The organism is Actinokineospora inagensis DSM 44258 (genome assembly GCF_000482865.1).
GTDB classification, from domain to species: Bacteria; Actinomycetota; Actinomycetes; order Mycobacteriales; family Pseudonocardiaceae; genus Actinokineospora; species Actinokineospora inagensis.
This window is the reverse complement of sequence record NZ_AXWW01000025.1, coordinates 57,672-115,342: the sequence shown is the minus strand read 5'-3', so window position 1 is coordinate 115,342 and position 57,671 is coordinate 57,672. Positions and strand designations below refer to the sequence as shown.

General features: G+C 70.5%; 49 protein-coding genes, 1 tRNA gene and 1 pseudogene (1 of these 51 only partly in view). 20 read left to right on the top strand and 31 right to left on the bottom strand.

Features of this window, described 5'->3' with window-relative positions; genetic code table 11:
• The first annotated feature begins 69 nt into the window (after positions 1–69).
• A complete protein-coding gene (locus H504_RS34430) occupies positions 70–915 on the top strand; it encodes a helix-turn-helix domain-containing protein (protein WP_051385716.1) in 846 nt (281 codons plus the stop codon).
• Positions 916–1,071: 156 nt separating this feature from the next.
• On the opposite strand, the gene H504_RS41045 is transcribed toward H504_RS34430, so the two are convergent.
• The 6 genes from H504_RS41045 to H504_RS0110860 form a co-directional block, all read right to left on the bottom strand.
• Entirely contained in the window at positions 1,072–1,239 is a 168-nt protein-coding gene (locus tag H504_RS41045) for a hypothetical protein (RefSeq protein ID WP_157440336.1), read from the bottom strand.
• Between the two features lie 124 nt (positions 1,240–1,363).
• Positions 1,364–2,104 (bottom strand): hypothetical protein, encoded by a 741-nt coding sequence (locus tag H504_RS0110880; protein ID WP_157440335.1) that lies wholly within the window; start codon positions 2,102–2,104, stop codon positions 1,364–1,366.
• Between the two features lie 37 nt (positions 2,105–2,141).
• Entirely contained in the window at positions 2,142–2,765 is a 624-nt protein-coding gene (locus tag H504_RS0110875) for a hypothetical protein (RefSeq protein ID WP_026422800.1), read from the bottom strand.
• Between the two features lie 183 nt (positions 2,766–2,948).
• Positions 2,949–3,164, bottom strand: coding sequence for a hypothetical protein (locus tag H504_RS0110870; protein WP_026422799.1), 216 nt, complete (start codon positions 3,162–3,164; stop codon positions 2,949–2,951).
• Positions 3,165–3,299: 135 nt separating this feature from the next.
• Positions 3,300–4,475, bottom strand: a complete 1,176-nt coding sequence (locus H504_RS0110865) for a helix-turn-helix domain-containing protein (protein ID WP_084467538.1) — start codon at positions 4,473–4,475, stop codon at positions 3,300–3,302.
• A 102-nt stretch (positions 4,476–4,577) separates the two neighbouring features.
• Positions 4,578–6,047, bottom strand: a complete 1,470-nt coding sequence (locus tag H504_RS0110860) for a S10 family peptidase (RefSeq protein ID WP_026422797.1) — start codon at positions 6,045–6,047, stop codon at positions 4,578–4,580.
• Positions 6,048–6,082: 35 nt separating this feature from the next.
• Between H504_RS0110860 and H504_RS0110855 the strand changes: the two genes are divergently transcribed.
• Positions 6,083–6,793 (top strand): uracil-DNA glycosylase, encoded by a 711-nt coding sequence (locus H504_RS0110855; RefSeq protein ID WP_026422796.1) that lies wholly within the window; start codon positions 6,083–6,085, stop codon positions 6,791–6,793.
• An 83-nt stretch (positions 6,794–6,876) separates the two neighbouring features.
• On the opposite strand, the gene H504_RS0110850 is transcribed toward H504_RS0110855, so the two are convergent.
• The 9 genes from H504_RS0110850 to H504_RS34425 all read right to left on the bottom strand — a co-directional run bounded on the left by H504_RS0110850 (position 6,877) and on the right by H504_RS34425 (position 18,663).
• Complete coding sequence (locus H504_RS0110850) at positions 6,877–8,589, bottom strand: S8 family serine peptidase (protein WP_245614178.1); 1,713 nt, start codon at positions 8,587–8,589, stop codon at positions 6,877–6,879.
• Positions 8,590–8,642: 53 nt separating this feature from the next.
• The gene (locus tag H504_RS0110845; protein ID WP_026422794.1) at positions 8,643–9,641 is read right to left on the bottom strand and encodes an ABC transporter ATP-binding protein; all 999 of its coding nucleotides are present in this window, start codon (positions 9,639–9,641) and stop codon (positions 8,643–8,645) included.
• Positions 9,634–10,668 (bottom strand): ABC transporter ATP-binding protein, encoded by a 1,035-nt coding sequence (locus tag H504_RS0110840; RefSeq protein ID WP_051385715.1) that lies wholly within the window; start codon positions 10,666–10,668, stop codon positions 9,634–9,636. The genes H504_RS0110845 and H504_RS0110840 overlap by 8 nt, the downstream gene beginning before the upstream one ends.
• A 4-nt stretch (positions 10,669–10,672) precedes the next feature.
• Complete coding sequence (locus H504_RS0110835) at positions 10,673–11,632, bottom strand: ABC transporter permease (protein WP_026422792.1); 960 nt, start codon at positions 11,630–11,632, stop codon at positions 10,673–10,675.
• Positions 11,625–12,554: an ABC transporter permease gene (locus H504_RS0110830; protein ID WP_026422791.1), complete on the bottom strand. Its 930-nt coding sequence runs from the start codon at positions 12,552–12,554 to the stop codon at positions 11,625–11,627. The genes H504_RS0110835 and H504_RS0110830 overlap by 8 nt, the downstream gene beginning before the upstream one ends.
• A gap of 76 nt (positions 12,555–12,630) precedes the next feature.
• On the bottom strand, positions 12,631–14,301 hold the full coding sequence (locus H504_RS0110825; protein ID WP_051385714.1) for a peptide ABC transporter substrate-binding protein: 1,671 nt from the start codon (positions 14,299–14,301) through the stop codon (positions 12,631–12,633).
• Positions 14,302–14,569: 268 nt separating this feature from the next.
• Entirely contained in the window at positions 14,570–15,541 is a 972-nt protein-coding gene (locus H504_RS0110820; protein WP_026422789.1) for a Ppx/GppA phosphatase family protein, read from the bottom strand.
• Positions 15,542–15,726: 185 nt separating this feature from the next.
• Positions 15,727–17,046 (bottom strand): enoyl-CoA hydratase/isomerase family protein, encoded by a 1,320-nt coding sequence (locus tag H504_RS0110815; RefSeq protein ID WP_051385713.1) that lies wholly within the window; start codon positions 17,044–17,046, stop codon positions 15,727–15,729.
• Positions 17,047–17,433: 387 nt separating this feature from the next.
• Positions 17,434–18,663 carry a lytic transglycosylase domain-containing protein gene (locus H504_RS34425; protein ID WP_051385712.1) on the bottom strand — a complete coding sequence of 410 codons (1,230 nt, stop codon included), beginning with the start codon at positions 18,661–18,663 and terminating at the stop codon, positions 17,434–17,436.
• A gap of 284 nt (positions 18,664–18,947) precedes the next feature.
• On the opposite strand from H504_RS34425, the gene H504_RS0110805 reads away from it, so the two are divergent.
• Positions 18,948–20,552 carry an acyl-CoA dehydrogenase family protein gene (locus tag H504_RS0110805; RefSeq protein WP_026422787.1) on the top strand — a complete coding sequence of 535 codons (1,605 nt, stop codon included), beginning with the start codon at positions 18,948–18,950 and terminating at the stop codon, positions 20,550–20,552.
• A 644-nt stretch (positions 20,553–21,196) separates the two neighbouring features.
• On the opposite strand, the gene H504_RS0110800 is transcribed toward H504_RS0110805, so the two are convergent.
• The 3 genes from H504_RS0110800 to eno are packed head-to-tail and all read right to left on the bottom strand — an operon-like array spanning position 21,197 to position 23,494.
• On the bottom strand, positions 21,197–21,688 hold the full coding sequence (locus tag H504_RS0110800) for a DUF501 domain-containing protein (protein WP_026422786.1): 492 nt from the start codon (positions 21,686–21,688) through the stop codon (positions 21,197–21,199).
• Positions 21,685–22,203 carry an FtsB family cell division protein gene (locus H504_RS34420; protein WP_026422785.1) on the bottom strand — a complete coding sequence of 173 codons (519 nt, stop codon included), beginning with the start codon at positions 22,201–22,203 and terminating at the stop codon, positions 21,685–21,687. Before H504_RS34420 ends, H504_RS0110800 begins: the two co-directional genes overlap by 4 nt.
• Positions 22,204–22,207: 4 nt before the next feature.
• Entirely contained in the window at positions 22,208–23,494 is a 1,287-nt protein-coding gene (gene eno, locus H504_RS0110790) for a phosphopyruvate hydratase (protein ID WP_026422784.1), read from the bottom strand.
• Between the two features lie 183 nt (positions 23,495–23,677).
• Here eno and H504_RS0110785 point away from each other — a divergent pair, with 183 nt between their 5' ends.
• A complete protein-coding gene (locus H504_RS0110785; RefSeq protein WP_026422783.1) occupies positions 23,678–24,064 on the top strand; it encodes a tetratricopeptide repeat protein in 387 nt (128 codons plus the stop codon).
• Between the two features lie 137 nt (positions 24,065–24,201).
• Positions 24,202–24,459, top strand: coding sequence for a hypothetical protein (locus H504_RS34415; RefSeq protein ID WP_035303946.1), 258 nt, complete (start codon positions 24,202–24,204; stop codon positions 24,457–24,459).
• Here the strand turns inward: H504_RS34415 and H504_RS0110775 are convergent.
• Positions 24,446–25,276 (bottom strand): lytic transglycosylase domain-containing protein, encoded by an 831-nt coding sequence (locus H504_RS0110775; RefSeq protein ID WP_245614176.1) that lies wholly within the window; start codon positions 25,274–25,276, stop codon positions 24,446–24,448. The genes H504_RS34415 and H504_RS0110775 overlap by 14 nt on opposite strands.
• A gap of 528 nt (positions 25,277–25,804) precedes the next feature.
• Here H504_RS0110775 and H504_RS43865 point away from each other — a divergent pair.
• A complete protein-coding gene (locus H504_RS43865) occupies positions 25,805–25,954 on the top strand; it encodes a hypothetical protein (protein WP_342668768.1) in 150 nt (49 codons plus the stop codon).
• Between the two features lie 457 nt (positions 25,955–26,411).
• On the opposite strand, the gene H504_RS0110765 is transcribed toward H504_RS43865, so the two are convergent.
• From H504_RS0110765 to mfd, 7 genes are all read right to left on the bottom strand, one after another.
• Complete coding sequence (locus tag H504_RS0110765) at positions 26,412–27,272, bottom strand: class I SAM-dependent methyltransferase (protein ID WP_051385710.1); 861 nt, start codon at positions 27,270–27,272, stop codon at positions 26,412–26,414.
• Positions 27,273–27,289: 17 nt separating this feature from the next.
• Positions 27,290–30,487, bottom strand: a complete 3,198-nt coding sequence (locus H504_RS0110760) for a S41 family peptidase (RefSeq protein ID WP_026422780.1) — start codon at positions 30,485–30,487, stop codon at positions 27,290–27,292.
• Between the two features lie 223 nt (positions 30,488–30,710).
• Positions 30,711–31,607, bottom strand: coding sequence for a nucleoside triphosphate pyrophosphohydrolase (locus H504_RS0110755; protein ID WP_026422779.1), 897 nt, complete (start codon positions 31,605–31,607; stop codon positions 30,711–30,713).
• The gene (locus H504_RS0110750; RefSeq protein ID WP_035303943.1) at positions 31,604–32,602 is read right to left on the bottom strand and encodes a SurA N-terminal domain-containing protein; all 999 of its coding nucleotides are present in this window, start codon (positions 32,600–32,602) and stop codon (positions 31,604–31,606) included. The genes H504_RS0110755 and H504_RS0110750 overlap by 4 nt, the downstream gene beginning before the upstream one ends.
• Before the next feature lie 156 nt (positions 32,603–32,758).
• Positions 32,759–33,502, bottom strand: coding sequence for an ESX secretion-associated protein EspG (locus H504_RS0110745; RefSeq protein WP_026422777.1), 744 nt, complete (start codon positions 33,500–33,502; stop codon positions 32,759–32,761).
• 416 nt (positions 33,503–33,918) lie between these two features.
• Positions 33,919–34,251, bottom strand: coding sequence for a hypothetical protein (locus H504_RS0110735; protein ID WP_026422776.1), 333 nt, complete (start codon positions 34,249–34,251; stop codon positions 33,919–33,921).
• Positions 34,252–34,697: 446 nt separating this feature from the next.
• Positions 34,698–38,264: a transcription-repair coupling factor gene (gene mfd, locus H504_RS0110730; protein WP_026422775.1), complete on the bottom strand. Its 3,567-nt coding sequence runs from the start codon at positions 38,262–38,264 to the stop codon at positions 34,698–34,700.
• A 906-nt stretch (positions 38,265–39,170) separates the two neighbouring features.
• Here mfd and H504_RS34410 point away from each other — a divergent pair.
• Positions 39,171–39,764, top strand: coding sequence for an HD domain-containing protein (locus H504_RS34410; protein ID WP_035303942.1), 594 nt, complete (start codon positions 39,171–39,173; stop codon positions 39,762–39,764).
• Here the strand turns inward: H504_RS34410 and H504_RS0110720 are convergent.
• Positions 39,738–40,502: an enoyl-CoA hydratase/isomerase family protein gene (locus tag H504_RS0110720; RefSeq protein ID WP_026422774.1), complete on the bottom strand. Its 765-nt coding sequence runs from the start codon at positions 40,500–40,502 to the stop codon at positions 39,738–39,740. The genes H504_RS34410 and H504_RS0110720 overlap by 27 nt on opposite strands.
• 66 nt (positions 40,503–40,568) lie before the next feature.
• On the opposite strand from H504_RS0110720, the gene H504_RS0110715 reads away from it, so the two are divergent.
• Positions 40,569–41,699, top strand: a complete 1,131-nt coding sequence (locus tag H504_RS0110715) for a PQQ-dependent sugar dehydrogenase (RefSeq protein WP_026422773.1) — start codon at positions 40,569–40,571, stop codon at positions 41,697–41,699.
• Positions 41,700–41,758: 59 nt separating this feature from the next.
• Here H504_RS0110715 and H504_RS0110710 read toward each other — a convergent pair whose 3' ends face one another.
• Both H504_RS0110710 and H504_RS0110705 read right to left on the bottom strand, forming a co-directional pair.
• Positions 41,759–42,358: a TetR/AcrR family transcriptional regulator gene (locus tag H504_RS0110710; RefSeq protein WP_084467536.1), complete on the bottom strand. Its 600-nt coding sequence runs from the start codon at positions 42,356–42,358 to the stop codon at positions 41,759–41,761.
• Between the two features lie 65 nt (positions 42,359–42,423).
• Positions 42,424–43,377, bottom strand: coding sequence for an acyl-CoA desaturase (locus H504_RS0110705; RefSeq protein ID WP_026422771.1), 954 nt, complete (start codon positions 43,375–43,377; stop codon positions 42,424–42,426).
• 332 nt (positions 43,378–43,709) lie between these two features.
• Between H504_RS0110705 and H504_RS0110700 the strand changes: the two genes are divergently transcribed.
• From H504_RS0110700 to H504_RS42990, 10 genes and pseudogenes are all read left to right on the top strand, one after another.
• Positions 43,710–43,780, top strand: a tRNA-Gln gene (locus H504_RS0110700).
• A 79-nt stretch (positions 43,781–43,859) separates the two neighbouring features.
• Positions 43,860–45,653, top strand: a complete 1,794-nt coding sequence (locus H504_RS0110695) for a GGDEF domain-containing protein (RefSeq protein ID WP_026422770.1) — start codon at positions 43,860–43,862, stop codon at positions 45,651–45,653.
• An 86-nt stretch (positions 45,654–45,739) separates the two neighbouring features.
• Complete coding sequence (gene glmU, locus H504_RS0110690; RefSeq protein ID WP_026422769.1) at positions 45,740–47,239, top strand: bifunctional UDP-N-acetylglucosamine diphosphorylase/glucosamine-1-phosphate N-acetyltransferase GlmU; 1,500 nt, start codon at positions 45,740–45,742, stop codon at positions 47,237–47,239.
• Complete coding sequence (locus tag H504_RS0110685) at positions 47,236–48,216, top strand: ribose-phosphate diphosphokinase (RefSeq protein WP_026422768.1); 981 nt, start codon at positions 47,236–47,238, stop codon at positions 48,214–48,216. Before glmU ends, H504_RS0110685 begins: the two co-directional genes overlap by 4 nt.
• A gap of 234 nt (positions 48,217–48,450) precedes the next feature.
• Entirely contained in the window at positions 48,451–49,074 is a 624-nt protein-coding gene (locus H504_RS0110680) for a 50S ribosomal protein L25/general stress protein Ctc (RefSeq protein WP_026422767.1), read from the top strand.
• Between the two features lie 155 nt (positions 49,075–49,229).
• The gene (pth, locus tag H504_RS0110675; RefSeq protein ID WP_026422766.1) at positions 49,230–49,808 is read left to right on the top strand and encodes an aminoacyl-tRNA hydrolase; all 579 of its coding nucleotides are present in this window, start codon (positions 49,230–49,232) and stop codon (positions 49,806–49,808) included.
• A gap of 11 nt (positions 49,809–49,819) precedes the next feature.
• Entirely contained in the window at positions 49,820–50,350 is a 531-nt protein-coding gene (locus tag H504_RS41930; RefSeq protein WP_084467535.1) for a DivIVA domain-containing protein, read from the top strand.
• Between the two features lie 76 nt (positions 50,351–50,426).
• Positions 50,427–51,050 carry a hypothetical protein gene (locus tag H504_RS41030; RefSeq protein WP_157440333.1) on the top strand — a complete coding sequence of 208 codons (624 nt, stop codon included), beginning with the start codon at positions 50,427–50,429 and terminating at the stop codon, positions 51,048–51,050.
• 106 nt (positions 51,051–51,156) lie between these two features.
• Complete coding sequence (locus H504_RS0110660) at positions 51,157–51,717, top strand: HD domain-containing protein (RefSeq protein ID WP_026422764.1); 561 nt, start codon at positions 51,157–51,159, stop codon at positions 51,715–51,717.
• Positions 51,718–52,232: 515 nt separating this feature from the next.
• A pseudogene (locus H504_RS42990) lies at positions 52,233–52,437 on the top strand (transposase); the annotation flags it as partial.
• A gap of 254 nt (positions 52,438–52,691) precedes the next feature.
• On the opposite strand, the gene H504_RS0110655 reads toward H504_RS42990, so the two are convergent.
• Both H504_RS0110655 and H504_RS0110650 read right to left on the bottom strand, forming a co-directional pair.
• On the bottom strand, positions 52,692–54,350 hold the full coding sequence (locus H504_RS0110655) for a fatty acyl-AMP ligase (protein WP_026422763.1): 1,659 nt from the start codon (positions 54,348–54,350) through the stop codon (positions 52,692–52,694).
• Between the two features lie 21 nt (positions 54,351–54,371).
• Positions 54,372–56,144 (bottom strand): ATP-binding cassette domain-containing protein, encoded by a 1,773-nt coding sequence (locus H504_RS0110650; RefSeq protein ID WP_026422762.1) that lies wholly within the window; start codon positions 56,142–56,144, stop codon positions 54,372–54,374.
• Positions 56,145–56,378: 234 nt separating this feature from the next.
• Here H504_RS0110650 and H504_RS0110645 point away from each other — a divergent pair, with 234 nt between their 5' ends.
• Positions 56,379–56,897 carry a hypothetical protein gene (locus H504_RS0110645; RefSeq protein ID WP_026422761.1) on the top strand — a complete coding sequence of 173 codons (519 nt, stop codon included), beginning with the start codon at positions 56,379–56,381 and terminating at the stop codon, positions 56,895–56,897.
• A 527-nt stretch (positions 56,898–57,424) separates the two neighbouring features.
• A protein-coding gene (locus H504_RS0110640; RefSeq protein ID WP_026422760.1) for a 4-(cytidine 5'-diphospho)-2-C-methyl-D-erythritol kinase crosses the window boundary here: on the top strand, positions 57,425–57,671 show its beginning. The gene runs 722 nt beyond the window's last position; 247 of the gene's 969 nt are visible here — the first part of the coding sequence; the start codon lies at positions 57,425–57,427; its stop codon lies off the right edge, out of view.

The window sequence follows — 57,671 nt, the reverse complement described above, 5'->3', positions numbered from 1 at the left end:
GCCACCGCCGTCCGCCGACCCCACCAGACGCTCCCGGACCCACCCCACACTTCCGACCGGAGTCGCACGATGCCAAGACAACGGGACCCCCGCTTCTCCAAGCGCCAGCTCGGCAGACTGCTGCGCACTTTCCGCGAGCAGGCGGGCAAGACCCAGCCCGAGGTCGCCGCCACCATGGACTGGTCGGTGTCGAAGCTGATTCGCATCGAGAAGGCCGCCGTCGGGGTGTCCACCACCGACCTGCGCGCGCTGCTGGCCGAGTACGGCACCACCGACGCCGAAGTGGTCAACGACCTGGTCGAGATCGCCAAGGAGAGCCGCGAGCAGCCCTGGTACGCCCGCTACGACGCGATCACCAGCGAGCCGTTCCGCAGGCTGCTGGCCTACGAGGGCTCCGCCGCCGCCATCCACCAGTTCCACCCGGTGCTGGTCCCCGGGCACCTGCAGACCGCCGACTACGCGCGCGCCGTGCTCAGCACCGTCTACACCGGCGTGGAACTGGACCTGGCGCTGGAGTGCCGGATGCGGCGGCAGCAGCGGTTCGACACCGACCGTCCCAAACTGTCCGTGCTGGTCGACGAATCCGCTGTGCGGCGCACCATCGGCGGCCCGGAGGTGCTGCGCGCCCAACTGCGCGCGCTGCTCGACCGCGGCGCGCAGGACGACACGTCGATCCGGGTGGTGCCGTTCAGCGCGGGCGAGCACCCCGGCCTGGCGGGCGCGTTCATGCTGCTCGAACTCGACGACGAGATCGGCGACACGGTGCTGTTCGAGGAGACCGCGGGCAAGGACTACCTGGCGACCGGCGACAACGACGTGGTCACCGCCGCCTGGGAGCGGTACCTGGCGATCGAGCAGGCCGCGCTGTCCGAGTCCGACACCGCGTCCCTGCTGCGCCACTTGGTCAACGACTGAGGCACAGCGGCATAAAGACCTGACAACGTTGTCACGACCCGACAATGGCGACCTGCCGGTCCGGTCGACAACTGACAGTCCCAACGCGACCGCCGGTGGCGGCCCACCCGGACCGCCACCGACACCGAGCGTCACCGGTCCCGGGATCAGGTTCCGCTATTCCCGTAAATCGCCCCGACCAACCACAATCTCGACACTCGGCAGCGGCAACGGGCGAACCACCACCCGGATCTCCCGCACCGGTTTACCCAACAACCAGCGCAGCAACAGGAAAACAAACCCCCACGACATCAGCACGGCAAGCAACACAACCAGCGCTGTCACAGTGGCAACTCCATCACCCCGCCAGAACCACAATCCCCCCACACGCGGCGGTAGCGCACACCCCCAATCCTAGCGATCGGTGTCAATGCCCCGATCAGTCCAAGGCACCTGCAGCCAGACGCAGCTAGGGTCGGTGGACAACCTTCGGCAGCACCGGGTGGTCAGGATCGCACGCGGCGGTCAAGCTGTCGCTCCGGTCGCCCTTGTCGGTGAAACAGAACGCACCAGTGGCCCCTTGGAACACCTGGTGCCCCACGCCGGTGTACATGGTGCTGGCAGTGAGCAGCACTTGCTCGACCGTCAGGGAGCGGTCATCCGCCATGGTCCGGTTGACCCAGGCATCCACGACCCGCAGCGCGTCCCAGGCGTTGGCCAACCACCCGGTGTTCAGGTCGTCACTGGAGAAGTTGAGTTCGGTCATCCTGTCCTGCAGGTTCTCGTAGTCTGTGCCTGTAGCAGGCTGAGACAGCGGCGTGTAGTTGATGGAGACCTTCGCGCCGAGATCCTTGTTCATCGCACCGATGCCCCACGCATTGGTCGCCTGCTGGTCTGCGTTGGCCAATCCCAGGATGGCGGCGTCAGAGGTGGAGAGCACGGTGACGTGGTCACAACTGTTGTCCTTGACCAACTCGTTGAGCATGTCCTGGGGCACGATTTGCTTGCCGCGCAAGAACTTGGCGACGGGATCCGCAGCGGACTTGGTGTACGGATCTATGTCATCCACGTACCGCATGACTACCATGGGATCCTCGATGTATTCACGAAGGTCGGCAAGCAGCGCGTCGACCTGCAGTTGGTTCGAGTAGGCAATCCGACGGAAACCCGTGGCGCCGCCGATATCGTTCGCGGTGACCACATCGGACACCATAGGAATCCCTCTGTCCGACAAGTATCTGGTGATATCAGCCAGCGGGGCCCGTGTCCAACCCGAGGCCCATGACCGCGACGAGCGGTTGGTCACTGTCGTTGACCAGGTTGGCCACCTGGTCGACCACCGTTTCCCACTGCCCCTCCACTGAACCGAGGTGGGCCAACAGAAGCCGAATGGCGAACGGCCGGTCCTTGTTGATCTGCCGCTGCGCCGCGGCCGCGCCTTCGAGTTGGTGCACCAACCGAGGCCCCGACAGGTCTGAGGTGAACGGGGCCAAGAACGCGACAGTGACTCGAGGCTTACTCTGGTCCAAGGCGGCGTTCTGGTCGGCGATCGTCGACTCGACGTGGTCGAGGGCGTCGCGGGTCACGGGACCGAAGTCGTTGCTCAAGGCGCTGGAGAACTTGTAGGTGCCGTCAGTGACGCCGACGCATTCGCCGTCGGAGCGGCTGATGCCGGGGTCGAAGCCGCCGTCGAGGCAGGCGAGGTAGCTCCAGGACGACGCGATCGCGACCACCGGGCAGGCGATGAGGGCGACGACCACGCCGATCACGACGGAGCGACTCGGGACGTGGCGGGGTCTGCGGATGATGCCGTACCAGATGACGACCGCCCAGAGCAGCAGGGCGGCGGCGGAGATCACGAGGGCGGTCACGCCGCACAGTGTACGAAAGGCCACCGGTCCGGTTTGAACTTCACCCGAACAGCCCAAAGTTCGCCGGAGGGCGATCTGGTCCAACCATCCACATTAGATGTCCAATATGGACTGTCCGATGTGGATGGCAGCGGACCCCGCGGAGTCCGGCGCGCGGGGTCCGCTGCCGTGGTGGTGGGGCGGTTATTCGACGGTCAGCACGAACCTCGGTCGGTTGAGGCGGATGTGTCGTGCTGTTTCCTCGAGGGCGTCGGCCAGGGCATCGGCTTGTTCTGGGGATGCCCAGCCGATGATCAGACCGGAGGCGTAGTCACGCAACCGGGCGGGCAGCGGATCCAGTTTGGCGGCGAGCAGGACGACCGCCCGTGCCGTGTCGACCTGCTCCGGGGTCGCCGTCACACCGTGCCGCCGGACCGTGTTGCGGACCCGATCTCCCCGACCAAGCCCATCACCTCCTCCACCGCGGTCAACGCTAGAGGCGGGGCGCCGGGCGGCTTTGCCACTGTGGCAAGGTCGCCCGTTCGGCCGTACACCTCACGACAGCAGGCCCGCCCGGTACGCGAGTCCACGCAGCTCACGGCCGATCGCGTCGTCCCTGGCCCGTGCCAACAACTCCGCGAGCACCGAATGCATGAACGGATGCCTGTGTACGCGGGCGGGCGAGATGCGTTCCGCGCGGCGCAACATGAGCACGGCCTCGTCGCGGCGGTTGGGCATCCTGGCCAGCGCGCGGCCGTACTCCCGCCAGTACGCCGAGCGGCGTGTCGGCGACGGGAGGGCGTTGTGGTCGACGGTGGCGCCGATCCGGGCCGCCTCACCGTGTTCGCCCGCCTCCAGGGCCACCGACATTCGCCACACGGCGACGTTCGACGGGCCGAAGCCGAACCACAGCGCGTTGCCCTCGCCCGCGAACCTGGCCAGGTCGCCCGCGTGGTTGAGCGCCGCGGTGCGCTCGGCGTGCTCGCCGTCGGCCGCCGCGACCAGCGACCTGGTCAGCGTCAGCATCCCGGCCAACTGCAGTTCGGTGTTGCCCGCCGTGCCGGGGTCCGTCTCGACCAGGACCCGCCTGGCCAGGTCGAACCCGCCCGCCCCGATCAACCCGAACGCGGTGCCGAACCCGCTGACCGCCAGGTAGAGCGGGTCGTCGAGCGACTGCGCCGCGTCGGCGGCCAGGGTCGCGGCCTGCCAGCCGAGGTCCTGGCTGGCGCCGATGTCGCCGAGCCAGGCCTGGGTGCCCTGCACGTGCGTGATCACCAGCAGCCGCAGCACCTCGGGCTCGGCCCGCCCGGCGGCCAGGGTCGTGTGCAGGTCTCCGATGAGACCGGGTAACAGCGCGCCGACGGTCGCGTAGTCGCAGCTCCGCTGCCGGTCGAGCAGGTCGCCTGCGCGCGCGGACAGCTCCTCGACGGCGCAGACCCGACCGCGCGAGGCGTGCATCGCCGCGGCGAACAGGGCGAGGCGGACGGCGCCGAGCGCCCGGTCCTCCTCGGCCTCGCCGGGCGCGGCCAGCGCCACGTTGGTGATCTCGGTCGGTGCCACGTCCAGCGCGCGCGCCAGCGCCACGATCAGCGACCGGCGGTCCAGCGCCCGGTGCCCCGACTCGAGCCTGCTCAGGTACGACGGCGAGATCCCGGCCAGCCCCGCCACCACCGCCAACGACTTGCCCCGCGCGTTGCGGATCTGGCGCAAGCGGCGCCCGATATCGCTCACCCTTGACCCCTTCGCCGAAGGGAGGCCCGCTGAAGTGCCCCCGGCCGGGTCGACCGGGGGACACCGCTCAGGGTACGGGCTCGGGGTCGGCGTGGAAACCGCTTAGTTGCTAACGGTTCCGCGCACGAAGGCCGCGATGTCCGCCGACTGGCGAAGCCGGGACGGTTCGTGCACGTACATCATGTGCCCGGCCTCGTAGTAGAAAACCTCGATGTTGTCCCGGAGCTGGGCCGGGATCTCAAGCTGTGCCAAGGAGTGTTCGGTGGCGAAGTACGGGGTCGCGCCGTCGGTGTACCCGGATGCGACATGCAGCCGCAGGTGCGGGTTCGCCCGCATGGCCGCCGCCAGCTTGTCGGTGACCGTGACGTGCGCGTTCTCGAACTCCTTGAACGACCAGGCCCGGTTCACCTCGAGGCTGAGCACCTCGTAGGGCAAGTCGTTGGGGTAGGCCAGTTCCGTGTGCAGATAGTGGTTTATACCAGCGGTGTACGCGCCCATGATCGCCGAGGACGCCGGGTCGTCGCTGAGGTGCTCACGGCCGTAGTCGACGTCCCAGCCGGTGAACCGGCCGTCCAACCGGCCGACGGTTTGTTTGCGGTGGCGCAACAGCTCGGTGAAGAACCGGATGTGCTCGACGCGTAGATTGACCCGGTCGACGTAGTCGGTGGACAGGCCGGTCAGCGCGGCCAGCCGGGCGACCACCCGGTCCCGATCCTCAGTGGACAGCCGGGAGCCCCTGGCGAGCGCGGCGGGGTACTCGCCGGAGGCGAACTCCTCGGCCTCGGCCAGCAGGTCCGGCAGCGCCCGGTCGCCGTGCAGGCCGTGGTAGTGCGCGATGGCCGCGTAGCTGGGCAGGAACATCGGGTACGGCACGTCGTTGCCGGTCTTGAAGTCCAGCGTGCCGAAGTCGAGCACCGCGGAGATCAGCACCAACCCGTTGAGGTACATGCCGTACCGGGACTGCAGGTGGTGCGCCAACCCCGCCGCCCTGGTCGTCCCGTACGACTCCCCCGCGATGTACTTCGGCGACACCCAGCGGCCGTTGCGGGTCGTCCACAGCCGGATGACCTCGCCCACCGACTCCAGGTCGGCCTGGAAGCCGTGGTAGTCGCCCGCCTTCTCGCCCTTCACCGCCCGGGAGTACCCGGTGGACACGGGATCGATGAAGACGAGGTCGCTGTGCGCCAGCAGGGTCTCCTCGTTGTCGACCAGGCGGTACGGCGGGGCCGCCAGGGCACCCACGTCGCCGGTGACCACCCGGCGCGGGCCGAACAGCCCCAGGTGCAGCCACAGGCTCGCCGAACCCGGCCCACCGTTGAAGGCGAACGTCACCGGGCGGGTGGCCGGGTCGGCGCCGTCCAGGGTGTACGCGGTGATGAACACCTCGGCCTTGGGCAGGTGCCCGTCGAACTTGCCGTCGGTGGTCACCTCCTGGCGCAGCACGACGCGGCCGGTGGTGGCGGTGTAGTTCAGCTCCGCGCCACCCGCCGTGATGGAATGGGTGGTGGAGACGAGGTCGTCGGTGGGGTCGGGTGTGGTCGTTGTCGGCTCGTCGGCCTCGGTGCTTCCCATGCCGTGACACTACTGCCGTGGTGGGATGACACACCGTGACAACACTCGCCGACCTGGACTCCCGAGTCGTCAACTGCCGGGCCTGCCCGCGCCTGGTCGCCTGGCGGGAGGACGTGGGCGTGGTCAAACGCGCCGCCTTCCGCGACCAGGACTACTGGGCCCGTCCCGTCCCCGGCTTCGGCCCCGCCGACGCCCCGCTCGCCGTCATCGGCCTCGCGCCCGCCGCCCACGGCGCCAACCGGACCGGCCGCATGTTCACCGGCGACCGCTCCGGGGAGGTCCTGTTCGCCGCCCTGCACGCGGTCGGCCTGGCCTCCCAGCCGACCGCCACCCACATCGGGGACGGACTGGAGTTGCGCGGGGTGCGGATGACCGCCCCGGTGAAGTGCGCGCCGCCGCAGAACAAGCCGACCCCGGGCGAACGGGACAATTGCCGCAGTTGGCTGGTCGAGGAACTGGCCCTGATGCGGCGGACGCTGCGCGGGATCGTCGTCCTCGGCGCGTTCGGGTGGCAGGCGCTGCTTCCCATCCTCAAGTTCGCCTGGTCCGTGCCCAGTCCCCGGCCCCGGTTCGCGCACAACACCACGCTGACCCTGGACGCGGTGGACGGCGGGGCACCGCTCACGCTGTTCCCGTGCTACCACGTCAGCCAGCGCAACACCCAAACCGGACTCCTCACCCCCGCGATGCTGGAGGAGGTCCTGCGCCACGCCGGGCGGCGGACCGGGCTTCTCGAGGACTCATAAGGAAAGTCGCATGAATCCGGGCTGGAGCTGAACAGGGGAATGGCCCCTCGGTCCCGCCGGACCGAGGGGCCATCCCGACCTGACTAGAGGAACTTCTTGCCGTTGGTCACGGCGTTCCAGGCGTCCACCGAACCGTGGCCGTAGAAGCTGTTGAACGACGGCGTACCGGTGCAGGTGGCGTTGAACTCGGCCGGGCGGCCGACCGGGGTGTAGTCCACTGTGGCCGGAACCGGGCACGGGATCGGGGCGGCGGTTCCCTCGAGGACCTTGCGGACCTTGTCCGGTGCCAGGGAAACCCCGTCCCGGGTGTACGCGCCGTACTGCGCGACGATCAGCGCGGCCACGCCGGTGGCGTGCGGTGATGCCATCGAGGTGCCCTGCAGGTATTGGTAGTACCCGCAGGTGCCATCGGCCTTGCACGCCTTCTGCACGCCCAGGGCCTCGCCGTCCGGTGTCACGTTCCCGTCCGCGTCGATGGCGCCCTCGGTGAGGGCCACGTTGCGCGGGTAGGTCGACAGGACCTCGTTCTCGTTCGTGCGGTACCAGTCGGTGCCGAAGCCGTCCCGGAAGTAGCCGCCGGGAGCGGCGACCGAGATGCGTTCGGTGCCGTAGTTGGAGTAGTCCGCCTTCGCCTGGGAGGGGCCGTACGCGCCGACGCCGATCGCGTGCGGACCCTCGATGGGCAGCGAGGAACACGTGGAGTTGTCGATGGTGCGGGAGTGGGTGGTGCCAACGGGGTAGTCCGGACTGCTGGTGTCGGGCAGCGGCTTGGCGAGGTCCATATGACCGTTGCCCAGCGACACGATCTGGGTGACGCCCTTGCGGTGGGCGTACTCCATCGCGCGGGTGATGGACTTGACCACCAGGCGCTGTTCGGCCTGCTGGTCCGGGGTGTCGGCGGGGTTGTTGGCGCAGTTGAACAGCCACGGGTCCACGTAGAACGACATGTTGACCACGTCGATGCCCGCGTCGCCCGCGTAGGTGAGGGCGTCGACGACCGGCTGCAGGAAGAAGAAGCCGGAGTCCTGCCCACCGCGGATGTTCACGATGGACACGTTCGGCGCGACCCCCGAGATGCCGAAACCGTCGGCCGCGGCGGCGATGGTGCCCGCCACGTGGGTGCCGTGGCCGCCGTTGTCGACGTCGGCCGGGTCGACGCAGCCGCGGTACTCGCACGGCCCGTCGACCACGGCCCCGTTCTCGTCGTACGGGATGTCGCGGGTGAAGTTGCGCGAGTCGGCGCGGTCGAAGTTGGGCGCGATGTCCGGGTGGCTGCCGTCGACGCCGGTGTCCAGGACACCGACCTTGACCCGCTTGTCACCCGCCTGCTTCGTCCGCGCCAGGTTCGACCGCACCGCGGACAGGCCCCAGGCGAGCGAGTCGAGCGGGTCCATGCCCGCCGTCGCCCTCGGGGTGGCTTTGGTGCCCGCCCTGGCCGCCCGCGCCTCCTGCTCGACGGCCTTCGTCTGCTGGACCCGGCTGGTGCGGGGCACGGAGCCGATGGTCTTCGAGCGGGCCGCCTCGCCGACCGACCGGTCGCCCGCGAGGCGCGCGGTGAAGCCGGTGGCGGGGGCGGTGGCGGTGACCAGGCCGGTCGCCTGGTTGCTGGTGACGACGGTGCCGCCCGCGGCGCGGACGGCCGCCTCGACCGACGCGGCCGTGGCCCCGTCGGCGGCGAGGACGTTGTACTCCACGGTCTTACCCGAGAGCGCCGGTTGAGCCGACGCCCCGGGCACGAGCGCGAGGCCCACCAGGAGCGGGACCGCCAGGGCGGTGCCCACCAGTTTCCGATTCACGCGTACTCCTCCTCGTGGTTTCCCTATCTGGACCCTGAGGACTGCTCCCCGACTCAGGGAACGACCGACTTCTCCTCGGCGAAGTGGCAGGCGCTGGGGTGGTTGCCGACCCTGGTGACCAACTCGGGCACCTCGGTCGCGCAGATGTCCCGCGCCTTCCAACAGCGGGTGCGGAACCGGCAACCGGACGGCGGGTCGACCGGGCTGGGGACATCGCCCTCCAGCCGGATCACCTGCCGCTGGTCGCGCAGCTCCGGATCGGGGACCGGTACGGCGGACAGCAGTGCTTGCGTGTACGGGTGGGTCGGGTGCTCGTAGATCTCCTCTTCCGTGCCGACCTCGACGATCTTGCCCAGGTACATCACGGCGACCCGGTCGGACAGGTGGCGCACCACCGACAGGTCGTGCGCGATGAACACATAGGACAGACCGAACTCGGTCTGCAGGTCGCCGAGCAGGTTCATCACCTGCGCCTGGATCGAGACGTCCAAAGCGGACACCGGCTCGTCGCAGACGATCACCTTGGGCCGCAGCGCGAGCGCGCGGGCGATGCCGATGCGCTGGCGCTGGCCGCCGGAGAACTGGTGCGGGTAGCGGTTGATGTGCTCGGGGTTGAGCCCGACCACATCCAGCAGCTCACGCACCTTCTGCGCCCGCGACCCCTTCGGCGCGACCTCCGGGTGGATCTCGAACGGCTCGCCGACGATGTCGCCGACGGTCATCCGCGGGTTGAGCGAGGTGTACGGGTCCTGCAGCACGATCTGGATGTCGCGGCGCAGCTTGCGCAGCTCCGAGCCCTTCATCGTGAGCATGTTCCGGCCCTCGAAGGTGGCCGACCCGCTGGTCGCGGGCTCCAGCCGCATCAGCACCTGGGCCAAAGTGGACTTCCCGCAGCCGGATTCGCCCACCACGCCGAGGGTTTCGCCGCGCTTGAGGTCGAACGAGACGCCGTCGACCGCGCGCACGTGGCCGACCACCCGCTTGAACAGCACGCCGACCCGCACCGGGAAGTGCTTGACCAAGTCGCGGACCTCGATGATGGTGTCACTCACCGTTGATCAACTCCTCGGCGAAGTGGCAGGCGCTGAGCCTGCCCGGGGCGGGGCGGTGCTGCGGCGGGACCTCGGCCTCGCAGATGTCCTGCGCGCGCGGGCACCGCGGGTGGAACGGGCAGCCGCTGGGGATGCGCAGCAGGCTCGGCGGCAGGCCCTTGATGGTGGTGAGCTCGGTGCCCTTGAGGTCGAGCCGGGGCAGCGAGTCGAGCAGGCCCCTGGTGTACGGGTGCCCTGGGCGGCGGTAGAGCGAGCGGGCGTCGGACTGCTCGACGATCCGCCCGGCGTACATGACCGCGATCCGGTCGGCGACCTCGGCGACGACACCGAGGTCGTGCGTGATCAGGATGAGGCCCATGTTCCGCTCGACCTGGATGTCCTTGAGCAGGTCCATGATCTGGGCCTGCACGGTGACGTCGAGCGCGGTGGTCGGCTCGTCGGCGATGAGCACCTCGGGGTCGAGCGCCAGCGACATGGCGATCATGGCGCGCTGGCGCATGCCGCCGGAGAACTCGTGCGGGTACTGCCGGACCCGGCCCGCCGGGTTGGGGATGCGGACCAGGTCGAGCAGTTCGACGGCGCGCTTGCGGGCGTCGCGCCGGGACATGCCCCGGCGCAGCCGCAGTTGCTCCTCGATCTGGAAGCCGACGGTGAAGACCGGGTTGAGCGCGGACAGGGCGTCCTGGAAGATCATCGCGATACCCGAGCCGCGCACCTCCCGCCGCCGCCTCGCCGAGACCTTGAGCAGGTCGACGCCGTGGTAGCGGACCGCGCCGCCGGTGATCACGCCCGGCGGCATGTCCAGGATGCCCATGATGGTCTGCGCGGTGACCGACTTGCCGGAACCCGACTCGCCGAGCACGGCCAGCGTCTCGCCCGCGTCCAGCCGGTAGCTGACGCCGTTGAGGACCTTGGCCACGCCGTCGCGGGTGCGGAACTCGACGAACAGGTCGTCGACCTCCAGCAGCGGCGCGCCGGGCACCCCGTCGACCGCCACCGAGTCCACTTCGGACTGTGTCGTTGCCATTGCGCTACCTCGCCTTGGGGTCGAGCGCCTCGCGCACGGCGTCGCCGAGCATGACGAAGGCGAGCACGGTCGCGGTCAGGAACGCGGCGGGGAACAGCAGGATGTGCGGGGCCACCCGGATCACGTCGCGCGAGTCGGAGATCATCACGCCCCAGGACACGACCGGGGCGCGCAGGCCGATGCCCAGGAAGGACAGCGTCGCCTCGGCGCCGATGAACGCGCCGAGCGCGATGGTCGCGTAGACCAGCACCGGCGCGATCGTGTTGGGCAGCAGGTGCCGCACCATGATCCGCGGGGTGCTGGCGCCCAGCGCGCGGGCGGCCTTGACGTAGTCCTGCTGCTTGGCCGCGATCGCCGCCGACCGCATGATCCGCATGCACACCGGCCAACTGAGCACCGAGATGGACAGCACGACCAGGACGATGATCTCGGTGGCGCTCGCGTCGCCGCTGCTGCGGAAGCTGGACAGGATCACGATCGCGCCCAGCACGAACGGCAGGCCGAAGAACACGTCGGCGACGCGCGACATCAGCCCGTCCAGCCAGCCGCCGTAGTACCCGGCCAGCAGCCCGAGGGTGGCCCCGATGAGCACCGTCAGCAGGGTCGCCGAGATGCCCACGATGATCGAGGCGCGGCTGCCGTAGATGGTGCGCGCGTACAGGTCGTAGCCCTGGTTGTCGTAGCCGAACCAGGCCTGCGCGGACGGTCCCTGCCTGCTGCGGGCCAGGTCGCCGTAGTTCGGGTCGACCGAGGTGAACAGGCTCGGCCAGATCGCCATCAGCAGCACCAGCGCGATCAGCAGGGCCGAGATGATGAACAGCGGGCGCCTGCGCAGGTCGTGCCAGGCGTCGGAGGCGAGGCTGCGGGGTTTGCCCGGGGCCTCGACGTGTTCGGCGGCGGTGACGAACTCGCCCGCCGCGGTGGTCACCGCGGCACCGGTGGCGGCGGTGCTCGGGTCAGTCATAGCGGATCCTTGGGTCGAGGACGGCGTAGAGCAGGTCCACCAACAGGTTCGACACGAGGTAGACCACCACCAGCAGCGTGACCACGCCGGTGACCGTCACCCCTTCCTTGCCGAGGATGCCCCGGTAGACCAGGCTGCCGATGCCCTTGATGTCGAAGATGCCCTCGGTGACGATGGCTCCGCCCATCAGGGCGCCCAGGTCGGTACCGAGGAACGTCACCACGGGGATGGCGGAGTTGCGCAGCAGGTGCACGCCGACCACGCGGCGCTGCGGCAGGCCCTTGGCGATCGCGGTGCGCACGTAGTCGGCGCGTTTGTTCTCCGCGATGGACGTGCGGGTCAGCCGGGTCACGTAGGCCATCGACAGGCTGCCGAGCACGAAGCCGGGCACGATCAGGTACTGCCACGGAGCAGGCGAGGCGGACACCGTGGTCTTGATCCACTTGAGTTCGAAGCCGAGGGTGATCTGCAGGACGAACCCGGTGACGAACACCGGCAGCGAGATCAGGAACAGCGTCGACACGAGCACCAGGTTGTCCAGGAAGCCGCGGCCGCGCAGTCCGGTGAGGACGCCCGCGGCGAGGCCGATCACCGCCTCGATGAGCAGGGCGACGACGGCGAGGCGGATGGTGTTCGGGTACGCGTCGCCGATCAGCTCGCCGACGTCGAGGCCGCGGAAGGTCTCGCCGAAGTCGCCGTGCAGCAGGTTGAGCATGTAGCGGCCGTACTGCACGATCAGCGGGTCGTCGAGGTGGAAGCGCGCGGTCATCTGCGCGATGTACTCGGGCGGGCAGGGCCGGTCGCCGCACTTCCCGGCGAACGGGTCGCCGGGCAGGCTCCAGACCAGCCAGTAGATCAGGAACGTTGTCCCGATGAACACCGGGACCAACTGTAGTAGGCGTCGGAGGACGTAGCGTCCCATCAGGGTCTCCCAACCTGACTCCGGGCCGGGGGCACGGGATCGCCGTGTCCCCGGCCCGGAGCGGAACCGGTGTGGACTACTTCTTCTTCACCGTCACGGTGGTCAGGTCCAGGTCCTTGAGCGAGCTGAGCCGCGCGTGGTCGATGCGGTCGGACCAGCCGAACTGGGAGGTCTGGTTCCACAGCGGGATGACCGGCATGTCGTCGTTGAGGACGCGCTCGGCCTCCTGGTAGAGCTTGTTGGCGTCCTCGACCTTCGGCGACGCGTCGGCCTGGGCGAGCAGCCCGTCGACCTTCGGGTTGCTGTAGAGGCCGTCGTTGGAGCTGGCGCCGGTCCGGTAGAGCTGGTTGAGGAAGTCCTCGATCGACGGGTAGTCGGCGATCCAGCCGGAGCGGAAGATGGCCTTCATCGAGTGCGCCGTGATCTGCTGGCGGGTCTCGCTGAAGGTCGGGATCGGCTCGTAGACGCAGTCGAGGCCCAGCGCGTTCTTGATGCTGTTGCAGGTGGCGGTCATCCAGTCCTTGTGGCCGCCGTCGGCGTTGGTGCTGAGCTTGATCTGGCCCTTGAAGCCGGACTTGGCCAGGTAGTCCTTGGCCTTGGCCGGGTCGTACTTGCACAGCTCGGGGCACTGGTTCTTGGCGTAGCCGGGAACCGCGGGGTTGACCCAGCCGTCGGCGGGGATGCGGGTGCCGTCGAAGATCTTGTCCACGATCTCCTGGCGGTTGATGGCCAGCGAGATGGCCTTGCGCAGGTCCGGGTTCTGGTAGGTCGGGTCGTAGAGCGGGAAGGTCAGGGTCTGGTTGCCCATGTACGGGGTGGACCCGTTGTGGCCCTCCAGGTCCTGCTTGTACTTGCCGCCGGTCAGGCCCGCGGGCGGGATGTTGTCCAGGAAGTCGAGGTCACCGCCGACGACGGCGTTGTAGGCCGCCTCGTTGGTCTCGTACATCTTGTACGTGAGGTCCTTGAACTTCGCCGGGTCGTCACCCTTGTAGTCGTCGTTGCGGGTGAGCTTGATCTCGGTGTTCGGCTTGCGCGAGACGAACTTGAACGGGCCGTTGCCGATCGGCTTGGCCTCGAAGCCCTTCTCATCGGCGAAGAACGAGTCCGGCAGCGGGAAGAACGGCGTGTAGCCGAGCTTGAGCTCGAACACCGAGAACGGCGCGTACAGGGTGACCTGGAAGGTCGTGTCGTCGACGACCTTGAGGCCGGAGAGCTTGTCCGCGGTGGGGGTCGGCGCCTTCTGCGGGCCGTCGCCGTCCGGGTCGGCCGGGTGCACGTCCTTGTAACCCTGCACCTGCTCGAAGAAGCTGGCGCCGAGCTGGGCGTTCGGGCCGTAGGTGGTGTAGTTCCAGGCGTCGACGAAGTTCTTCGCCTTGACCTCGGTGCCGTCGTGGAACTTCCAGCCGGACTTGATCTTGATCGTGTAGACCTTGGAGTCGGTCGTGTCGATCTTGTCGGCCATCGCGAACTTGGACTCGCCGGTGACCGGGTCGTACCTGGTCAGACCGGTGAACAGGGCGCGAACCACCTTGGTGCCACCCTGCTCCACGGTGTTGCCCGGGATCAGCGGGTTCTGCGGCTCCGTGGTGAACGCCGACAACGCGCCGTTCGGGTCGACACCGCCACCCGAACCGTCACCGCTGCTGCTGTCGTCGCCCCCGCCGGCGCATCCCGCGACCGTGAGCGCGAGTGTCAGCGGCAGCACCGAGGTCGCTATCCAGTGTGGTTTGCGCAGTGGTGTGCGCATGGGTCTCCTCCCAGGCTAGTTCGACGTGCTCGGGGCTTGGTGTGCCGACGGCAGTCGACGATCGCGGAGCGGAACCGTCCCCACTCCGAAAGTGAGTGAGAGTTAACCGGAGGGGTGAGTCCGCGGGCGATCAAGGACGTCACAAACGAGTCACAATCGGCGGTGATTCATCCATTTGGGGGATGACCTCTGCGGAGAGTGACCGCAAATCGAACAGTGGTCGGGTGCGAATTCGGGTCAGGACATTGTCATGCCTACCGCGATTTAGTCACTCGCGGTCAGCGGCCTTAGCGAGGGACAACGCTATCCCATCGAGAATGTCGTGCTCGCTCACCAGCAGGCTTGTGATCTCCGTCTCGCGGGCCAGCCGCCGGGCCAGCGCCCGCACGACCAGCGCGCCGCCACCGATCACGTCCACCCGGCCGGGGTGCATGGCCCCGATCGCGGCGCGGTCCCGGTGACCCAAGGTGAGCAGCCGGGAGGTGATCTCCTCCACCCCGGCCAGCGGGATCCGGCTCAGGTGGATCACCTCGGGGTCGTATTCCGGCAGGTCGAGGGCGATCGCGGCCAAGGTGGTGACGGTCCCCGCCACCCCCACCCAGGTGCGCGCCCTGGCCACCGGCACGGCCTCGAACGCGGCTTCCAGCACGGACGCGGCGATGGTGTCCGCGGCCGCGATCTCGGCCGCGGTGGGCGGGTCGGAGTGCAACGCGCGCTCGGTCAGCCGGACGCAACCGATGTCCACCGAACGGGCACCCTCGAACATGGGCCGCTTGCCGTCCCACCGGCCCAGGACCAGTTCGGTGGAACCGCCACCGATGTCGGTGACCAGGAACGGGCCGTCGTCCGGGTCGAGCTCGCCGACGGCACCGGTGAAGGACAGCCGAGCCTCCTCGTCGCCGCTGATGACCTCGGCGTCCACCCCCAGGACTTCCCTGGTCATGGTGAAGAAATCGGCCCGGTTCGCGGCGTCCCGGGTGGCCGAGGTGGCCACCATCCTGACCCGTTCCACGCCCTTGCGGCGCAGCACGGCGACGTAGTCGACGAGGGCGGCCCGGGTTCTGGTCAGGGCCGCCTCGGCCAGCACACCGGTGGCGTCCACGTCCTGGCCGAGTCGCACCACGCGCATCTCGCGGTGCACGTCGCGCAGCCCGACCACCCCGTCGAAACCGCTGGTCACCTCGGCCACCAGCAGCCGGATCGAGTTCGTGCCGCAGTCCACGGCGGCGACCCTGGTCATGGGGTGAGCCTATGCTTCACCCATTTAAAGGGTCTTCGCGCCCCTGGCGAACCCTACTTCCGACGGGTTGCCAGAACATTGTTCACTCTGCGTCCCCGGTCCCCCGCGTCCGGATATCGGGACGGCCGGGCGGCTAAAGGCAACTCCCCGGTAGCCGCGGAATGGTGTGACCAACCCCGGCGGAATTACCGTTTGCCAATTGCCGCGCCGCGGTGCGCCCACTCCCGATCGATCCGGGCGATCACGTCCCGGCCGTAGAGCCGGGCCGCCTGGTGGTAGGCGAACTCGGCCAGGTACGCGCGGAACCGGTCGGCGGGCTCCTCGATGTGCGCGACCATGGCCCGGTTCGCCGCCGCCGCGGGCGTGTCCAGTTCGCGCACCGCCGCCTCGATCGCCTCGGACATCCCCTCCGGGGGCACCACCTGGTCGCACACGAGGTCCGCCGCCGGGTCGGTGGCCGCGATCCGGCCACCGGAGAGCACCAGCCTGCGCGCCTGCCTGCCGCCCGCCATCCGGCCCAACCGGAACGGCGCCACCGCGGGCACCACCCCGTCCGGCACCGCGAAGTAGGCGTCCCGCTCGGCGATCACCCGGTCGCAGCCGAGCAGCGCCTCCAGGCAGCCACCGATGGCGAACGAGTCCACCGCGGCCACCCACGGCTTGCCCATCGTCGACGGCAGCCCGTGCACGATCTTGCTCGTGTAGCCCAGTTCCCTGCGGATCGCGAAGTCCACAAAGGACACTCGGCCGCGCTGCAGCAACCGCAGGTTCACCCCCGCGCTGAACACCCGCCTGCCCGCGTACCGCTCGTGCGTCATCACCCCGCCGCGCAGCACCCCGACGTGGATCCGGTCGTCGAGCAGCACCAGGTCGACCGCGGTCTCCAGGTCGTCGACGAACGCCTCGTCCTCCGCGTTGAGGCTGTCGGTGTTGTGCAGCGTGACGTGCCCGGCCGGGCCGCGGCGGCACACCCGGACCGAGCCGAGGTCCACCGCGCCCGACTCGGCGAACCCGGCGAGCAGGTCCAGCGCCCGCCCGGTCGGCTGCCGCATGGCCAACACCAGGTGCCCGCCCGCGGTCGGCGACCGCAGCACGGCGCGCAGGAAGATCCCCTGGTCGATCTCCCTGCCTTCCTTGTGCCCCTGGGTGTTCGCCCGCTCCTCGGCCAACTGCTCCTCCGTCGGCACCAGACCCGGCACCGCGATCGACGCGTCGGCCAGCAGCTCGGGCACCCGCACCAGCCGGGTCCGGTCCCCGGTCACCGCGTCGTACACGGCCTCGACGTGCAGGCGCAGGAATTCCTCGCGCACCCCGCGGCAGGCGGCGAACGCCCCGTCCGCCACCGCCTGCTCGGCCGCCGACCGCTGGGCCCGCCGGGGCAGGCCGACCAGCACGGCCTCGGTCTCCCCGGCGAACCCGGTCAACGCGGCGGCGTCCGCCGTGACGTCCCCGCTCAACACCGGCGGTGGCGACAACCGCGCCCAGCCCGGCACCGATCCACGCATGCTTCTCCCCCTACGGTGACTCCCCTTGCCCACCACGCATTCCCCCGGGCCGTTGAGTCCACAAGAGACAGTTGACGACCCGTGCGCGGGTGCGGAAGGACAATTGACCACTTCCGCTCGGGCACCCGAGCACAGCATGCGCACACGCCGAGCACGGTGTCAACCAGCCCTGCCCCTTTGGTCGCAGACTCGGCGAACCCGCCCGCGACACCTCCCACCAGCGCTATTCTGGTCGGCCGTGCCCAAGATCCTCGCCCTGGCACACCGTCGAATCCGACCACGCCGGATCGGTTCCCGCCGAACAACGCGAAACCGCGCCGGGGCAGTCCGCGAGACGACGACAGCCGCCCCACCCGGCGGGTGAAGCGGCTGTCGGTCGGATCGCTGTTACGGCGTCGGCGTCACCGTGGAGCCCGCGGCGCCGGTGGCCGACGCGGGCGCGGAGGTGGTCTCCGGGGCGCACGGGTCCGGGGTGCCCGCGGGCGTCGTCGTGGTCGTCGGCGTCGTCGATGCGGTGGGGCAGGTCGGCGCCGTGGTGGTGGTACTCGCGGGCGGGACCGTCGTGGTCGTCGTGCTGCTCGGCGGCGGGGTCGTGGTGACCACCGAGCTGGACGGCGCCTGCGTGGAGCTGCTCGGGTTCACCGCGGGCGGGCTGCTCGGGTTCTGCGGCGCGGTCACCCCCGGCACCGGCGGCGTCGTCGGCTGCGCGGTCGGCTCCAGCGGCGCGGGCAGGGCGACCTGCTCGGCCTGGTCGACCGGGGTGCTCGGCAGCGGGGTCACGCCCTTGGCGTACTGGTCGGCCAAGACCAGCACCAGCCGCACGTAGCTGTCGGAGTGGTTGTAGCGGAACACCGCCGCGGCGCGCTGCTGCGGGTTCGACACGTCGAGCCCGCCGGAGCACAGGTACTTCGCCGAGCCCAGCGCCGCGTCGAACACGTTGTTCGGGTCGGTCTGGCCGTCGCCGTTGCCGTCCGAGGCGTAGCCGCGCCAGGTGGACGGGATGAACTGCATCGGGCCGACCGCGCGGTCCCACCGGGCGTCACCGTCGTAGCGGCCGCCGTCGGTGTCGGCGATGGCGGCGAAACCGCCGCCGTTGAGCAGGGGACCGAGGATCGGGTGCGCGGTGGTGCCGTTCGCGTCGACCTGACCGCCGCGGGCGTGACCCGACTCGACCTTGCCGATCCCGGCCAGCAGCGGCCAGTCCAGGTGGCAGCCGGGGGTCGTCGTCGCCATCGTCTGCGCGGCGCGCATGTACGCCTGTAAGACCACCGCCGGGATGCCGCTGACCGGCGGTACGTCCAGCACCGGCCCGCCGTTGTCCTTGAGCAGTTGCGGTGACCCGGCCAGCGCTACGACCTGCTGGCCCAGCGCGGCGTTCTCCGGTGCCGAGCCGTCCGCGTTGACCTCGCCCGGATCGGTCAACCCGATCAGGCCGCCGCCCGCGTTGCCCGCCAGTGCCACGGCCGGGCTGCTCGCCCCGGCCAGGTCCACCGGCTCACCGGCCGCGACAGCGGGGATGAGCAGCAGCGCGCCCGCCGCGGCGACCGCCCCACGTCTGCTCTTGCGCTGCTGGCGGTGCTTGCCCGCCCGCCTGCCCCCGGTCGTCTTGGCGCTCACCCTGAAACCCGCCCCTCGCGTCGTCCGTGCGCCGGCCTCCGCCGACCTGCGTTCGCGTTATCGACCATCTACCCTGCCTCATCTCGGTGCCGGAGTCACCGCCAACCGGCGATGGCGGCCCAGAAGTCTCCATCCGCCGCCCGTTCGTCCGTCCGTTGTTCACCCTGGAGGGCACGTGTTGGTCCACTCGACCAGGACTGGGACGTAACGCGCAACGCCCCCGGTTGCCCCCGCCTTCGGGTTACCCTCCGGTAGTGACCGCCACCGAGCCCACCGCGCGCCGCATGGACCGCACCCACGAGGTGGTCAACCAATCACCACCGCTGCATCGCCTGAACCCGCTGTCTTGTGACCCCGCCCTGGTCAGCGCGGTGCGGGCGTTCGGGTCGACCGACGTGCTCGACTCGCTGACCGACCTCGCCGCCGAAGCCGGGTCGGACACCGCACGGCAGCACGGGCAACTGGCAAATACACACCCGCCGGTCTTGCACACACACGACCGCTACGGCAACCGCGTCGACGAGGTCGAGTACCACCCCTCGTGGCACTGGCTGATGTCCCGCGCCGTCGCGCACGGACTGCACGCCGCCCCGTGGTCACCCGACGCGGGCGTGCACGCGCACCTGCGGCGGGCGGCCGCGTTCACACTGTGGTCACAAGTGGAGGCGGGCCACGGCTGCCCGATCTCCATGACGTACGCCGCGATCCCCGCGCTGCGGCACAACCCCGAGGTCGCCGCCGTCTACGAACCAGGACTGCGCTCATCGGCCTACGACTTCGGTCTACGCCCGGCGGCGGCGAAAGCCGGCCTGCTGGCGGGCATGTCGATGACCGAGAAACAAGGCGGCTCCGACGTCCGCGCGAACACGACGACCGCCACCCCGTCCGGCGACGGCACGTACGCGCTGGTCGGCCACAAGTGGTTCACCTCGGCTCCGATGAACGACCTGTTCCTCACGCTGGCCCAGGCCCCGGGCGGCCTGAGCTGCTTCGCGCTGCCCCGGGTGCTCCCCGACGGCACCCTGAACGCGATCCGCCTGCAACGCCTCAAAGACAAGCTGGGCAACAAGTCCAACGCGTCCGCCGAACTGGAGTACACCGGAGCCACCGGCTGGCTGATCGGCGCGGAGGGCCGGGGGGTGCGGACCATCATCGAGATGGTCACCATGACCCGCCTCGACTGCGTCCTCGGCTCCACGTCGAACATCCGCGCCGCCCTGACCGAGGCCACCCACCACGCCGCCCACCGATCCGCCTTCGGCGCCCTCCTGCGCGACCAACCCGCGATGACGGCGGTACTCGCCGACCTCGCCATCGAATCGGACGCCGCCACCGTACTGGCGATGCACCTGGCATCCCTTGTGGACAGTGATTCACCACTCCTGCGCCTCGCCCTGCCCGCCGCGAAGTTCTACGTGTGCAAACGAGCGCCGCTCGTGGTGGCGGAAGCACTGGAGTGCCTGGGCGGGAACGGATACGTGGAAGAATCAGGAATGCCGCGGCTGTACCGGGAAGCGCCGCTGATGTCCATATGGGAGGGATCGGGAAACGTCACCGCCCTGGACACGCTGCGGGCCTTGGGCCGCGAACCGCTGAGCGTGGAAGCACTCTGGGGCGAGTTGGCCACCACTGCGGGGGCCGATACCCGGTTGGACGCGGGCGTGTCCCTGCTGCGATCGGAGATCACCGCGGCCACACCGGCGCGCGCCCGCCGGATCGCGGAACTGATCACCCTGTGCCTACAGGGAAGCCTGCTGATCCGGTATGCGCCAGAGGTGGCAGACGCCTTCCTCGCCACTCGCCTCACCGACCGCTCCGGCGTGCTGGGCGTCCTACCCGCCGAGGTCGACGCGGCCGCGCTGGTATCCCGGGTGACTCCCGCAGGCTAGCGGGCGGCCAGTACACCACCCGGCGGCGTTGCTCCTCGGGGTTGTCCACACGCTCCTTGCCTGTCCACAGGCCACGCTCGCGGCCCTTGACAAGCCGCCTTCAGCGATATCGTTGGGAATGGGCCCCCGGCCCCCGGGTGGGTGGGGCTCTGCCTGGACCCGGATCGAGCCGGAGTCAAGCGCGAGTTCGGGTGAACGAGCCGGATGACGGGTCGGCGAAACACGGCGGGGAGTGGAGCGAGGGAAGCGGTGCGAGGACGCGGAGTGAGCGCGGAACTGGCGGCGGGGTTGGGTTGGGGGCCAGGGCAGGCGAGGCCGAGCGGCCGGCGTTCGGATCTCAGGTAGGTAGCTGAAAACCGTAGGCAGGCTGGGGTTATCCACAAGGCACTGAGCAGTCCACAGCCGGCGGCCTGCGCCTCTTGACAGGTCGCTGATCGCGCTACCGTCAGGAATGGGCCCCCGGCCCCCGGGTGGGTGGGGCTCTGCCTGGACCAGGGTGGGTGTTTCGTCAAGTACCGGAACGGGGGGCGCTGGTCCAGCGTCGGGGGGATCGTCGGCGGGGGTGGTTGAGTGGCGGGGTCGCGTTGGGCGTCGACCGAAACTGGTGCGGGGGGTGGGGATCGGGTGGTGCAGTCCACAGAGGACTAGTCCACAGCGGCGCAGTCGCCGGTGGGCCAGGAGGTGAGCAGGGCCAACGCCTCGTCGCCGAAGGGGTTGTGGCCGGGGGTGGTGGCGAGGGAGTGGGCGACGAGGGCGTGCAGGCATTTGACGCGGCCGGGCATGCCGCCCGCGGTCACCTGGGTGCCGAGGGGGTCGAGTGCGTCGCGTTCGGCCAGGTAGGACTCGTGGGCGCGCTGGTATGCCTCAGCCAGGTCCGGGTCTGACGACAGGCGTTCGGTCATGTCCTTCATGACGCCCGTGGTCTCCAGAGTGGAGATGGCGGCGGCCAGGCGCGGGCAGGTCAGGTAGTACAGGGTGGGGAACGGGGTGCCGTCCTCCAGGCGCGGGTTGGTCTGCACGACCGCCGGGTGTCCACTCGGGCAGCGCGCGGCGATGGCGCGCAGCGCGCGCGGCTCGCGACCCAACTGCGTCGCGATCACGGCCCGGTCGTCGGCGGTCACCGGTTCGAGGGTCACCGGTGCGTCCCGGTGACCGTGTCCCACAGGCCCTCGTACCAGGCTTGTTGCGGGATGGGCTGTCCCGGGTTGGCGGCGCCCGCGCCGGTGGACGGGTTGGCGGGCAGTTCGACCATGTACGGGGTTTCTCCGGGCATCACGTACCGCAGTCTCTCGCGGGCCTGGGCGCGGACCTGCTCCGGGTCCGACAGCCGCTCCTTGCGCCGGTTGAGCTCGTCCACCTGCTGCCGCAGTTCCGCCTGCCGCTGCTCGTAGACCTGGATGTCCGACCGCTGCGACAGGTAGTTGCGCAGCGGCACCGCGACGCTCAGGGCGAGGGCGCACACCACCGTCGCCAGGACCGCGGCGCGGCGGGTGGTGGCCAGACCGAGGACCCCGCCGCGCTTCTTGCGGCGGGGCTGCGGTTGCGTGGACTGCTGCGCGGTGGCCGGGCGCGTGCGCCGCACCCGGGCCGGGCGGCGCGCGGTCGACTCGCGCCGACCCCGGCCGCCCCGTTCGGTGCCGCGCCCGACCATGCGGTCAGGACTCCGCGGTGAAGCGCGGGAAGGCGAGGTCGCCTGCGTAACGGGCGGCGTCGCCGAGGGTCTCCTCGATGCGCAGGAGCTGGTTGTACTTCGCGGTGCGCTCGCCGCGGGCCGGGGCGCCGGTCTTGATCTGGCCGACACCGGTGGCGACCGCGAGGTCGGCGATGGTGGTGTCCTCGGTCTCGCCGGAGCGGTGGCTCATCATGCTGCGGTAGCCGTAAGAGGTCGCCAGCGTCACCGCGTCCAGGGTCTCGGACAGCGTGCCGATCTGGTTGACCTTCACCAGCAGCGCGTTCGCGGCGCGGCGGGCGATGCCCTCCTCCAACCGGTCCGGGTTGGTGACGAACAGGTCGTCGCCGACCAACTGCACGCGCTCACCGGTCTCGGCGGTCAGCCGCACCCAGCCGTCCCAGTCGTCCTCGGCCAGCGGGTCCTCGATGGACACCAGCGGGTAGTCGTTGAGCAGCTCGGTGTAGTACGCGGTCAACTGCTCGGCACTCTTCTTGGCGCCCTCGAAGGTGTAGGCGCCGTCGGAGTAGAACTCGGTGGCGGCCACGTCCAGCGCCAGCGCGATGTCGCGGCCCGCCGTGTAGCCCGCCTTGTCGATGGCCTGCAGGATCAGGTCCAGCGCCTCGCGGTTGTTGCCCAGGCTCGGCGCGAACCCGCCCTCGTCACCCAGGCCGGTGGCCAGGCCCTTGGCCTTGAGCACCGACTTGAGCGAGTGGTACACCTCGGTGCCCCAGCGCAGCGCCTCGCGGAAGCTCTCCGCGCCGATCGGCGCGATCATGAACTCCTGGATGTCCACATCGGTGTCCGCGTGCGCGCCACCGTTGAGGATGTTGAGCATCGGCACCGGCAGCACGTGCGCGTTCGGGCCACCCAGGTAGCGGAACAGCTCCAGGCCGCTGGAGTCCGCCGCGGCCTTCGCCACCGCGAGCGACACGCCCAGGATCGCGTTGGCGCCCAACCGGGACTTGTCCGACGTGCCGTCCAGGTCGACCAGCTTCTGGTCCACGATCCGCTGGTCGACGGCGTCGACGCCCTGCAGCTCCGGGCCGATCTCGTCGAGCACCGCGGTGACGGCCTTCTCGACACCCTTGCCCAGGTACCGGCCGCTGTCGCCGTCGCGCAGCTCGACCGCCTCGTGCTCACCCGTGGACGCGCCCGACGGCACCGCGGCGCGGGCCAGCGTGCCGTCGTCGAGCGCGACCTCCACCTCGACCGTGGGGTTGCCCCGCGAGTCCAGGATCTCGCGCGCGCCGACCTGCTCGATCACAGCCACGTGGTGCTCCTCACAAAAGCGTCCGACCTACTCGTTGCTCGCCGCCGAGCCTAGCGGTGCCGGTCCACGCCCGGTGTCGAACACGACCGGGGGATGGCTCACACCGCGTCGCCGAGAAGTTCCACCGACCGCCGGATTCCGGGGTCGAGGAACCCCCCGCCACCGCGTAATGTTGATCTGACTATGACCCACGAGCCGGTCGACACCTTCGCCGCGTTCCGCCACGCCGAGTCACTGGTGGCGCGACGCAGGCCCCTGGACGCCCTCGCCGCGCTCGCCCCCGTCCTCGCCGCCGCACCGGACGCCCCCAGCGTGCACCTCCTGGCAGGCCGGGCCTACCTCAACTCGGCGCAGTTGCTCCGCGCGGAAGCGGCGTTCCAGCGGGTCCTGGAGCTCGACCCCACCGACCACTACGCCCGGTTCGCGCTGGGGAAAACCCTGCAGCGGCAGAGCAGGCTGCCCGAGGCCCAGACCCAGCTCCGGATGGCGGTGGCGATGAACCCGCTGCCGGAGTACCAGGAGGCGCTGGGCGAGGTGAACGCCAGGATGGCGGTCGAGGGCAACCGCTGAGCCCGGCGCCTGGTCTTTCGCCTGCGCGTGGTTCAGCCGAACGCGGGTTCCGGCCATCACCGGTGGTGTTCGGGCGGTTTCGGAGAAGATTGGTCCCGACCCCAGTCCCCCAGGCGGTTGACGGGAGAATGCGGAGGATGAGCATCCACGAAGAAGCGCAGCGGTTGAACGGCGTCGCCGACCGCGTACCCGTCAACGAGACCCAGCGGTTCCTCAGCGAACTGGGCAACATCGGCGCCGAGGTGTCGTCGATCCTGGGGAACACGTCGACCTCGGGGAACATCAGCAACCTGTTGCACCAAGCGGAGTCACACGCGGACGCGCTGAACCAAGCGCTGCAACAGGCGCGGGAGGCGATCCAGCAGGCGGCGCAACACCACCTCACCGGGGGCTGAGCTCGTTCGCCTTGCGGGCGTAGGCGGCGGCGCCGCTGTACACGGAGCGGGCGTACTCGTTCGACTGGTTGTAGGTCAGCACGGCCCGCCACCAGCCCGCCCCGGTGGACAGGTCGCCGCCGACAGCGCAGAGGTAGTTGGCGGCGGTCAACGCGGAGTCGTCGACGTTCTGCGGATCGGGGGCACGCCCGTCGTCGGCGGCGCGCAGCGACCAGCGGGACCAGGTGGCGGGCAGGAACTGCATCGACCCGACGGCCCGGTCCCACTGGGCGTCACCGTCGAGCGTGCCGCGGTCGGTGTCCGGGATCGCCTGGACGCCAGGGGACCCGTCCAGCGGAACCCCGATGATCGGCTTCGACAGGGTCCCGTCCTCACCGATGGTGGTACCGCTGTACCGCCCGTGGTGCGACTCGACCCGCCCAACCCCCGCGAGCGTCACCCACGACAGGTTGCACCCCGGGTCGCGCGTGCGGGTCTTCGCCTCGGCCTTCCCGTACGCGACGAGCGTCCGCACCGGAATGTCCGTCGCGTCCGACACCCGCCGCGCCCACCCGGCTAAGTCCGGCGGCACCGGCCCCGCCGCGGGCGGCACCTCCCCCGGGCTCACCGCGACATCCTCCACCGCGAACCGCGGCGCAGGCGGCGGCTGTTTCTCGTCGTCGAGCAACACCACGGTCCCCGCCGCCAACGACACCATCAACGCGGCCAGCACCAACCGCCCCACCACCCGCAACCCCCGCCTACGCGGCGGCGGCGGGGACTCGGGCTCCAGCAAGACGGCCAACGAGGACGCCTCGGGTGTCAGGTCAGCGGACACGCCCCCAAGGCTACGTGCTCACCACCGGTGCTCCGCCCAAACCACCCACCCCACCCCGAACCAAGGTCGCCGCTGACCAGCCAAAACGCCCCACCAAATCAATCCAACCCCACCCGGAGCGTTGCCCCCTGAACCACTCCCGCCCCCCCTTGGCCCGCCTGCCTCGAACCCCCACCCGCCCCACGACCGTGGCCAACCCCCACCCCTTGACAACCGCCGCCGCACCACACACCCTCCGGGCGGCCCCCACCCTCCCGGGGGGCGACCCCGGTGCCAGTCTACCGGCTTGGCCGGGGTGGGAACGGGGTCGTGGTCGGGGTGTGGGTGAGCTGTGGGGTTGTGGACAACTTGACCTGGGTGGCGGGTGGTGGTGGGAGCGGGTGGGCTGGAGGTGCACTCGGGCGGGGGCAGCGGAGTACTGCTGGGAGGCCGCGGTGATGAAGTCGGTGTGGGCTAGCACGCCATCCCCGAGGAGCACTGGGTGGCCCGCGCCCGGCTGGTGCGCTCCGGTTCCTCGGCTTCGGCCCGGTGCAGGACGGCACCTGGCCGGCTGCCCGCGACCGCGCCGACGAGGTCACCGGTCTGCTGGCCGGCCTGGGTGTCCGGCACCGGGTCCGGTCGGCCCGCGCCGAGCCCAGTGCCGCCGGTGCAGAGTTTCCTTGGAGGACGTCGCGGTAGGCGGTTCGAGTGGGTCGAGATGCGGGCGCGGGCAGACGAGGATGTGCCCTGGCGGATGTTCGCGGGCCGGGTGGGCTGACGGATGCGCTGAGCCGACGTGGATCCGCGAAGCCAGCTCAAAGTGACCCCGCTACGTCCGCCAAGCCAGCAAGAACCACCCGACAGCCCACTCGGAACCAACAAGGAAGCCCGACGACAGCCGCGCAACTGGCCAGGGTGATCTCGCGACGTGCGTGAAAGCCAGCGAGAACTACCAGACAACACGCGCCCAGCCAACCAGGGCGGCCGCGAAGTTGGCCAGACGACGGCATGCGCCGAGCCGACGAGAGTGCGCCGACGACATGCGCGGGGCAGGCGACAGCAGCCCGGTGACCGACGACAGATGGCCTGACGACACCAAGGGTCCGGCCGGAGCAACCCACGCCAAGCCGCAATCAATACGCCGCCCCAAAACGGGCTAGGGGCGGGTGGCCTGGAGGGCGTAGATCAGGGGGATGCGGGGCGCGTTGTCGGGGAGTGAGTACCAGCCGGTGGTGGGGGTCATGGTGGACCAGCGGGGCCAGGGGAGTTGTTCGGTTTCGCGGAGGCGGGTGATGCGCAGGCCCGCGGCGATCAGGGCGTTCACCACGTCCCCGATGCCGTGTTGCCATTCGTGGCTGGTGGTGGCCGTGGTCAGTGGGGGGCCGTCCGTGTAGGTGTGGGTGGCGTCTCGGGTGGTGGGGCCTCGGCCGGAGAGGTAGTCGTGGCGGAGGAGGAGGGTTTCGTCGCCGTCGGGGGGTGGGGTGGGGCTGAGGGCGTTGAGCAGGGGGTGGAACTCGACGATGTACACCTGCCCGCCGGGGCGGAGGAGGGTGTGGACCTCGGTGGCCCAGGCGGTCAGGTCGGGGATGTAGCAGAGGGCGCCTTTGCCGGTGTAGACGATGTCGAAGCGGGAGGCGCCGAGGGTGTCGGCGGCGGCGTGGACGTCGGCTTGCACGTACTCGACTTCCACCCCCTTCGACGCCGCCAGGGCTCGGGCGGCGCGCACCGATTCCCCGGAGATGTCGAGGCCGACCACCCGGGCACCCAGCGGCGGGAACGCGATGGTTTCGCTGCCCAGGTGGCATTGCAGGTGGACGAGGTCCTTGCCGGACAGGTCACCGAGGTCGTCCCACTCGAAGTCGGCGAACCAGGCGCGCGGGTCCCGACCGGGTAGGTCGTAGAAGGCGGACGCCGCGTGGATGGGGGTGCGGGCGTCCCAGTTGGCCTCGTTGGCGCGGATGCGGGCCGCGGTGTCGGTGTCGAAACCGCGGCCGGTCGATCCCGTGTCGATTCCCATGATCGCCATCCTGCCGGTCAGGTCAGCGGCGGCAGCGCGGGCGGGGTGGCGGCGGGCTTGGCGGCCAGCCGCTGCAGGGCGATCTCGATGGCGGTGTCCAGTTGCGGGTCGCGGCCCTCGGCGTGGTCCTGCGGCCGCATGACGACCTCGACGTCCGGGTCGACGCCGTGGTTCTCCATGCCCCAGCCGGTGTTCTCCATCCAGGTGGCGTACCGGGGCTGGGTGACCAGGGTGCCGTCGATGAGCCGGTACCGCATGTCGATGCCGACCACACCGCCCCAGGTGCGGGTGCCGACGACCGGGCCGATGCCCAGCGCCTTGATCGCGGCGTTGACGATGTCGCCGTCGGAGCCGGAGAACTCGTTGGCGACGGCGACGACCGGGCCGCGTGGGGCGTCGACCGGGTAGGTCTCCTGGTAGTAGCCGTCGCGGGCGCGGCCCCAGCCGACGATGCGGCGGCTCAGCTTCTCCACGACCAGTTGCGACAGGTGCCCGCCGCGGTTTTCCCGCAGGTCGACGACGACGGCGTCGCGGCGCATCTCCAGTCGCAGGTCGCGGTGGAACTGTGCCCACCCGTTGGCGACCATGTCCGGCACGTGCAGGTAGCCGACTTTGCCGTCGCTGATCTCGTGTGTGTGGGCACGCCTGTCGGCCACCCATGCCTGGTAGCGCAAGGGCATGTCGTCCAGTAGGGGCACTACGACAACACGCCGGGTTGTGCCGCCGCCCTTGGGTTCGACGGTCAGCTCCACCGGTGCGCCCGCCGTACCGACCAAGAGCGTCGACGGGCCGCGCACCGGGTCGACCGCGATCCCGTCGACCGCGACGATCGCGTCGCCCTCGCGCACGCCGACCCCGGGCGCGCGCAGCGGCGACCGGGCCTTCGGGTCGGAGCTCTCCCCCGGCACGATCGACGTGATCCGCCAGGCGCCGTCCGCGTCACGGGTGATGTCCGCGCCGAGCAGGCCCAGCCGCCGCCGGTGGTCCGCGCCGCCGCCCGACGGCATGACGTACGCGTGCGAGGTGCCGAGTTCGCCGTTCGTCTCCCACAGCAGGTCGACGAACTCGTCGTGCGAGCCGACCGCGTCGACCAGCGGGCGGTACGTGTCGAGCACGCCCTTCCAGTCCACCCCGTTCATGTCCGCGCGCCAGAACAGGTCCCGCATGAGCCTGCCCGCCTCGTCGAACGCCTGCCGCCACTCGGCGGCCGGGTCGACCCGCACCCGGACCCGGCCGAGGTCGACGCCGATGTTGTCCTCGGAGTGGTCGTCCGAGTCGGCCTTGCGGTCGGCGGGCAGCACCCGCAGCGACCGGCCGTCCCGGACCACGATCCGGTTGCCGTCGCCGCTCGACCACACCTGGTCCAGCCCGTCGACCAGGGTGTCGACCTTGAGCTTGGCCAGGTCGTAGCGCTCCAGCACGGACCGCGGCGCGACCGAGCCCGAGTCGTCGAGGTCGTCGCCGAGTGACCCGGTCAGCGGGTCGCGCAGCCAGGCCACCCCGCCCTTGACCGCGATCAGCCCGGAGTAGCGGGCCGCGGGGACCGGGAAGGCGACGACGCGGTCCGCGATGCCCTCCAGGTCAACGGAAGTACGCGGGGTCTTGTTGTCGGTGTCCTTGTCGTCCTTGTCCTCGGCGTCGCCGAAACCGCGGCCCTCGCGCACCGGCGCGAACGGTGACGGGGTGAGCGCGGCCAACGGAACCAGGTAGGGCCTGCTGCCGTTGGCGAACGACAGGTCGAACACGTGCACGTCGTAGATCGGGTCGAAGCTGCGCGACGACAGGAACGCGATGTGCTTGCCGTCCAACGTGAACGCCGGGTCCGAGTCGACGAACCGCAGCGGTGTCACGTCCACCACGGTCAGGCTCGTCGTGTTCACCATCTTGATGTGCCGCAACGGGTCCGGGCCGGGGTGCGACCAGGCCAGCCACGCCGAGTCCGGCGAGAAGGTGATCCCGGTCGGGTCCGACTCGGTGGCCTTGGTGACCTCCTTGACCTCGCCGTCGTCCACGTCGACCAGCAGCAGCCGACCGTCGTGGGTGACCGCGGCGACCCGCCTGCCGTCCGGGGACGCCGCGAGTTCGAGCACCCGGCCGAGTTCCCCGGTGGCGACCCGACGCGGGCTCACCCCCGGCTCGCGGCCCTCGGCAGGCGCGAACTCCAACGCGTCCTCGCCGTCGGCGTCGGTGACCCACACGACCAGGCCGGTCGTGCCGAGCACCCGCGGCAGCCGCGCGCGAACCCCCGGTTCGACGGTGAGGGCGCGCACCGGTCCGTCCCGGTGGGTCACCCAGTGCACGGTGCCGCGCACCTCGACCGCGCTGGCCCGACCGGTGCGATCCGGCCCCAGGTCGCCGATGTGGCGGCCCGCCGTCACCGGGTACACCTGCCGCGACCCGCGCGGACCGCCCAACCGGACGTCGAGGCGGCGCGGCTGGGCGTCGAGACCGTCGAGCAGCCACAGCTCGCCCGCCCGGTGGTAGACGACCCGGGTGCCGTCGGTGGTGGCGTTGCGCGCGTAGAAACCGCTGTGCTCGCTGTGCTTGCGCACGTCCTGCCCGTTGACGTCGGCGGAGTACACGTTGCCGACCCCCTCGTGGTCGGACAGGAACACGACCCGGTCGCCCACCCACAGCGGACAGACCAGGTGTCCGTCCACATCGGACAGTATGCGGCGGAAGTCGCCGGTACCGCCCGGGTCGACCCACACCTTGCCCGCGGTGCCGCCCCGGTACCGCTTCCACCACGCGGGCTCCCGGGAGATCGCCGACCCCACCGCGACCCCACCGGTTGGCGACAGGTCCAGCGACGCCAACGGCCCGTACGGCAGCGCCTCGGCGGGCGACCCGTCCAGCGGCACGGCGTACGCCCAGGTCGCCCGGATCGACGACCGGCCGACCGACGACCGCGCGGTCACCCGCCCGTCCGCCGTCCACCCGGCCACCGCCGTGTCGACCGACCCCCAGTACGTCAGCCGCTCGCTGGGGCCGCCCGCCACCGGGGCCACCCGCACCTCGGGCTCCACGTCCAGGTCACTCGTCCACGCGATCAGCGCGCCGTCCGGGGAGAACCGGGGGTTGGCCACCGGCACCTGGTCGGCCGACAGGCGCCACGCCCGTCCGCCGTCCACCGGTGCCAGCCACACATCGTCCTCGGCGACGAAGGTGATCAGATCCGCGTGCAGGTGGGGAAATCTGAGATAGGCGTCGGTCACCCTGCCAAGTTAGCCACTGACCGGCGGTGCTGCTGCCGGTTTCACCGGCTATCCCCCACCTGTCCGCCCGACTGTCGTAGCGCCCGTCAACCACCCCGCCCGACCGCCTGCCGTCAGCGACTTCCCAACCGGCGACCGTCCACCGACAACCGCCGGTACCGGACCGCGGATCGGCTCGGTGTCACCGAAACCGGCGGTCGTCCGACCGGGTCCCGAACGGCGGTCACGGCCAGAAAGCGCGCCAGGTTTCCGGGAGGGTCAGGTCGGCGCCCTCGGCCTTGGCGGCTTTCTCGGTGGCGCGGATCCGGTCGGCGAACCGGCGGGCGGACTCGCGGAGGTCGTGCTCCGGGTCCCTGCCGTCGAGGCGGGACCGGGCGGCGAGGGTGAACAGGCGATCCCCCACCGAATCGCCCTGGGGCACGAGGTCGGCGGGGAAGCCCGCGCGGGTGGCGCGTTGGACGAGTTTGGCGACCAGCGCCACGGCGGGTTGGCCCATGGCGACGCCGTCGACGCTGGAGTCGCGGCGCTTCTCCTGCTGCTTCAGCTCGTCCCAGCGGGACTGCTGGGTCTCGGCGTCACCAACGTCGGGGCCGTCGGCGAAAACATGCGGGTGGCGGGAGACGAGCTTGGCGACCAGGCCGGTGGCGACGTCGTCGACGGTGAACGGGTCGTCGGCGTCGTCCTGGGCGACCCGTGCGTGGAAGAGGACCTGGAGGAGGACATCGCCGAGTTCCTCGCGGAGGGCGGCGCGGTCTCCGTCGTCGATGGCGTCGAGGAGTTCGTACGCCTCTTCCACGAGGTACTGGCGCAGCGACTCGTGGGTCTGGTCGGCGTCCCACGGGCAGCCGCCGGGTGAGCGCAGGACGTCCATGACCTCGGCGGCGGCGATCAACGCGGCGCCTCGGGTCAGGTAAACCGGGGCACCCGGGAGGTCGACCGAGGCGGGGTCGTCGGTCAGGACGACCACCGGGTCGGCGGCGGTCAGGCCGTCCGGGACGGGGTCACCGAGGGCGGGGTCGACGCCGGGGGTGGTGTAGACGTGGGTGGCCGACCTGATCAGCGGCACCGCGGCCGCGGGCACGGTCGCCGCGGTCAGCACCACCACGGCGGCCCCGGTCACGGCGTGGCGTTCTTGACCGGGAACACCACGCCGGTGGTCTCGGCCTCGGACGGCGCGATGGACACCGACGCCCGGTCCCACACCCCGTACCGGGGGCTGATCTTGACGCCGAGCTGGTCTGCGGTGGCCTCCAGCAACTGCGGGGCCAGCGTGGTGGCCACCCGCGGGTCCGGGGCCTCCGCGTTCGCGGCGGGCTTGGCGTCGGTGTCCCGCTTGCGGATCACCGCGACCACCCAGTTCGCGTTCTCCGGGTTCGGCTGGAACGCGATCACCGAGTTCACCGGCGCGCCGAAGATCACCGTGCCCGCGATGTCCGGGGCCAGCGCCGGGGTCAGCGTCTCGTTCTTCGACGCCTGGGCGCCCGCGGCGATGTCGGCGTCGATGACCTTGGCCGCCCCGTCCAGCCCGGCGTCGGCCAGCCCGCGCGCCTTGTCCACCGCCTGCTGCCGCAGCGACCCGGTCGGCTGGCCCTCGCCGGCCGCCGCGATCAGGGTGAAGTCGAAGGTGACCGAAAGCTTCTGCGCCTCGTCCTGCCCGATCTGCGCCATCAGCAGGTAGTCACCGGCGATCTGTTCCGGGTCCAGGACCCGGTTGACCGCCTGCTGCACCACCGTCGACGGGTCGGTGCTGCCGTCGGTGGGCAGCGTCTGGAACGACCCCTTGATCTGGTCGGCGAACGCGGACACCTTGGCGGGTTCGACCGACAGGTGGTGCTCCGTCGAGTAGCGCTGGACCAGCTCGTGCAGCACCAACTGGCGCAGCACCCCGCGGGACACCAGGTCCAGCTTGCGCTGGTCGGCCAACTGGCGGGCGGCGGGCTCGGCCTGCACGGCCTTGGCCACCAGGTCCTGCACCTGGTCGACGCTGATGGTCTTGTCGCCCACGATCGCGGCGGCGTTGACCTGGCTCGGCCCGGACGAGCAGGCGCCGAGCACCAGCCCGAACGCGAGCAACGAGGCGGCGAGCGGGGCCCGGCGGCTGATGACGGTGGTCACAGTGACCAAGCCTCTCACAGCCCCCCACCGACGGCGACGAGTACCCGGCCGTGTTACGGGGGGTGACCAGCACCGGTCCACCCGGGACAGCCCCCCACCGCCGCCGACCAGCCACGGCGGCAGGCGGGGGACCTCGGGGTCGCCCGGAACGATCTCCTACAGGCCGTGGGCGGCGGCGGTCTGGCGGAGCAGGTGGGTGAGGTGCTCGCGCAGCACCGCGTTGTCGGCGGGCGCGAGCATCACCCACTGCCTGCCGTCGGCGCGGACGGTGCGCAGGAGGGCGTAGCGGCCGTCGTCGGCGACGTCGAACCAGAAGAGGGTGGGACCGCGTTCGGCCTGGGCGGTGACGCCGAGTTGGCCCGCGCGGAGGCGGCGGGCCGCCAGCAGCTCGGTCAGCAGGGGAGCCTGTTCGGCGTGTTCGGCGCGCCAGGTGCCGCCCGGTTCGCGGCCCGCGCGGTCCACCGGGAGCTCGGCCACCACGGCGGCCGCCAGCGCGGTGATGCCGACGTCGCGGACCAGGACATCGCCGCCCGCGTGTTCGCTGGGGCCCGGTTCCTGGGTGGCGATGACGGCGCGGCGGCCGACGCGGGCGGCGAGGACGCGGTGCGGGGAGTCGGAGCCGTCCTCGGCCATCCACACCGAGTCGACCGAGACCTCGGGGGCGTGCAGCATGCGCAGCCCGGCGTCCAGCTCGGGGTCGAGGCGGTCACCGCGGCCGAGGATGTTGGCGGCGCGCAGCCGGGCAAGGACCCGCTCGTCGACCTCCGCCTGCTCCCGCCGGGTGATGCCCGCGCGGGCCACCTGCAGCGGGTACGGGAAGACGTCCATGCCGAGCCGGTCCCACAGGTGGCCGAACTCGTCCGGGGTCAGGGTCCAGCCGAGCTGGGTCGTCAGGGTCACCGCTGCTCCCCGATCACGGGCGGTGCGACCGGACGGCCCGCACCGAACACCTCGTTGTTGGTCGCGTCGGCCGGGTACCGGTCGTGGCCCGCGGTGTCCCCGTCCCCGTACGAGGAGCCCGCGGCACCCATCGGTCCAGGCGCGCCCGCCGACCCTGGCGCCACCGGAGCGGATCCGGTAGGGCCGAACTGCCCTGGCGCGATCGGTCCGCGGGGGACCTGTCGACCTACCGGCGTTGGCGGACCACTCGCCGCGAGGAAATCGGACGAGAACCTCGACGACGCGGAGCAGCCGCCCACATCCGTCCACTGCGGACTGTAGCGAGTGGACCGCGGTGCGTGCGGTCGCCGGTCAGCGCACCGCTGCCGGTTGTCCACCTCGGACAGCGACGGCGTCGATACCGGCCGCGCCACCGGTCATCGACCCCCGCCGATCCAGCGGAGGCTGTCCAGGTCGGCCTCCGCGTAGCCCTCGGCGATCGCCAGGAACTTCTCCGCCATGTCCAGCAGTTGCGCCCGGACCTGGGCGACCCGGCGCTCGAAGCCGGTGAAGGCGACCGCCTTGTCCTGGAACCCGAAGGCCGGGACCGGCTGCCGGTCGCCGTAGTCGTCGCCGCAGTCGTCGCCGTAGTCGATGAACTCCTGCACGGACGCCGCCGCGGCGAGCGCGTCCAACCGGTCCACCTGCGCCAGGCACGACACGTGCGCGCGGCGCGCCTCATCGGGACTGATCGAGAACTCCCCGGTCATGCCGCCGCCTTCCGCCCTGCCCGCGGCCCATTCCAGGGCCGCCCGACCGGGGAATCGCGGGGTACCGGGATCGTGTTACCGCAATCCGGTGGGTCCCGTTCGGACACGCCGAATTGTCGCCGGTCGCGATCCGGCCGTCCGGCCGAACGGCGGCGATTCCGCGCCGCCAACCTGCCCAGTCGGCACGCACAGGTGGCCGCACCGGCCTGCCGATTTCCCCGTCGGCGCCGGGAAAACGTGGGAAAAGGAAGTCGGTACCGCTAATGCGTGGTTGGCAATATGAGGATGGTTGGGAAAGAACCGGATGGGCGGTCCCGGTCAACCGGCAGGACCGCGCGCGGGAAAAGCTGAGAAGAAACTGAGAATCCACCGGACGGATCGGCACCGGCGATAGCCGCGCCTGCGGTGCTCCGCCGGTGCCGAACAGCGCGGGTCAGGAACGGGAGTCAGGACCCGACCGGCGCCGGGGTGGTCTCCAACGACTGGAGGAACTTCGCGCACCAGTCCAGCAGGTCGCGGTCGCGCAGCACCGGCGCGCCGATGCGGCCGCCCGCGGCACCCTCCGTCGGCCTCGGCACGGTGACCGTGTTGGTGACGGCCTTGTGCGTCGCCTTGGGGTGCAACCGCTTGAGCCGGACCAGTTGCGAGTCGCGCAACGGCAGCGGGGCGAACCGGATCTGGTTGCCCTGGGTGATGACCTCGGTGACGCCGTGTCCGCGGCACAGTTGGCGGAACCGGGCCACGGCCAGCAGGTTGACCACCGGGGTGGGCGGTTCGCCGTAGCGGTCGACCAGTTCCTCGCGCACCGCGTCCAGGGCCGCGTCGTCCGGGGCGGCCGCGAGCTTGCGGTAGGCCTCCAGCCGGAGCCGTTCGCCGGGGACGTAGTCGTGCGGGATGTGCGCGTCGACCGGGAGGTCCACCCGCACCTCGGCGAGGTCTTCCTCGTCCTCCGCGCCCGGTGCGCCCGCGTGTTTGCGGAAGGCCTCGACGGCCTCGCCGACCAGCCGCACGTACAGGTCGAAGCCGACACCGGCGATGTGCCCGGACTGCTCGGCGCCGAGGATGTTGCCCGCGCCGCGGATCTCCAGGTCCTTCATGGCCACCGCCATGCCCGCGCCCAGCTCGGTGTTCTGCGCGATGGTGGCGAGCCGGTCGTGCGCGGTCTCGGTGAGCGGCGACTCCGGCGGGTACAGGAAGTACGCGTAGCCGCGCTCCCGGCCGCGGCCGACCCGGCCGCGCAACTGGTGCAACTGGGCCAGGCCGAGCATGTCGCCGCGCTCGACGATCAGCGTGTTGGCGTTGGAGATGTCCAGACCGGTCTCGACGATGGTGGTGCAGACCAGCACGTCGTGCTCGCGCTCCCAGAACCCCTGGATGATCTTCTCCAGCCGGTCCTCGTTCATCTGGCCGTGCCCGGTGACCACCCGCGCCTCGGGCACCAGCTCGCGCAGCCGCCGGGCCGCCTTCTCGATCGAGGACACCCGGTTGTGCACGTAGAACACCTGGCCGTCGCGCAGCAGCTCGCGGCGGATGGCGGCGGCGACCTGCTTGTCGTCGTACCCGCCGACGTAGGTCAGGATCGGGTGCCGGTCCTCCGGCGGGGTGAGGATGGTGGACATCTCGCGGATGCCCGCCAGCGACATCTCCAGGGTGCGCGGGATCGGGGTGGCCGACATGGTGAGCACGTCGACGTGCGTGCGCAGCGCCTTGATGTGCTCCTTGTGCTCGACGCCGAACCGCTGCTCCTCGTCGACGATCACCAGGCCGAGGTCCTTGTACCGCAGTCCGGTCTGCAGCAGCCGGTGCGTGCCGATGACGATGTCGACGCTGCCGTCGGCCAGGCCCGCGATGGTCTGCTCGCCCTCGCGGGCATCGGTGAACCGGGACAGGCCGCGGATGGTGACCGGGAACGAGTGCATCCGGCCCGCGAAGGTGTTCAGGTGCTGCTGGGCGAGCAGCGTGGTCGGCACCAGCACGGCCACCTGCTTGCCGTCCTGCACCGCCTTGAACGCCGCCCGGACCGCGATCTCGGTCTTGCCGTAGCCGACGTCGCCGCAGATGACCCGGTCCATCGGGACGCCGCGCATCATGTCCGACTTGACCTCGTCGATGGCGGCGAGCTGGTCGACGGTCTCGGTGAACGGGAACGCGTCCTCCAGTTCCCGCTGCCACGGGGTGTCCTGGCCGAACGCGTGACCGGGGGCGGCCTGCCGGGCGGCGTAGAGCTGGACCAGCTCGGCGGCGATCTGCTTGACCGCCTTCTTGGCCTTCGCCTTGGTGTTCTTCCAGTCCGAGCCGCCGAGCTTGTTCAGCGTGGGCAGCTCGCCGCCGACGTAACGGGACACCTCGTCGAGCTGGTCGGTCGGCACGAACAGCCGGTCGCCGGGCTGACCGCGCTTGGAACTGGCGTATTCGAGCACCAGGTACTCCCGAGTGGCCCCGGCGACCGTGCGCTGGACCATCTCGACGTACCGGCCGATGCCGTGCTGCTCGTGCACGACGTAGTCACCCGCCTTGAGCGCCAACGGGTCCACGGCGTTGCGGCGGCGCGACGGCATCTTCGCCGACATGTCCCTTGTGGACGTCCCGTGCCTGCCGCCGGTCAGGTCGGTCTCGGTCAGCACGACCAGGTTCGACCCGGGCGCGACGAAACCGTCCTCGAGCGCGCCGCACACGACGGTGACCGCGGCCGCGCGCGGCGGCTCGGCGAGACCGTCCTCGGCGAACACCGCGGCGACCTCGGCCTCGGCCAACTGCTCCACGGCCCGCTTGGCGGTACCGGCGCCGGGGACGACCAGCACGGCCGCGCCACCCGTCGCGGTGTGCGCCCGCAGGTCCGCGAACGCGCGCTCGACCTCGCCGCGGTACGCCTCCACCGGGCGGACGTCGAGGGTGATCGCCTCCTCGTCCGGCGTGGTCAACTGGGACAGGGTCCACCACGGGTGGTCGCTGTCGCGGGCGTGCGCGGCGACGTCACCGAGGTCGCGGTAGGCCGTGGCGCCAAGGTCGATGGGGGCCTTGCCGCCACCGGCCGCCGCCATCCACGACGCCTCCAGGAACTCCTGCCCGGTGCGGACCAGGTCGTGCGCCCGCGTGCGGATCTTCTCCGGGTCGTTGAGCAGGACGTGCGTGCCCGCCGGGACGACGTCGGTGAGCAACTGCATCTGGCCGGGCACCAGCGCCGGGATCAACGCCTCCATGCCCTCCACCGGGATGCCCTCGGCGAGCTTGCTCAGCATCTCGTGCAGGTGCGCGTCCGCCTGGTGCGCCTCGGCCAACCCGGCCGCCCGCTCCCGGACGGCGGCGGTGAGCAGCAGCTCCCGACACGGCGGCGCGGTGATCTCGGCGACCTCCGCGTCCTTGCCCGGCAACGACCGCTGGTCGGCCACCGCGAACGGGCGGATCTCGCTGACCTCGTCGCCCCAGAACTCGACCCGCACCGGATGCTGGTCGGTCGGCGGGAACAGGTCGACGATGCCGCCGCGCACCGCGAACTCGCCGCGCTTCTCCACCATGTCGACCCGGGTGTAGGCGAGGTCGGCCAGCCGGGCGACCACAGCGTCGAAGTCCTGCTCCTCACCCGCCCGCAGCCGCACCGGGGCCAACTCACCCAACCCGGGAGCCATCGGCTGGATCAGGCTGCGCACGGTGGCCACAACCACCTTCAACTGCCCCGCCGGGTGCTCCTCCGGGTGAGCCAGCCTGCGCAACACCGCCAACCGAGCACCCACGGTATCCGCCCGCGGCGACAACCGCTCGTGCGGCAACGTCTCCCAACTGGGAAAATCGGCCACCGCCCGCCGCCCGAGCAGGTCGCCGAGCACACCGACCAGGTCGTCGGCCTCCCGCCCGGTCGCGGTGATCGCCAGCACCGGCCGAACCGCCGCCAACGCCGCGATCACCAGCGGCCGAGCGGCAACCGGCCCGAACAACGCCCGGGTCGGCGCCCCAGCGGCCTCAGCGATGGCGACCGCGGCGGGGTCAGCGAGCAGGGTGGTGAGCAAGCCGTGCAGCTTCGGCGGCGTTCCCACGGGGGTTGGCACGAGGAGTCCTTAGTGCAAGAGGTGGCAGCGGGTATGTGCGAGCGCCCCGCCCCGGACTGGCCCGCCCGTGGCTGAGGTCCGTCCCCCACCCTACGGCGTACCACCGACACCGGGCCGCACCCCATACCCCGACTCCGACCAGCCCCCGCCCCGTCCCCGCTACGTCGGTATGCCCTGGTCAGATCCTTCGGCGACCGATCGCCCTCCGACCACGCGCCAACCCGACGCCCGCCCTCCGCCAGCCCCTCACCGGCCGGCCCCCAGCCCCCACCCTGTCCCGGGGGGCGTCCCCGAGGCCAGTCTACCGGCTGGGGGCGACCGTGGGAGGGCCGGACGAGAGCTGGGGATGGCATGGCGCGTTGTGGATAACTGCCGATGTCCGGCCGCCTTCGCGCAGTCGCCGTAGCTGTCCGCGACGTTCGTCTCTCTTCGTTCAGTTGCCTGCGGTTATCCACAACGTGTCCCGTCGTCCCCAGCTTTTGCTCGGCCCTCCCACGGTCGCCCCCAGCCGGTAGACTGGCCTCGGGGACGCCCCCCGGGACAGGGTGGGGGCTGGGGTCCGGCCGGTGGGCGGGCCGAACCAAGGTCGGGTACGGCTCCACCTGCCCTCGGTGGCTCTCGACATGGTGGCTGAGCTGCGGAGATACCCGGGTCGCTGTTCCGGACCAGCGCCTGCTGAGTCCCCGATGCGCCGGGGAGAGCGAACCGACCATCGCCTGGATCTGTCGCGTTGCCGCAGACTTCATCCGCCGCAGGCAGCGAGTGGGCGGAAGCAGCACAGACTGACTTCACCGCAAACGACGGCACGGACAACCGCGGCAAACTGCGCAAACCCGGCCAATCCGCAGGCACCACCGAGCCGTATAGCCTGCGTCCGTGCAGGAGCGGTTGACGAGCCCGGGGCTGCCGGAAAACCTTCGGCGGCGGTTGTTGGTGCGGTGGTCGGAGCCGCACCGGCGGTATCACGACTTGGCGCACCTGGAGATGGTGTTGTCCGGTGTGGACTTGCTCGCCGGGCACGCCGACAACCCCGATCTGGTGCGCCTGGCCGCGTGGTACCACGACGCGGTCTACCAGGGTCGTCCCGACGACGAGGAACAGAGCGCGCGGCTAGCAGAGGTGGAGCTCCCCGAAACGGGACTCGACGCTGATTCTGTCGCCGAGGTCGCTCGTCTCGTTCGCCTTACCGCCGGCCATAGAACCGAGCCGGGCGACCGCAACGGCGAGGTGTTGTGTGACGCCGACCTCGCGATCCTGGCGTCCGACGGGTACCGGGCCTACGCGGACGCGATCCGGGCGGAATACCGCCATGTCCCGGAACCGGCGTTCCGCGAAGGCCGGGCCGCCATCCTGCGCGACCTGCTCGCCCTCCCCAACCTCTACCGGACGCCACTGGCCCGCGAGCGCTGGGAGGCACCCGCGCGGGCCAACATGCGGGCCGAGCTAGAAGCGTGGGGTCCGCTTCTCTAGGAACGCGGCGACGCCCTCGGCGTAGTCGGGGCTGTTGACCGACGCCGAGTACATGAAGTGCACCTCGTCGTCTTCCTCGTGCCGCCCGTCCACGATCCGGCCGACGATGTCCTTCGCGCCGCGGATGGTCACCTGTGACCGGGACGCCATCGTCGCCGCGAGTTCCAGTGCCCGCTTGACCGGGTCGCCGTGCAGTTCGTTGACCAACCCGATCCGCTGAGCCGTTTCGGCGTCGAGAATGTCGCCGGTGAAGAGGATCTGCTTCGCCCACGCCGGACCGACGGTGTCGACGAGCAGCTTGGTCGAGGGCAGGTTGAACACAATCCCCAACTTCGCCGGGGTCACCCCGAACCGCGCGTCGGCCGCCGCGATCCGCAGGTCGCAGGCCAGCGCCAGTTCGCAGCCGCCGCCGATGCAGAACCCCTCGACCGCGGCGATCGTCGGCTTGTCCAGGCCTGCGAACGCTTTCGTGGCGGCTTCCAGCACCTCGTTATACCGGCGGGCGCCGTCGGCGTCGGCGCGCAGGGACGCGAACTCGCTGATGTCCGCGCCCGCCGAGAAGGTGCCCGCCGACCCGGTCACCAGCAGGACCCGGACGTCCGGATCGGCCTGCACCCGGGCGGCGATCCCGGGGATGGCGGCCCACATCTCGTAGCTGATCGCGTTCTTCTTGGCGGGCCGGTCGATGGTCATGGTGGCGACCGGGCCGTCGGTTTCCAGGAGGAGGTGCTCGCTCACGGCGGTCACGGTAGCCCGTGAAGTTGCCATAAGTTACCCGAACGGCGAATGGGGCAGTCTGCTCGTATGCGCCATACCCCCGTGGTTGTCCTGTCCGCCATGTTGGTGCTCAGCTCCCCCGGCACGAGCGGAGCCGCCCCGTCGTCACCCGCGACGGGCTTAACGGTGCAGACGGTGGCCAGTGGCCTCGTCCACCCGTGGGACGTCGGGTTCCTCCCCGACGGCAAGATCATCATTCCGCAGCGGATCGGCACGTTCGCGCTGCTGTCCGGGTCGACCGTGCGCGAGATCAAGGCCGACACGGCCGACATCCAGGTCAAGGGCGAGGGCGGGCTGATGGGGTTGGTCGTACACCCCGACTTCACCCGCAGCCGCCAGTTCACCACCTGCCAGACGCACCAGGAGAACGGCAAACCGGTCGACATCCGGCTGGTCACCTGGAGCCTGTCCCGCGACGGCGGGACGGCGACGAAGGTCAAGGACCTGCTGACCGGGCTGCCGTTGTCACCCGCCGGTCGGCATTCCGGCTGCAGGCCCACCCTGGCCGCCGACGGCGCGCTGCTGGTGGGTACCGGGGACACCGCGAACCCCACCGTCTCGCAGGACCTGCACGCCCTCGGCGGCAAGGTGCTGCGGATCAACCTGAAGACCGGAAAACCCTTGCCCGACAACCCTTTCCCGGGCTCTCCGGTCTACAACTACGGCCACCGCAACGTCCAAGGCGTGGCGTTGCGCGCCGACGGCAGGGTTCTCACCGCCGAACACGGCCCGGACAAGAACGACGAGGTGAACCTCAACCTCCCCGGCGCCAACTACGGCTGGGACCCGTCTCGCGGCGGCACCAGCACCAAGTACGACGAGTCCGTTCCGATGACCGACCTGGACCGGTTCCCGAACGCGGTCCCGGCGAAGTGGCAGTCCGGTGACATCACCGAGGCCATCTCCGGCGCCACCTTCCTCGGCCACTGCTGGGGACCGCTGGAGGGCACCCTCGTCATCGCGGCGCTCAAGGGCGCCAAGGCCATCTTCCTGACCGTCGACAAGGACGCGAACGTCACCGGATCCACGATTCCCCCGGAGCTGCAGGGTTTCGGGCGACTGCGGGCCGCCCGCACCGCCCCCGACGGTTCCCTCTACCTCACGACCTCGAACGGCACCGACGACAAGGTCCTCCGCGTGACGCCGGCAACCAAGTGACTCCGTGACAGCAAGGGGCCCCGGAGGTTCCGCCCTCCGGGGCCCTTCGCGTCACGGGTTCACGGCCGTTCCATCAGGACCGGCTTCTCCTCCAGGTTGGACAGTCCGTTCCACGCCAGGTTGACCAGGTGCGAGGCCACTTCCGACTTGCGGGGCTTGCGGGCCTCCAGCCACCACTGGCCGGTGAAGGCAACCATGCCGACCAGGGCCTGGCTGTACACGGCCGCCAGCTTGGGTTCGTAGCCGCGCCGCGCGAACTGCACGCCGAGGATGTGCTCGACCTGGGAGGCGATGTCGTTGAGGAGGCTGGAGAAGGTGCCGCGCGCGGTCGCGACGGGGGAGTCGCGGACCAGGATGCGGAACCCGTCCGTGCTCTGCTCCACGTAGTCCAACAGGGACAGTGCGGCCCGTTCCAACAGGACCCTGGGGTGGGCGTCCTCGGACAGCGCCGCCGTCATGCCTTCCAGCAGGGAACGCATCTCGCGGTCGACGACGACCGCGTAGATGCCTTCCTTCCCGCCGAAGTGCTCGTAGACGACGGGTTTGCTGACCCCCGCGCGGTTGGCGATCTCCTCGACGGAGGTGGCGTCGAACCCCTTCTCCGCGAACAGGGCGGCCGCGACGTCGACGAGCTGCTGGCGGCGCTCCTTCCCGGTCATCCGCACCCGGGGCGCCTCGGTCCGTCTCGGCATCGACCCAGCCTAGGGGGTCGGGCCAGTGGGTTTCAGCGGGCGGCGAGCTTGGCCAGCCTGGCCTCGGACGGCCAGCGCACGTCGGTGACCCAGCCGAGCTTCTCGAAGACCCAGATCAGCCGGGCGGAGGTGTCGATCTGGCCGCGCTGGACGCCGTGCCGGGCGCAGGTCGGGTCGGCGTGGTGCAGGTTGTGCCAGGACTCGCCGAAGCTGAGGATGGCCAGCGGCCAGAAGTTGGCCGCCTTGTCCCGGCTGGCGAACGGGCGCTCGCCGATCATGTGGCAGATCGAGTTGGTGGACCAGGTGACGTGGTGCAGGAACGAGATCCGCACCAGACCGGCCCAGAAGAACGCGGTCAGCGCGCCCCACCAGGACCAACTGACCAGTCCACCGAGGACGGCGGGCAGCACCAGGGTGAGGCCGGTCCACAGCGGGAAGAACCGGTTGACCCACATGATGTCCTCGTCGGCCATCAGGTCCGGGGCGAACCGCTCCTTGTTGGTGACCGAGTCGTCGAACATCCAGCCCATGTGCGCGTGCCAGAAGCCCTTGGCCAGCGCGGCGGGCGAGGTGCCGAACAGCCACGGCGAGTGCGGGTCGCCCTCGCGGTCGGAGAACGCGTGGTGGCGACGGTGGTCGGCGACCCAGGTGACCGGCGGCCCCTGCACGGCGAAGCTGCCCATGATGGCCAGGAAGATCTTCAACGGCCGCTTGGCCTTGAACGAGCCGTGCGTGAACAGCCGGTGGTACCCGACGGTGACGCCGAGGCCGGAGAAGTAGAAGAAGAACACCGCGAGCGCGATGTCGGTCCAGCCGAGACCCCAGCCCCACGCGAACGGGACGGCGGCGACCAGGGCGGCGAACGGCAGCAGGATGAAGATGTAGACCGCGATCTGGGTGGCCCGGTTGCGCTTGCCCTCGATCATCGGTTTCGGCCCGACGCGGTCCGCCTTGTCGGCCGTGTCCGAGTCCAACGTGCTCGTCATGCGTGTCCCTCTCGCGTAGAACCAAGGCCAGGCTCACCTACGGTGGCGTAACTTACGACAGCGTAAGGAACGAACGGGGCCCCGCGCCAGTGCCCCGGGTCCTCCTCCGGCGGCCGGGTTCCCCCGTGGCGCCCAACCCACCGGGCGATAAGGTTGATCAGGCAATAAACGGTGCGCGCACATACCGACCCGTTGTGTGACACCGAAGTGGGACTTGTGACACCGCTAACACCCGTTCGGACGCGAGGAACGGGTAATCGCCCGGGTGGGGCTGCCCCGGTCGGTACCCTCGTGCCACGATGTTCCCCACTGTGAGCGAACACCGCTCGCGATCCGCCGTGGTGTAAAGGCAGCACCTTGGATTTTGGTTCCAATGGTTCAGGTTCGAATCCTGGCGGCGGAGCAGCGCGCACACCGCGCACCTGACCTGGTCGGCTTCTCGACCGAGTTCCAGACGCGTACGAGGGGGTGCCGCGCCGCACGTGGACGACGAGCAACGGGGCGCGCGGCGCGACGCGGGCGAGCTGCCCGCGTTGGAGGAGCGCTCCGACGCCTGGCTGGTCGGCCGCGCGCGCGAGCTGCTCGCGGTGATCCAGGTGAGCCCGGTCGCCGAGCGGGTCCGGCTCACCGAGGAGGTCGACCGGCTGCTCGCCGAGGCCCAGCACCGGGGTGAGCCGCGGATGGTGGCGCAACTGCTGCGCTCGGCGGTCGCGGTCCGGGTGGTGGTGCACGAGCTGGCCGACTCGGCCGAGCCGCTGCTCGACGAGCTGCTGGCGCACACCCGCAGGCACGGCCTGGTCGTGTTGCAGGCCGACGCGCACGCGCTGCGCGGTCGGCGGCTGCTGCTGGCGGGCGCCGAGGACGCGGCGCTCTCGGAGGCGGCGGTGGCGCTGGCCATGCTGGACGAGGACATCACCCCGGACGTGCTGCTCGGCGGCCGCAACTGGGACATGATCATGGCCGCCACCCTGATGGACATCGGCACCGTGCTCACCCAACTGGGGGTCTACGAGGTCGCCGACCAGGTGATGAGCCGGGCGAACAAGTGCATCCGGGCCAGCGCCGGGCCGCACCTGATCTCGGTGCACCTGATCAACCGGGCCCGGCTGCTGATCGGCTGGGGGCTGCGGCTGGAGCGGATCGGCGAGGACGAGCGGGCGGCCGAGCGGTTCGCCACGGCGGCGGCGATCGCGGTGGCGGTGGAGGCCCCGTTCCGCGAGTCGCTGTTCCCGCGCGACGCCGGTCAGGCCGCCGCCGACCAGAACCCGATCATCGGCGCCGCGCTGGCGCTGGCCCAGCCGTCCGGCGCGCACATCGGCAGGCTGCAGCGGCTGTCCGCGGGCATGCGGTACCCGAGGGAGCTGGTGATCGTCGCGGTCGCCCTCGCCCGGTGCCTCGAACACGAGGGCCGCGAGGAGGAGGCCGTCGACGTGCTCGGCGAGGCCCGGTCGCTGATGTACGACGAGGCCGCCGAGCCGACGCTGCGGCTGTGCCTGATCCGGGAGTACGCGCGGCTGTCCGGTCCCAGCGGCGGCGAGCGCACCACCGGCGCGCTGGAGCACTACGCGACCGAGCTGGAAGCGCAACTCTGGGACATGCGGGAGTCGCGGATCGCGACGCTGAACACCCGCCGCGAGCACGAGCGGCTGTCCAGGATGCACGGCGCGATCGCCCGGCAGGCGCTGCAGGACCCGCTGACCGGGCTGCCGAACCGGCGGGCGCTCGACGAGCGGCTGGCCACGCTGGCCGGGTCGCCGAACAACCACCCGCTGGCGATCGCGCTGGTGGACCTGGACGGCTTCAAGGGCGTCAACGACCGGATGTCGCACGCCGAGGGCGACGACGTGCTGCGCGTGGTGGCGAGCACGTTGCGCGACGCGTTGCGCGGCAGCGACATGGTCGCCCGCTACGGCGGCGACGAGTTCATCGTGCTGCTCCCCGGCGCCCCGTTGCCCGCCGCGGCGGCCGCGTTGCGCCGGGCGTTGACGGCGGTTGCCGGTTTGCCACATGACCTCTCGCATGGTGTGACGCTGTCCATCGGGGTCGTCTCACTCCGTCCACAAGAGACGGCGGTGCGCGCGCTCGCCCGCGCGGACGCGGCCATGTACCAGGCGAAACGCGGGGGCGGCAACGACATCGTCGCGGTGCACGGACTGGACGGCAGCGACGACGGGGACGAGTCGGGCGCCGCTTCCGGCAAGACCGCCGAGAATACGGCCGAGGACTCCACCGCCCCCACGGGCGACCCGGCTTGGGTGCTGCCGGAGACCACGTAGGATCGGCCACCGGCCGCCCGTCGTGTGCGCGTACCCGCCGACGGCGGACCCCTCTGCCTGCTTCGCCACAACGCTTAGGGAGCGCGATGTCTACACCCTCCCCCGACCGTGCACGCCCGGGTCAGGTCACCGCTGTCGTCCTGGCCGCGGGGGAAGGCACCCGGATGCGGTCGTCGACCCCGAAGGTCCTGCACCCGGTCGCGGGCAGGCCACTGGTCGAGCACGCGGTCCGGGCCGCCGCCGGGGTCAAGCCGGAGCACCTCGTCGTCGTGCTCGGCCACGGCCGGGACGCGGTCGGCGCGCACCTGGCGACCGTGGCCACGGTGCTGGGCCGCGAGGTCGTCACCGCGGTGCAAGAGACCCAGGATGGCACCGGGCACGCCGTGGCCTGCGGGCTCGAACCGCTCGGCGCGGTCACCGGGACGGTCCTGGTCACCTACGGCGACGTGCCGTTGCTGGACACCGACACCCTGACCGCGCTGCTCGCCGAGCACGCCGACCGGGGCAACGCCGTCACCGTGCTGACCGCTCGGGTCCCCGACCCGACCGGCTACGGCCGGATCGTGCGCGCGGGCGACGGCACCGTCGAGAAGATCGTCGAGCACAAGGACGCCACCGACGCCCAGCGCGCCATCGACGAGATCAACTCCGGCGTGTACGCCTTCGACGCCGCGGTGCTCGCCGACGGCCTGGCCCGCATCCGCACCGACAACGTCCAGGGCGAGCTGTACCTGACCGACGTGCTGGGCATCGCCCGCGGCGACGGCCGCCGGGTGGGCGCGCTGGTGTGCGCGGACCCGTGGCTGGTCGAGGGCGTCAACGACCGGGTGCAGTTGGCCCGGCTGGGCGCGGAGCTCAACCGGCGGACGGTGGAGTCCTGGATGCGCGCGGGCGTCACCGTCGTCGACCCGGCCACCACCTGGATCGAACTGGGCGTGACGCTGGGCCGCGATGTGCTCATCGAGCCCAACACGCAACTGCGCGGCGTGACCACGGTCGGTGACGACGCCCTGGTCGGGCCGGACACGACGCTGACCGACGTCACCGTGGGCGCGGGCGCGCAGGTGGTCCGGACGCACGGGTCGTCGGCCGAGATCGGCGACGGCGCGACCGTCGGACCGTTCGCCTACGTGCGGCCCGGGACCCGGCTCGGCGCCAAGGGGAAGATCGGGACCTTCGTCGAGACCAAGAACGCGCAGATCGGCACCGGGTCCAAAGTCCCGCACCTGTCCTATGTGGGTGACGCCACGATTGGTGAGCACAGCAACATCGGTGCGGCTAGCGTGTTCGTCAACTACGACGGGGTGAACAAACACCACACAGTCGTCGGATCCCACGTGCGCATGGGATCCGACAACATGTACGTGGCACCGGTCACCATCGGTGACGGCGCCTACAGCGGGGCCGGGACGGTCATCCGGCGCGACGTGCCCCCCGGTGCCCTCGCGGTGTCGGGTGGACCGCAGCGCAACGTGTCGGACTGGGTGCCGCGGCGCAGGCCGGGTACCCCGGCGGCGGAAGCCGCCAAGCGCGCACAGCAGGACGAGTCGACCGGCGCAGAGTCTGACAGCGAGGACAACGGATGAACACCAAGCCCGGCACACCCAAGAAGAACCTCATGTTGTTCTCCGGCCGGGCGCACCCGGAGCTGGCGGAGGAGGTCGCCAAGCACCTCAACGTCAGCATCACCCCGCAGTCGGCCTACGACTTCGCCAACGGCGAGATCTTCGTCCGGTTCGAGGAGTCGGTGCGCGGCTGCGACGCGTTCGTCATGCAGAGCGCCACCGCGCCGATCAACCAGTGGATCATGGAACAACTGCTGATGGTGGACGCCCTCAAGCGGGCGAGCGCCAAGCGGATCACCGTGATCATGCCGTTCTACCCGTACGCGCGGCAGGACAAGAAGCACAAGGGCCGCGAGCCGATCTCCGCCCGGCTGATCGCCGACCTGTTCAAGGTCGCGGGCGCCGACCGGATCATGACCGTAGACCTGCACACCGCGCAGATCCAGGGCTTCTTCGACGGCCCGGTCGACCACCTGTTCGCGCAGAGCATCTTGGCCCGCTACCTCAAGGACAACTACTCGGGCCGCGACATCGTCGTCGTCTCGCCGGACGCGGGCCGCACCAAGCTGGCCGAGAAGTGGGCCGACGACCTCGGCGGCGTGCCGATCGCGTTCATCCACAAGACCCGCGACCCGCTTCGGCCGAACGAGGTCGTCGCCAACCGGGTGGTCGGCGAGGTCGACGGCAAGCTGTGCGTGGTCATCGACGACATGGTCGACACGGGCGGCACCATCGCCAAGGCGGTCCGCCAACTGCTCGACGAGGGCGCCTCCGACGTGGTCATGGCCGCCACCCACGGCGTGCTGTCCGGCCCGGCCCGCGAGCGGCTGTCCCAGTGCGGTGCGCGGGAGATCGTCTTCACCAACACGCTGCCGATTCCCGACGAGAAGCGGTTCCCCGGGATGACCGTGCTGTCCATCGCGCCGCTGCTCGCCCGCGCGATCCAGCAGGTTTTCGAGGACGGTTCCGTGACGTCGCTGTTCGACGGGGACGCCTGACCGGCGTTCCCGCCACCGGTGCGGGCCCACCCCCGGGTTCGCCCCACCGGTGGCACGTGCGTAAACTATTCGAGTTGCCTCGGCGAGGCGGGCATCGCGCCTGGCGTGATCGACGTGGCGGTTCCCTCCCGGGCCGTGCCGTCCCTACCGCCGCCCGTGCCCCTTGCCGCAGGCCGCCGCCCCGACTGAGAAGTCGCGCCCCCGCCGCACTTTGATCGCAAGGAGAGCACCACCGTGTCCGAGGTACGTCTGGCCGCCGAACAGCGCACCGAGTTCGGCAAGGGCGCCGCGCGCCGCACCCGCCGCGCGGGCAAGATCCCCGCCGTGCTCTACGGACACGGTTCCGACCCCAAGCACCTGGCCCTGCCCGGCCTCGAGTTCGCCCGGGTCGTGCGCGAGCACGGCCAGAACGCGGTGCTGACCCTCAACATCGGCTCGGAGACCGAGCTGGCGCTGACCAAGACGGTCACCACCCACCCGCTGAAGAACTACATCGAGCACGTCGACCTGCTGCTGGTCCAGCGCGGCGAGAAGGTCACCGTCGAGATCCCGATCGTGGTCTCCGGCGACCCGGTGCCCGGCTCGCTGGTCACCCAGGACCTGACCACGCTGCTGGTCGAGGTCGAGGCGCTGCACATCCCCGACCAGGTCGAACTGTCCATCGCCGGGGTCCAGGTCGGCACCCAGATCACCGCCGCCCAGGTCACCCTGCCGCGCGGCGCGACGCTGGCCACCGACCCGGAGGCGCTGGTGCTCTCGGTCAACCCGTCGCCGACCGCGGAGCAGATGGAGGCCGAGATCGACACCGCGGGCGCGGGTGTGGTCGAGGAGCCCAAGTCGGACGCCGCCGCGGGCTGATCCCCCGGCTGTGCAGGCGCCCCGGTCCCGGTTTCCTGGCTCCGGGGCGCTGTTGTGTTCTGACGGCCTGTGTTCTGACAGCCTGGTGTTCTGACGGCCTGTGTTCTCGGCAGGCCGGTGCTCTGAAGGGCCTTGTTCTGGAGGGCGGGCTGGCGATGGCTGACGACGCGCCGATGATCGTGGTCGGGTTGGGCAACCCCGGGCCGCAGTACGCGGGCAACCGGCACAACATCGGTTTCCTGGTCGCCGACGAACTGGCCGACCGGGTCGGCGGCCGGTTCAAGGCGCACAAGTCCGGCGCCGAGGTCGTCGAGGGCAGGCTGGGCGGGCAGCGGGTGGTGCTGGTGAAGCCGCGCTCGTTCATGAACCTCTCCGGCGGCCCGGTGGTCGGCGCCGCCCGGTTCTACAAGGCGGCCGCGGACCGGCTGGTGGTCGTGCACGACGAGCTGGACCTGCCGTTCGGCGCCGTCCGGTTGAAGCTGGGCGGCGGCGAGAACGGCCACAACGGGCTGCGCTCGATCACCAAGTCGATCGGCACCCGCGACTACTACCGGGTCCGGTTCGGCATCGGCAGGCCCCCGGGCCGGATGGACCCCGCCGACTTCGTGCTGCGCGACTTCTCCGCCGTCGAGCGCAAGGAGTTGGCGTTCGAGATCGACACCTGCGCGGACGCGGTGGCCGCGCTGGTCGAGCAGGGCATCGAGGCCGCCCAGAACACCTTCCACGCGAACTAGGAGTCCCCGCCGTGTCGCTCACCCCGGACGCCGTGCGCGCCATCACCTTCGACAAGGCCCCCTTCGGCCGCCGCGGCTACCACGAGGACCAGGTAGACGCCTTCCTGGACAAGGTCGAGGCCGCCCTCTCCGGCACCGGCACCCTCACCCTCGACGACGTCCACGAAGCCGAGTTCGACGCGGCTCCCTTGGTCAAACGCGGCTACCACGAAGACCAGGTCGACGAGTTCCTGGACACGGTCGCCGCCGAGCTGGAAGCCCGCGCCGCCGAGAACGCCCTCAAGGTCATCCCCGCCAACTCCGAGGCCCCCTACCTCCCGTTGCCCCCCGCACCCCCCGGCACCCGCGGCTACCACCCCACCGACGTCGAACGCCTAGCCCACCTCCTCGACCGAGCCGCCAACGAACACGACGGCGGCCCCACCGTCGACCAAATCGAATCCGCCCGCCTCGGCCTCTCCGCCTACCCCGGCCAGGGCTACCACCCAGCCGCCGTAGACGCCCTCAAAGCCGCCTGGATCACCGAACTCCGCCGCCGCTGACGCCCCCGCGCATTCGTGCCGTGTCGACGTCACGACTCGGCAGGGCTGGGAATCGGGCAGGCGACCGCTCTCGGCGGTGCGTACCGGAGATTTCCTGCGGCTCTGCCGCGTGTTGCCGAAACTCGGTGCTCTGCGGCGAACGACGACAAATCTGATCACTTGGCCGCTGACCGGGCTCATGCCCGCTCACCTGGGCGTGTTCAAGCCGCGACTGCCAAGTCATGGCCCGACTCCGGACGGTCCGGTGTTGACCGACGAGGAACGCACACGTTTCCTGGACCACCTCTTGGCAATAGCCCAGGCCGCTCCTCGGCGGACCCTGCCACTGTTGCGACGGCAAGCCGTTTACTTGCTCGGATTCGACTGGCGTCAGGGAGTGCTCGACTGGCTCCGCGCCGAATGGCAGCAGGCGAGCAGGCTGAGCACAGGCACGAGCATCGCCGCCCTACTGGAAGCCCGGTCGGCTTCGGTGGCCCTGGCCGCGCTGGGTGAAACCGCGCACATCCACGACTTCGTGGAAAGCACGGGCGACGAACAATCCGAATTGGCCAACATGAACTACTGGGCGAATTGGGTCGGCGAGTTCCTGGACGACCAGCACTCCGACGACTTCATGGTGGCAGGCGCACGTCGTGGCCGGGCACGCACCTGTTCGACCACGTCACGGGTGGTCTGTCCGCGAGTCGCCGCGAACGGCTGAGCGGTGCGCTGGACACGCTGGGCGATAGCTTGACCCATACCGATCGCACCCAAGTGGTAGGACTCCGGTACGCGATTCGGCCTGCAAGCCGCTGAAAGGGGTGCAGATGACCGGCGACGCGCGGGCGGTGGCCGCCTTCGGGTTCGAGTTGGGGCTGCTGAAGCGAGTCCGGCGGTCGGGTTGGTGGCACGCCGGTGTCCGCGACCCGGAGTCGGTCGCCGAGCACACGATGCGGGTGGCGCAGTTGGCGGCGCTGATCGCCGTCGAGGAAGGCGCCGACCCGCAGCGGGCCGCGTTCCTGGCCCGGTGGCACGACTCGCAGGAGACCCGGACCGGCGACCTCCCGCACACAGCCACCGCCTACCTGGGCAAACCCGACCCCCGCCACATCACCCGGGACCAGACGTCAGCCCTGCCGGACCGGTCGAAAACCCTGGTCCGCCAAGCAGTCGACGAGTTCGAGGACGCGACAACCCCCGAAGCCCACTGCGCCCAAGACGCCGACCGCCTGGAAATGCTGCTCCAAGCCCTCGAATACCAGGACACCGGCATCCACCGCGTCACCGGCTGGATCGAGTCCGCCCGCACCGCCCTGACCACCCCCACCGCCCAACACATCGCCGACGCAGCCCTATCCCTATCCCCCTTGACCTGGCGCGACCGCTAACCCCACTCCCCCAACTCTTGACACTCGCCAAGCCATCACCCACCCCAGAGCAGCCCCCACCCTCCCGGGGGGCGACCCCGGTGCCAGTCTACCGGCTGAAAGGCACCGAGGACCGAGACGGGCGCCAGCTGTGGACAACTCAAGCCTTGTGGACAACAAACGAGCCAGGTCGAGGGCGACGCGACGGCCGGAATCAGCCGAGGTGTACCCGAACGGGTGTCGGCCGGGATCAGCTCTCGGAAGCCCTGATCATCGGGGTCAACCTCCGGACTGGCACACGCCGGCGCGACGACCGTCACCCCAACGACGGTCGGGCGTCGTCGATCACCTCGGCGGCGGTTTTCTGTTGTGCGGGGCCGGTTCTGAACGACAACAAGCGGATCGCCGACCGCCGACGCGCTGGTGCCACGATGCGGCAGATCGCCGCCGAACTCGGTCGTGATCCCGCGACGATCAGCCGGGAGCCGCGCCGCAACGCCCATCAGGTCTCCGGTGACCATCGTCCGCACACCGCCTGGGACCAAGGCGGCGAAAGCACCGCCACCACGAGTTCACCCTCGGCACCGGCAGCCCGGTCTACTTCCGCGACCCCACAGCTCCTGGCGACGCGGCAGCAACGAGAACACCAACGGCCTGCCCCAAGCCACCGACCTCGCCGTCCACACCCGAGAACACCCCGACGCCATCGCGGTCCACCTCAACGGCCGCCCACGCACAACACCCCGGCCGACCGCCTCGCGACACTCCCGACCACAGCCAGTCGATCAGTTGGGTTGCGACGACCCCAGAACCCCCAGAGCAGCCCCCACCCTCCCGGGGGGCGACCCCGGTGCCAGTCTACCGGCTGAAAGGCACCGAGGACCGAGACGGGCGCCAGCTGTGGACAACTCAAGCCTTGTGGACAAACGAGCCACGTCGAGGGCGACGCGACGGCCGGAATCAGCCGAGGCGTACCCGAACGGGGGACGGCAGGGTCAGCTCTCGGAAGCCTTGACCGTCGCCGCGACCTGTTCGCCTGCGGCGGCGCGGCGGAGTTTGCCGGAGGGGGTTTTCGGCAGGGAGCCGGGCTTCAGGACGACAACAGCAACCGGTCGGGCGTTCACCGTTTCGAAAACCCGCGCGGCCACATCCTTGCGCAGCACCTTCACGGCGGATTCGTCCTCCGCCAACCGCGATTCGACGACCACCGCGAACCGTTCCCGGCGTGATCCCGCGTCGATCCGAACCGCGACGGCGTTTCCGGCGCGCACGCCCTCGACCGAAGTGGCGGCCCGTTCGATGTCGGTCGGGTAGATGTTGCGCCCACCGAGGATGATCACGTCCTTGCGGCGGCCGCAGATGACGATCTGACCGTCCACTGTGTACCCGATGTCCCCGGTCGCCAGCCACCCGTCGGTGTCCTGGGTCGGCACCGGGCCGTCGACCGTCAGGTACCCGGGGGTGACCGCCGATCCGCGCAGCCGGATCTCGCCGACTTCGCGTTCCCCCAACACTTCCCCGGACGAGGACACGATCCGCGCCTCGATCCCCGGCAGCGGTTTGCCGAGCACCGCGAATGCGCGCCCCGATTCCGCGGGCACGGCCAGGTTCTCCGACTCCAATTTGTCCGCTTCGACACAATCCAGGGTCAGCCCGGTGAAAAGCGGTGCAAAGGAAACGGCCAGCGTCGCCTCTGCCATTCCGTAGGCGGGGAAGACGCATTCCGCGTGCAGCCCGAACCGGGCTCCCTGGTCGGTGAACGACCGCACCGCCTTCTCGTCGATCGGTTCGGCGCCGTTGAGCGCGATCCGCAGCGACGACAGGTCGTACCGCGCGTCGTCGTCCACACCGGACAGTCGGCGGCCGAGCAGCGCGTAGGCGAAGTTGGGTGCCGCGGTGATCGTGCCGCGGTGCCGGGAAATCAGGTCGGCCCAGATCAGCGGGCCGTTGAGGAATTCGACCGGGGTGACCTTCACCAGTTCCAGCCCGAACGTCATCGGCACGGTCAGGAAACCGACCATGCCCATGTCGTGGAACAGCGGCAGCCAGGACACCATGACGTCGTTGTCGACGTCCAATTCGGCCATCTCGACCATGGCGGACAGGTTGGAGTGCAGGTTGCCGTGGGTGATCCGCACGGCCTTCGGCTCCGCGGTCGACCCGCTGGTCAACTGCAGCAGCGCGGTGGCGTCCTCGTCGACCTCGACGACCGTTGCCAGCGGCGCACCGGCCGCGAGGTCCTCCAGCCGCAGGTAGCCGATGCCGTGCTCGTCGAGCAGCGGGGCGAGCTGGTCGAACGGGGCGCCGAGCAGCACGAGCTTGGAGTCGATCATCGTGAGCACCCGGACCGTGTCGTGTGCCCACTCGGCGAGGTCGGTGCGCGCGGTCGGCTGGTGCAGCATGGTGACGCTGCCACCTGCCAGCCACACCGCCTGGATCGCCGGGGCGATGTCGACCGGTTCGGCGGCGAGCACCGCGACCGCGCCGTTCTTGGCCAGACCACCGGCGGCCAGCGCGCCCGCCATCCGCAGCGCGCGCTCGTGCACCTGCCCCCAGGTGTGCCGCACGGGTTCCTTCGGCTCGCCCGTGGTGATCCCCTTGACGTCGCCGCGGGCGCGGGCGGTGTCCAGCAGCGTGTCGACGAACCGGCTCATAACACGCAGCCTAGTTGACCGTTACTCCGCGGTATCAGCCACTTCGAGCCACTTCTGCTCCAGTTCGTCCTTCGACGCGACGACCGACCGCAGTTCGGCGTCCAACTCGAGCAGCCGGGCCGCGTCGGTCGCCGCCTCGGCGAGGGCGTCGTGCAGCCGGGTCTCCTTCTTGGCCAGGGTCTCGATCTGCCGCTCCAGCCGGGCCAACTCCTTCTGCGCCGCCCGCCGGTCGGCCGCGCTGGCCTTCGCGGGCTCGTCCCGAACCGGCTTGACCGGCGGCACGACGGTGGCCAGGGTCGCGGCGCGGCGGGTCAGGTACTCCTCGATGCCGCCGACGAGGTGCGCGACCTTGCCGTCGCCGAACAGTGCGACCACCCGGTCGCAGACGCGCTCCACCAGGTACCGGTCGTGCGAGACGACGACGATGGTGCCGGGCCACGAGTCGAGCAGGTCCTCCAACTGCTGCAGGGTGTCGATGTCCAGGTCGTTGGTGGGCTCGTCGAGCAGCAGCACGTTCGGCTCGGCCATCAGCAGCCGGGCCAGTTGCAGCCTGCGCCGCTCGCCGCCGGACAGGTCGCCGATCGGGGTCCACTGCCGGTTCGCCGGGAAACCGAACCGCTCCGCGAGCTGCGACGCCGACATCTCCTGTTTGCCGAGCGTCACCCGCCGCGCGATTTCCTCGACGGCTTCCAGAACTCGTTGCTGCGGCGGAAGTTCGTGCAGTTCCTGGGTCAGGTGAGCCAAACGGACGGTTTGGCCCTGAATGCGTTTACCGGTAAGAGGTTCGCTTGCCCCTGCCAACAACCGGAGCACGGTGGTCTTACCGGAGCCGTTAACGCCAACGAGCCCGACGCGGTCACCAGGTCCGATGCGCCAGGTCTCGTGGTCGAGGATGCCCTTGTCACCGGCTTTGACCGAGACGTCTTCGAGCTCGATGACCGTGCGACCCAAGCGGCGCTTCGCGAACGCGAGCAGTTCCACGTTGTCGCGCGGTGGTGGCACATCCGAGATCAACGCCTCGGCCGCCTCGATCCGGTACCGCGGCTTGGACGTCCGCGCCGGGGCGCCGCGCCGCAACCACGCCAACTCCTTGCGGGCCAGGTTCTGCCGCTTCTCCTCCAGCGTGTCCGCCAGCCGTGCCCGCTCCGCCCGCGCGTACACCCAGTCGGCGTAACCACCCTCGTACTGCTCGACCCGACCGCCGACGACCTCCCAGGTCCGGGTGCACACGGTGTCCAGGAACCAACGGTCGTGTGTCACCACGACGAGTGCCGAGCCCCGGTCGAGCAGGTGGTCGGCCAGCCAGCGGACCCCCTCGACGTCCAGGTGGTTCGTCGGCTCGTCCAGCACCACCAGGTCCAACTCGCGCACCAGCGCCGCCGCCAGCGCCACCCGGCGCCGCTCACCACCGGACATCGTGTCAACCGGGCTGTCCATCCCGAGCGCGGTGATCCCCAGACCGTCCAGGATCGACCGGGCCCGCGCGTCCGCCGCCCACTCGTGCTCCGCGGTGATCCCCAGTGGATCCAGCACCGCGTTGCGCACAGTGGACCCCGGCGCCAACTCCGTGCGCTGCGTCACAACCGCCATCCGCAGGTCCCGGACCCGGCTCACCCGACCGTCGTCGGCGGGCTCCACCCCGGCCAGCACCTCCAGCAACGTCGTCTTGCCGCCGCCGTTGAGGCCCACCACCCCGATCCGGTCGCCCCGGCCGACCCCGAGCGACACCCGGTCCAGCAACGGCCGCACGCCGAAGCTCTTGCTGACGTTCTCCAGGTTGACCAGGTTGGTCATCTGCCCCGCTCCTCGCCCCGACACCGGGGACCCAGGGTAACGACCGGCCAGTGTGGCCGGACGGGCGCGGGCCGTGACATTCCCAGATTTACCGAATATCGAGCGCATTCGGGCAACGACCCATCGTGAGCCACACCGTTTGTTTGCAACGGATCAAGCACGCTCCGTGTGATTCTTTTGACCCGGTAACGAAAATCGACTAATTACGACGTACAAGTTCGTCTGGGAGGTAAAATGTCGAACGCGCGCCGGTGGGCGCGACTGCCGGTCGCCATCGCGGCCCTGGCACTCGCCGCCTGTTCCAGCGATGCCGGGTCGGGGGACGGAACCGAGACCGCCCACCTCGGCAACCGGATCACCATCCGGTCCAGCAGCAGCCCCACCCTCGCCAGCCTGTGGCTGGAGAGCGTCGCCCCGGTCGACTGCACCGAGCCGGGCAGCCTCCCGGCCAGCAGCGGCCACTACCTGGCCGCCACCATCGTGCTGCAGACCACCGAGCAGTACACCCCGGACTCCGGTTGGTGGATGAGCGCCGCCGACTTCACCACGGAGGACAGCGGCGGCAAGGTCACCGGCCACGGCATCGTGACCTCCTGCCTCCCCGAAAACCGCTACCTCCCGGACGACTTCTACCTCTCCGACTCCGGCTACTACGGCGTCGTCCTCATCGACTCCGCCAGCGTCCACGGCACCGTCACCTACAAACCCCACAACCTCCCGAACGACGTCGCAGGCTGGCACTGGGACTACTGACAGACCACGTCACCCGTGTCGCGTTCCAACCGGACCGCGGTGTCAGACTTTGTCGATATCAACCTCGCCAGCCTGACCGCAACGGCTTGAGCGAGCTCAGCGCATGACAGCCACCTGAGCACCCCCGCCCCTCACCAAAACATTGGCCTTGCCCCACCGCGATCCGGCCGACAATCCCCTCCGCCACCCGCCGACCAGGCCCTCTTACCTGCCCAACTCGGCGTACCGCAACACCCGCCCCCAACTCTTACCGCGACCCTCCGGGCGCAGCCCGGCCCCCACCCTTCCCGGGGGGCGACCCCGGTGCCAGTCTACCGGCTTGCCGTGATCGACAGGGTCGGGTGAGGTGGGCTGTGGAGAGCCGGAGGGGATGTGGACAACTCGGGGCCGCGCGCACGAGGAGCCGGGGTGAAGATCACTCGGAGGGGTGGGCGGCAGGGCGCTGAACTGCGATCTTCGTCGTCGGCCGATGACCGGGGTGAACAGGGGATTCCTGACGGGCCCGCGGGTCCCCGTAGGCTGGAGCGGTGCTCGCAGTCGTGCCTCCCCCGGTGACCGTCCGGGTTCCGTCCAAGGTCAACCTGCATCTGGCCGTGGGGGACCTGCGGCCGGACGGGTACCACGACCTGGCCACCGTCTTCCAGGCGCTGTCGCTCACCGACGAGGTGACGGTCGCGGTGGCGGACGAGCCGGGGGTCGAGGTGCACGGCGAGGGCGCGGACGCGGTGCCGACCGGGGCGAGCAACCTGGCCTGGCGCGCGGTGCAGGAACTGG

Excerpts from the sequence above, each read along its gene's own strand:
- H504_RS0110835 (WP_026422792.1), bottom strand. The coding sequence starts at position 11,632 with ATGACTGACCCGAGCACCGCCGCCACCGGTGCCGCGGTGACCACCGCG.
- H504_RS0110660 (WP_026422764.1), top strand. The coding sequence starts at position 51,157 with ATGACCGGCGACGCGCGGGCGGTGGCCGCCTTCGGGTTCGAGTTGGGG.
- H504_RS34420 (WP_026422785.1), bottom strand. The coding sequence starts at position 22,203 with ATGGTCGGGCGCGGCACCGAACGGGGCGGCCGGGGTCGGCGCGAGTCG.
- glmU (WP_026422769.1), top strand. The coding sequence starts at position 45,740 with ATGTCTACACCCTCCCCCGACCGTGCACGCCCGGGTCAGGTCACCGCT.
- H504_RS0110735 (WP_026422776.1), bottom strand. The coding sequence starts at position 34,251 with ATGACCGGGGAGTTCTCGATCAGTCCCGATGAGGCGCGCCGCGCGCAC.
- H504_RS0110645 (WP_026422761.1), top strand. The coding sequence starts at position 56,379 with ATGTCGAACGCGCGCCGGTGGGCGCGACTGCCGGTCGCCATCGCGGCC.
- H504_RS34430 (WP_051385716.1), top strand. The coding sequence starts at position 70 with ATGCCAAGACAACGGGACCCCCGCTTCTCCAAGCGCCAGCTCGGCAGA.
- H504_RS0110710 (WP_084467536.1), bottom strand. The coding sequence starts at position 42,358 with ATGACCGGGAAGGAGCGCCGCCAGCAGCTCGTCGACGTCGCGGCCGCC.
- H504_RS0110715 (WP_026422773.1), top strand. The coding sequence starts at position 40,569 with ATGCGCCATACCCCCGTGGTTGTCCTGTCCGCCATGTTGGTGCTCAGC.
- H504_RS0110815 (WP_051385713.1), bottom strand. The coding sequence starts at position 17,046 with ATGCGTGGATCGGTGCCGGGCTGGGCGCGGTTGTCGCCACCGCCGGTG.
- H504_RS0110705 (WP_026422771.1), bottom strand. The coding sequence starts at position 43,377 with ATGACGAGCACGTTGGACTCGGACACGGCCGACAAGGCGGACCGCGTC.
- H504_RS0110765 (WP_051385710.1), bottom strand. The coding sequence starts at position 27,272 with ATGGGAATCGACACGGGATCGACCGGCCGCGGTTTCGACACCGACACC.
- H504_RS0110860 (WP_026422797.1), bottom strand. The coding sequence starts at position 6,047 with ATGGGAAGCACCGAGGCCGACGAGCCGACAACGACCACACCCGACCCC.
- H504_RS0110830 (WP_026422791.1), bottom strand. The coding sequence starts at position 12,554 with ATGGGACGCTACGTCCTCCGACGCCTACTACAGTTGGTCCCGGTGTTC.
- H504_RS34415 (WP_035303946.1), top strand. The coding sequence starts at position 24,202 with ATGAGCATCCACGAAGAAGCGCAGCGGTTGAACGGCGTCGCCGACCGC.
- H504_RS0110655 (WP_026422763.1), bottom strand. The coding sequence starts at position 54,350 with ATGAGCCGGTTCGTCGACACGCTGCTGGACACCGCCCGCGCCCGCGGC.
- H504_RS0110785 (WP_026422783.1), top strand. The coding sequence starts at position 23,678 with ATGACCCACGAGCCGGTCGACACCTTCGCCGCGTTCCGCCACGCCGAG.
- pth (WP_026422766.1), top strand. The coding sequence starts at position 49,230 with ATGGCTGACGACGCGCCGATGATCGTGGTCGGGTTGGGCAACCCCGGG.
- H504_RS0110650 (WP_026422762.1), bottom strand. The coding sequence starts at position 56,144 with ATGACCAACCTGGTCAACCTGGAGAACGTCAGCAAGAGCTTCGGCGTG.
- H504_RS0110685 (WP_026422768.1), top strand. The coding sequence starts at position 47,236 with ATGAACACCAAGCCCGGCACACCCAAGAAGAACCTCATGTTGTTCTCC.
- H504_RS0110820 (WP_026422789.1), bottom strand. The coding sequence starts at position 15,541 with ATGACCAGGGTCGCCGCCGTGGACTGCGGCACGAACTCGATCCGGCTG.
- H504_RS0110825 (WP_051385714.1), bottom strand. The coding sequence starts at position 14,301 with ATGCGCACACCACTGCGCAAACCACACTGGATAGCGACCTCGGTGCTG.
- H504_RS0110840 (WP_051385715.1), bottom strand. The coding sequence starts at position 10,668 with ATGGCAACGACACAGTCCGAAGTGGACTCGGTGGCGGTCGACGGGGTG.
- H504_RS0110805 (WP_026422787.1), top strand. The coding sequence starts at position 18,948 with ATGGACCGCACCCACGAGGTGGTCAACCAATCACCACCGCTGCATCGC.